Source organism: Microbacterium lacticum (assembly GCF_006716815.1).
GTDB lineage: Bacteria > Actinomycetota > Actinomycetes > Actinomycetales > Microbacteriaceae > Microbacterium > Microbacterium lacticum.
This window is the reverse complement of sequence record NZ_VFPS01000006.1, coordinates 111,631-159,756: the sequence shown is the minus strand read 5'-3', so window position 1 is coordinate 159,756 and position 48,126 is coordinate 111,631. Positions and strand designations below refer to the sequence as shown.

At 69.4% G+C, this 48,126-nt stretch carries 51 protein-coding genes and 2 pseudogenes; 18 read left to right on the top strand and 35 right to left on the bottom strand.

Annotated features, from left to right (window positions below; translation table 11 throughout):
• The 4 genes from FHX68_RS13920 to FHX68_RS13905 all read right to left on the bottom strand — a co-directional run.
• On the bottom strand, window positions 1-842 hold an 842-nt coding region (locus FHX68_RS13920; RefSeq protein ID WP_141920315.1), incomplete at its 3' end, for an AI-2E family transporter.
• 16 nt (window positions 843-858) lie between these two features.
• Window positions 859-1,554 (bottom strand): hypothetical protein, encoded by a 696-nt coding sequence (locus FHX68_RS13915; protein WP_141380792.1) that lies wholly within the window; start codon window positions 1,552-1,554, stop codon window positions 859-861.
• Complete coding sequence (locus FHX68_RS13910) at window positions 1,551-2,447, bottom strand: ABC transporter ATP-binding protein (RefSeq protein WP_141380791.1); 897 nt, start codon at window positions 2,445-2,447, stop codon at window positions 1,551-1,553. Before FHX68_RS13910 ends, FHX68_RS13915 begins: the two co-directional genes overlap by 4 nt.
• On the bottom strand, window positions 2,444-2,827 hold the full coding sequence (locus tag FHX68_RS13905; protein ID WP_141380790.1) for a GntR family transcriptional regulator: 384 nt from the start codon (window positions 2,825-2,827) through the stop codon (window positions 2,444-2,446). Before FHX68_RS13905 ends, FHX68_RS13910 begins: the two co-directional genes overlap by 4 nt.
• A 248-nt stretch (window positions 2,828-3,075) precedes the next feature.
• Between FHX68_RS13905 and FHX68_RS13900 the strand changes: the two are divergent.
• A pseudogene (locus FHX68_RS13900) lies at window positions 3,076-4,100 on the top strand (CBS domain-containing protein).
• A gap of 239 nt (window positions 4,101-4,339) precedes the next feature.
• A complete protein-coding gene (locus tag FHX68_RS13895; protein WP_141380798.1) occupies window positions 4,340-4,639 on the top strand; it encodes a chorismate mutase in 300 nt (99 codons plus the stop codon).
• Between the two features lie 5 nt (window positions 4,640-4,644).
• Here FHX68_RS13895 and FHX68_RS13890 read toward each other — a convergent pair whose 3' ends face one another.
• Together FHX68_RS13890 and FHX68_RS13885 are read right to left on the bottom strand one after the other, a co-directional pair.
• Complete coding sequence (locus tag FHX68_RS13890; RefSeq protein ID WP_229661624.1) at window positions 4,645-5,454, bottom strand: hypothetical protein; 810 nt, start codon at window positions 5,452-5,454, stop codon at window positions 4,645-4,647.
• 25 nt (window positions 5,455-5,479) lie between these two features.
• A complete protein-coding gene (locus FHX68_RS13885) occupies window positions 5,480-6,520 on the bottom strand; it encodes a hypothetical protein (protein ID WP_141380789.1) in 1,041 nt (346 codons plus the stop codon).
• A gap of 93 nt (window positions 6,521-6,613) precedes the next feature.
• On the opposite strand from FHX68_RS13885, the gene FHX68_RS16205 reads away from it, so the two are divergent.
• Window positions 6,614-6,937: an ATP-binding protein gene (locus FHX68_RS16205; RefSeq protein ID WP_170214249.1), complete on the top strand. Its 324-nt coding sequence runs from the start codon at window positions 6,614-6,616 to the stop codon at window positions 6,935-6,937.
• On the top strand, window positions 6,849-7,502 hold the full coding sequence (locus tag FHX68_RS16030; protein WP_255314027.1) for an AAA family ATPase: 654 nt from the start codon (window positions 6,849-6,851) through the stop codon (window positions 7,500-7,502). The genes FHX68_RS16205 and FHX68_RS16030 overlap by 89 nt, the downstream gene beginning before the upstream one ends.
• A gap of 160 nt (window positions 7,503-7,662) precedes the next feature.
• On the opposite strand, the gene FHX68_RS15355 is transcribed toward FHX68_RS16030, so the two are convergent.
• The 3 genes from FHX68_RS15355 to FHX68_RS13865 form a co-directional block, all read right to left on the bottom strand.
• The gene (locus tag FHX68_RS15355; protein WP_170214248.1) at window positions 7,663-7,803 is read right to left on the bottom strand and encodes a hypothetical protein; all 141 of its coding nucleotides are present in this window, start codon (window positions 7,801-7,803) and stop codon (window positions 7,663-7,665) included.
• 5 nt (window positions 7,804-7,808) lie between these two features.
• Window positions 7,809-10,130, bottom strand: coding sequence for a phosphoribosylformylglycinamidine synthase subunit PurL (gene purL, locus FHX68_RS13870; RefSeq protein ID WP_229661625.1), 2,322 nt, complete (start codon window positions 10,128-10,130; stop codon window positions 7,809-7,811).
• An 81-nt stretch (window positions 10,131-10,211) separates the two neighbouring features.
• Window positions 10,212-10,562, bottom strand: coding sequence for a hypothetical protein (locus FHX68_RS13865; RefSeq protein ID WP_141380785.1), 351 nt, complete (start codon window positions 10,560-10,562; stop codon window positions 10,212-10,214).
• Window positions 10,563-10,687: 125 nt separating this feature from the next.
• Between FHX68_RS13865 and FHX68_RS13860 the strand changes: the two genes are divergently transcribed.
• The 4 genes and pseudogenes from FHX68_RS13860 to FHX68_RS13845 form a co-directional block, all read left to right on the top strand.
• Window positions 10,688-11,083 carry a VOC family protein gene (locus FHX68_RS13860; RefSeq protein WP_141380784.1) on the top strand — a complete coding sequence of 132 codons (396 nt, stop codon included), beginning with the start codon at window positions 10,688-10,690 and terminating at the stop codon, window positions 11,081-11,083.
• Window positions 11,080-11,433, top strand: coding sequence for a TraR/DksA family transcriptional regulator (locus FHX68_RS13855; RefSeq protein ID WP_141380783.1), 354 nt, complete (start codon window positions 11,080-11,082; stop codon window positions 11,431-11,433). The genes FHX68_RS13860 and FHX68_RS13855 overlap by 4 nt, the downstream gene beginning before the upstream one ends.
• A 90-nt stretch (window positions 11,434-11,523) precedes the next feature.
• Window positions 11,524-12,084 (top strand): DUF6609 family protein, encoded by a 561-nt coding sequence (locus FHX68_RS13850; RefSeq protein WP_141380782.1) that lies wholly within the window; start codon window positions 11,524-11,526, stop codon window positions 12,082-12,084.
• Between the two features lie 14 nt (window positions 12,085-12,098).
• Window positions 12,099-12,572, top strand: a pseudogene (locus tag FHX68_RS13845) (ABC transporter permease); the annotation flags it as partial.
• Window positions 12,573-12,750: 178 nt separating this feature from the next.
• On the opposite strand, the gene FHX68_RS13840 reads toward FHX68_RS13845, so the two are convergent.
• Genes FHX68_RS13840 through FHX68_RS13830 form a run of 3 tightly spaced genes read right to left on the bottom strand, consistent with a single transcriptional unit; the run spans window position 12,751 to window position 15,907 of the window.
• Complete coding sequence (locus tag FHX68_RS13840) at window positions 12,751-14,154, bottom strand: NAD(P)/FAD-dependent oxidoreductase (RefSeq protein WP_229661621.1); 1,404 nt, start codon at window positions 14,152-14,154, stop codon at window positions 12,751-12,753.
• Window positions 14,151-14,603 carry a Fe-S cluster assembly sulfur transfer protein SufU gene (gene sufU, locus FHX68_RS13835; RefSeq protein WP_141380781.1) on the bottom strand — a complete coding sequence of 151 codons (453 nt, stop codon included), beginning with the start codon at window positions 14,601-14,603 and terminating at the stop codon, window positions 14,151-14,153. The genes FHX68_RS13840 and sufU overlap by 4 nt, the downstream gene beginning before the upstream one ends.
• Before the next feature lie 2 nt (window positions 14,604-14,605).
• On the bottom strand, window positions 14,606-15,907 hold the full coding sequence (locus FHX68_RS13830; protein WP_141380780.1) for a SufS family cysteine desulfurase: 1,302 nt from the start codon (window positions 15,905-15,907) through the stop codon (window positions 14,606-14,608).
• Between the two features lie 90 nt (window positions 15,908-15,997).
• Here FHX68_RS13830 and FHX68_RS13825 point away from each other — a divergent pair, with 90 nt between their 5' ends.
• Entirely contained in the window at window positions 15,998-16,966 is a 969-nt protein-coding gene (locus FHX68_RS13825) for a hypothetical protein (RefSeq protein WP_141380779.1), read from the top strand.
• Window positions 16,967-17,007: 41 nt separating this feature from the next.
• Here the strand turns inward: FHX68_RS13825 and FHX68_RS13820 are convergent, their stop codons facing one another.
• Complete coding sequence (locus FHX68_RS13820) at window positions 17,008-19,083, bottom strand: APC family permease (RefSeq protein ID WP_141380778.1); 2,076 nt, start codon at window positions 19,081-19,083, stop codon at window positions 17,008-17,010.
• A 50-nt stretch (window positions 19,084-19,133) separates the two neighbouring features.
• Between FHX68_RS13820 and FHX68_RS13815 the strand changes: the two genes are divergently transcribed.
• Complete coding sequence (locus tag FHX68_RS13815) at window positions 19,134-20,174, top strand: VanZ family protein (protein ID WP_141380777.1); 1,041 nt, start codon at window positions 19,134-19,136, stop codon at window positions 20,172-20,174.
• 44 nt (window positions 20,175-20,218) lie between these two features.
• Here the strand turns inward: FHX68_RS13815 and FHX68_RS13810 are convergent, their stop codons facing one another.
• The 4 genes from FHX68_RS13810 to FHX68_RS13790 all read right to left on the bottom strand — a co-directional run bounded on the left by FHX68_RS13810 (window position 20,219) and on the right by FHX68_RS13790 (window position 25,722).
• On the bottom strand, window positions 20,219-21,139 hold the full coding sequence (locus tag FHX68_RS13810) for a hypothetical protein (protein WP_174799158.1): 921 nt from the start codon (window positions 21,137-21,139) through the stop codon (window positions 20,219-20,221).
• Window positions 21,136-22,350 (bottom strand): amidohydrolase, encoded by a 1,215-nt coding sequence (locus FHX68_RS13800; RefSeq protein ID WP_141380775.1) that lies wholly within the window; start codon window positions 22,348-22,350, stop codon window positions 21,136-21,138. The genes FHX68_RS13810 and FHX68_RS13800 overlap by 4 nt, the downstream gene beginning before the upstream one ends.
• 428 nt (window positions 22,351-22,778) lie before the next feature.
• The gene (locus FHX68_RS13795; RefSeq protein ID WP_141380774.1) at window positions 22,779-23,963 is read right to left on the bottom strand and encodes a LacI family DNA-binding transcriptional regulator; all 1,185 of its coding nucleotides are present in this window, start codon (window positions 23,961-23,963) and stop codon (window positions 22,779-22,781) included.
• 1 nt (window position 23,964) lies between these two features.
• Window positions 23,965-25,722 (bottom strand): glycoside hydrolase family 13 protein, encoded by a 1,758-nt coding sequence (locus FHX68_RS13790; RefSeq protein ID WP_141380773.1) that lies wholly within the window; start codon window positions 25,720-25,722, stop codon window positions 23,965-23,967.
• A gap of 85 nt (window positions 25,723-25,807) precedes the next feature.
• Between FHX68_RS13790 and FHX68_RS13785 the strand changes: the two genes are divergently transcribed.
• The gene (locus tag FHX68_RS13785; protein WP_141380772.1) at window positions 25,808-26,326 is read left to right on the top strand and encodes an adenine phosphoribosyltransferase; all 519 of its coding nucleotides are present in this window, start codon (window positions 25,808-25,810) and stop codon (window positions 26,324-26,326) included.
• 50 nt (window positions 26,327-26,376) lie between these two features.
• On the opposite strand, the gene FHX68_RS13780 is transcribed toward FHX68_RS13785, so the two are convergent.
• The 3 genes from FHX68_RS13780 to FHX68_RS16200 all read right to left on the bottom strand — a co-directional run bounded on the left by FHX68_RS13780 (window position 26,377) and on the right by FHX68_RS16200 (window position 28,764).
• Window positions 26,377-27,891, bottom strand: a complete 1,515-nt coding sequence (locus FHX68_RS13780; protein ID WP_141920313.1) for an IS1634 family transposase — start codon at window positions 27,889-27,891, stop codon at window positions 26,377-26,379.
• 79 nt (window positions 27,892-27,970) lie between these two features.
• Window positions 27,971-28,159 (bottom strand): hypothetical protein, encoded by a 189-nt coding sequence (locus tag FHX68_RS13775; RefSeq protein ID WP_141920311.1) that lies wholly within the window; start codon window positions 28,157-28,159, stop codon window positions 27,971-27,973.
• A gap of 479 nt (window positions 28,160-28,638) precedes the next feature.
• Window positions 28,639-28,764 (bottom strand): hypothetical protein, encoded by a 126-nt coding sequence (locus tag FHX68_RS16200; protein ID WP_280525048.1) that lies wholly within the window; start codon window positions 28,762-28,764, stop codon window positions 28,639-28,641.
• 113 nt (window positions 28,765-28,877) lie between these two features.
• On the opposite strand from FHX68_RS16200, the gene FHX68_RS13770 reads away from it, so the two are divergent.
• The gene (locus FHX68_RS13770; protein WP_141920076.1) at window positions 28,878-29,852 is read left to right on the top strand and encodes an IS481 family transposase; all 975 of its coding nucleotides are present in this window, start codon (window positions 28,878-28,880) and stop codon (window positions 29,850-29,852) included.
• 630 nt (window positions 29,853-30,482) lie between these two features.
• Here FHX68_RS13770 and FHX68_RS13765 read toward each other — a convergent pair.
• Window positions 30,483-31,988: a tyrosine-type recombinase/integrase gene (locus FHX68_RS13765; RefSeq protein WP_141381250.1), complete on the bottom strand. Its 1,506-nt coding sequence runs from the start codon at window positions 31,986-31,988 to the stop codon at window positions 30,483-30,485.
• 65 nt (window positions 31,989-32,053) lie between these two features.
• Between FHX68_RS13765 and FHX68_RS13760 the strand changes: the two genes are divergently transcribed.
• The 6 genes from FHX68_RS13760 (at window position 32,054) to FHX68_RS13740 (ending at window position 35,633) form a co-directional block, all read left to right on the top strand.
• Window positions 32,054-32,854, top strand: coding sequence for a hypothetical protein (locus FHX68_RS13760; RefSeq protein ID WP_141920309.1), 801 nt, complete (start codon window positions 32,054-32,056; stop codon window positions 32,852-32,854).
• Window positions 32,847-33,254 (top strand): hypothetical protein, encoded by a 408-nt coding sequence (locus tag FHX68_RS13755; RefSeq protein WP_141381252.1) that lies wholly within the window; start codon window positions 32,847-32,849, stop codon window positions 33,252-33,254. Before FHX68_RS13760 ends, FHX68_RS13755 begins: the two co-directional genes overlap by 8 nt.
• A 10-nt stretch (window positions 33,255-33,264) precedes the next feature.
• Complete coding sequence (locus FHX68_RS13750; protein WP_141381253.1) at window positions 33,265-33,972, top strand: BglII/BstYI family type II restriction endonuclease; 708 nt, start codon at window positions 33,265-33,267, stop codon at window positions 33,970-33,972.
• 24 nt (window positions 33,973-33,996) lie between these two features.
• Window positions 33,997-34,851, top strand: a complete 855-nt coding sequence (locus FHX68_RS13745) for an MT-A70 family methyltransferase (RefSeq protein WP_141381254.1) — start codon at window positions 33,997-33,999, stop codon at window positions 34,849-34,851.
• A gap of 12 nt (window positions 34,852-34,863) precedes the next feature.
• Complete coding sequence (locus tag FHX68_RS15350; protein WP_170214281.1) at window positions 34,864-35,022, top strand: hypothetical protein; 159 nt, start codon at window positions 34,864-34,866, stop codon at window positions 35,020-35,022.
• Between the two features lie 146 nt (window positions 35,023-35,168).
• Window positions 35,169-35,633 carry a hypothetical protein gene (locus tag FHX68_RS13740; protein WP_141381255.1) on the top strand — a complete coding sequence of 155 codons (465 nt, stop codon included), beginning with the start codon at window positions 35,169-35,171 and terminating at the stop codon, window positions 35,631-35,633.
• Between the two features lie 4 nt (window positions 35,634-35,637).
• Here the strand turns inward: FHX68_RS13740 and FHX68_RS13735 are convergent, their stop codons facing one another.
• The 14 genes from FHX68_RS13735 to FHX68_RS13680 all read right to left on the bottom strand — a co-directional run bounded on the left by FHX68_RS13735 (window position 35,638) and on the right by FHX68_RS13680 (window position 47,785).
• A complete protein-coding gene (locus tag FHX68_RS13735) occupies window positions 35,638-36,198 on the bottom strand; it encodes a recombinase family protein (protein ID WP_141381256.1) in 561 nt (186 codons plus the stop codon).
• A 772-nt stretch (window positions 36,199-36,970) separates the two neighbouring features.
• On the bottom strand, window positions 36,971-37,225 hold the full coding sequence (locus FHX68_RS13730; RefSeq protein WP_141381257.1) for a glutaredoxin domain-containing protein: 255 nt from the start codon (window positions 37,223-37,225) through the stop codon (window positions 36,971-36,973).
• A 15-nt stretch (window positions 37,226-37,240) separates the two neighbouring features.
• Window positions 37,241-38,770, bottom strand: coding sequence for an FtsK/SpoIIIE domain-containing protein (locus tag FHX68_RS13725; protein ID WP_141381258.1), 1,530 nt, complete (start codon window positions 38,768-38,770; stop codon window positions 37,241-37,243).
• 131 nt (window positions 38,771-38,901) lie between these two features.
• Window positions 38,902-39,888, bottom strand: a complete 987-nt coding sequence (locus tag FHX68_RS13720; RefSeq protein WP_141381259.1) for a hypothetical protein — start codon at window positions 39,886-39,888, stop codon at window positions 38,902-38,904.
• A gap of 44 nt (window positions 39,889-39,932) precedes the next feature.
• A complete protein-coding gene (locus FHX68_RS13715; protein ID WP_141381260.1) occupies window positions 39,933-40,424 on the bottom strand; it encodes a hypothetical protein in 492 nt (163 codons plus the stop codon).
• Between the two features lie 11 nt (window positions 40,425-40,435).
• Entirely contained in the window at window positions 40,436-40,825 is a 390-nt protein-coding gene (locus tag FHX68_RS13710; protein WP_141381261.1) for a hypothetical protein, read from the bottom strand.
• Window positions 40,825-41,037, bottom strand: a complete 213-nt coding sequence (locus FHX68_RS15345) for a hypothetical protein (RefSeq protein WP_170219073.1) — start codon at window positions 41,035-41,037, stop codon at window positions 40,825-40,827. Before FHX68_RS15345 ends, FHX68_RS13710 begins: the two co-directional genes overlap by 1 nt.
• Window positions 41,034-41,462 (bottom strand): hypothetical protein, encoded by a 429-nt coding sequence (locus FHX68_RS13705; protein ID WP_141381262.1) that lies wholly within the window; start codon window positions 41,460-41,462, stop codon window positions 41,034-41,036. Before FHX68_RS13705 ends, FHX68_RS15345 begins: the two co-directional genes overlap by 4 nt.
• 84 nt (window positions 41,463-41,546) lie before the next feature.
• Window positions 41,547-41,741: a hypothetical protein gene (locus FHX68_RS13700; protein WP_141381263.1), complete on the bottom strand. Its 195-nt coding sequence runs from the start codon at window positions 41,739-41,741 to the stop codon at window positions 41,547-41,549.
• A complete protein-coding gene (locus FHX68_RS13695; RefSeq protein ID WP_170214282.1) occupies window positions 41,738-43,360 on the bottom strand; it encodes a DNA polymerase in 1,623 nt (540 codons plus the stop codon). Before FHX68_RS13695 ends, FHX68_RS13700 begins: the two co-directional genes overlap by 4 nt.
• Window positions 43,357-45,960 carry a hypothetical protein gene (locus FHX68_RS15340; protein ID WP_170219072.1) on the bottom strand — a complete coding sequence of 868 codons (2,604 nt, stop codon included), beginning with the start codon at window positions 45,958-45,960 and terminating at the stop codon, window positions 43,357-43,359. The genes FHX68_RS13695 and FHX68_RS15340 overlap by 4 nt, the downstream gene beginning before the upstream one ends.
• Window positions 45,923-46,948, bottom strand: coding sequence for a DDE-type integrase/transposase/recombinase (locus FHX68_RS13690; protein WP_141920125.1), 1,026 nt, complete (start codon window positions 46,946-46,948; stop codon window positions 45,923-45,925). Before FHX68_RS13690 ends, FHX68_RS15340 begins: the two co-directional genes overlap by 38 nt.
• Entirely contained in the window at window positions 46,945-47,376 is a 432-nt protein-coding gene (locus tag FHX68_RS13685; protein WP_141381664.1) for a hypothetical protein, read from the bottom strand. Before FHX68_RS13685 ends, FHX68_RS13690 begins: the two co-directional genes overlap by 4 nt.
• Entirely contained in the window at window positions 47,336-47,785 is a 450-nt protein-coding gene (locus FHX68_RS13680; protein WP_141920304.1) for a hypothetical protein, read from the bottom strand. The genes FHX68_RS13685 and FHX68_RS13680 overlap by 41 nt, the downstream gene beginning before the upstream one ends.
• Window positions 47,786-48,126: the final 341 nt, after the last annotated feature.

The window sequence follows — 48,126 nt, the reverse complement described above, 5'->3', positions numbered from 1 at the left end:
GGCAGGCCGAGGAACAGATACAGCAGGAACGCGACGAGCGAGTTGAAGAATGCCAGCACGACCATGCCGCCGAGGTAGCCGCCCACCGACTCGGTGATCTGCTCGGTGATCTCGGTGGTCGTGGAACGCAGACGCGCCGGCCACAGGCGGTAGAACGCCTGCTTGATCTCGGGCAGCGAGGCGAGGAAGTACAGGCTCAGCACGATGATGATGATGATGCCCGAGATCGTCGTACCGATGCTCAGCCCGATCGAGAGCACGCCGCCGCCGATCGCGGCGACGTTGTTCGGGTCGGTCAGGAACTTCTGCAGCTCGGCGAGCAGGTCGGGCGCCTGGTCGCCGAACTGGGTGACGAGCCACGCGAACAGGTCGGAGCGCTGGAAGTCGCCGATCATGCCGGGCAGGTCGCGGATGAACTGGGCGATCTGCTGGATGACCGTGGGGACGATGAGCCAGAGGATCGCGATGATCACGAGCGCGAACACGAAGTAGACCACCGTGATCGCCCACGCACGCTTCATGCCGCGCGCCTGCAGCCGCCGCACCAGCGGGTCGAGTCCGAGCGCGGCGAACATCGCGAACGCGATGTAGATCCAGATAGTGACGAGGCTCGTGATCGCCATGCCGAGGGCGAAGGCCACGAGGCCGCCGAACGTCAGGAAGAACCCGATGACGAACGGATGGTTGAGGTTCGCCCAGATCGTGCGCGCGGGCGTCTGGTTCTCGAGCGCGACCGTCGTCGCGTCGGGCGTCGGAACGGCCTCGCCGCCAGCGCTCGTGGCGGCACTGGCGGCGGTCGCGTCGGCGGAGCTGCGGTACGGCGTCGGTTCGGGTTCGCCCATGCGTCACACTCTAGGGTCAGACGGTCGTCTTTCGGAGGACCGCGGCCGATCCGAGCGCCTGCGCGATCGTGATCACCGCGAGCACGACCGTCAGCCCCCAGACGCCCGACTCGACGATGAACCCCATCACCTCCGGCCACGACCGGGTCACGGTGATCAGCCAGATAGCGGCGAGCAGCACGAGGGCGATGCCCACGAGGATGAGCGTCAGCCGGAACGACCCCCACCGCTTGTACACGGTCGCCGCCCAGAACCCGAGGGTGAAGACCATCATCGTCAGAGTGAAGAAGAACAGCCCCGCCGCGAGCGGCCCCGACGCCCACAGCCAGTCGAGCGCGAAGAAGTAGCCCCCGATGCCCCAGCCGTTCGTGGCGATCTCGATGAGCCCGCCGACGACGAAGATGAGGGCGAGGATGCCCGCCGTCAGCGCCGCGGTCAGCATCGTGCCGAGGAAGAACTCCCGCCGGGTGACGCTCAGCGCCTGGGAGAACGGGAACGTCAGCGTGAGGGCCTGCACCCCCACCGCGATGAAGTACCACAGCGGTGCCTGGGCGCCGCCGCCGTACATGTTGGTCGTGACGCCGCCGGCGGCGATGATTCCCCAGATGATCAGGGAGATCACGAAGGAGCTGCCGAGGATGAGCAGCGGCACCCACACGAAGGTCTCGCGGTTGGCCAGCTGCATGCGGACGACGTTCAGCGTGCGGCTCATCGGAGTGCTCCTTCCGCCGCGGGCTGCGCGGCATGCTGGGTGAGGCGGACGATCAGCTGTTGCAGTGACACGGGTGCGAGGTCGAGCCCGGATGCCTGGAGGGCGGCCCGATCCGCGGCGGTGAGCTCGCCGAGCACCGTGACGCTCGTGACGTGTCCGAGGCTCTCGCGGTGGATGACCTCGCGGCCGGCGGCGAACGCCTCGACGACCGCCGCGTCGCCGACGATCGTGGCGGCGCGCGAGCGCACCGCGTCGGTCTCCTCGTCGAGGAGGATGCGACCGCCGTCGATGACGACGACCCGCTCGATGAGGTTCGACACCTCGTCGATCAGGTGACTGGAGAGGATGACGGTGCGCGGGTGCTCCGCGTAGTCCTCGATCAGCCGGTCGTAGAAGAGCTGGCGCGCGACGGCGTCAAGCCCGAGGTACGGCTCGTCGAAGAACGTGATCTCGGCCCGCGAGGCGAGCCCGATGATGACGCCCACCGCCGAGAGCTGCCCGCGGGAGAGCTTCTTGATGCGGGTCTTCAGCGGCAGCTCGAACGCCGCGACGAGTTCGTCGGCGAAGCCCTGATCCCAGTTCGGGAAGAACAGGCTCGCCATGCGGAACGCGTGCGTCGGGAGGGCGTCCTCGGGGTACTTCTGGCTCTCCCGCACGAAGCAGATGCGCTGGAGCACGACGGCGTTCTCATACGGGTCCGCGCCGAACACGCGCGCCGTGCCCGACGTGGCGAAGTTCTGCGCGGTGAGGATCGACATGAGTGTCGTCTTGCCGGCGCCGTTGCGGCCGAGAAGGCCGTAGATCGTGTTCTGCTCGAAGGCGAGAGACACGTCGTCGAGGGCGAGGGTCTCCTTGTAGCGCTTGGTGAGGTGCTGCACCTCGATGACGGTCATGGGCGGTTCCCTTCGGTACGGTGTGCGGCGGCCCGCTCCCGCAGAAGCTGGGCCAGGTCGTCGGCGTCGAGGCCGAGAGCGGAGGCCTCGGCCAGGAGCGGGTCGATGTAGCGGTCGGCGAAGGCCCCGCGACGCTCTGCGATCAGCTGCGCGCGGGCGCCGGGAGCGACGAACATGCCGATGCCGCGGCGTTTGACGAGGATGCCTCTTTCGACGAGCACGTTCACTCCTTTCGCGGCGGTGGCGGGGTTGATGCGGTAAAAGGCGGCGAGTTCGTTCGTCGAGGGCGCCCGCGCGTCGTCGGCGAGGCTGCCGTCGAGGATGGAGTCTTCGACGTTCTCGGCGATCTGCAGGAACAGCGCCTTTCCTTCTTCGATCACTCCGCCGCCGTTCCTGGTTGATGGGTTAGTTACTTGACTAAGTAACCACAGAACCTTGCGCGACGCAAGCCCCGATCGATCGCCACGCGCCCGCGCGTAGCGACTGAGGCGCCGAGTGTCCAATTTGCACGCCCATGTCGATGCCTGAAACGTTGGGGAGGTGGCCCGACGCCGGCCCTGCAGAGCGCCCGTGGCCGGCACCCGGGCGTGACCGATGCAGCCTGTGCACCGGGCTGCCGAGGTGTTCTGTGACTCTTGCTCCTGAGACCACCCCTCGCGAGGCGACTGGCGAGACCGCGCCGCTTCTCGAGGCGCGGAACCTGTTCAAAGTGTTCGGCCGAGCGCCCAAAGACGCCGTGCAGCGACTGCGCCGAGGCCAGACCCGCGCCGAGGCCGCCGACGCCGGTACCGCCGCCGTCATCGACGCGAGCTTCTCCGTGCAGCGCGGCGAGATCTTCGTGATCATGGGCCCGTCGGCATCGCCCGCGCCCTCACCGCGGGCACCGACATCCTGCTGATGGACGAGGCGTTCTCGGCGCTCGACCCGCTCATCCGCCGCGAGATGCAGGAGCAGCTCGTCGAACTCCAGCGCAAGCTCGGCCGCACGATCGTGTTCATCACGCACGACCTCAACGAGGCGATGTTCCTCGGCGACCGCATCGCCGTCATGCGCGACGGCCGCATCGTGCAGAACGGCACGCCCGAGGAGATCCTCGCCGATCCCGCCAACGACTACGTCGCCCAGTTCGTGCAAGACGTCGACCGCGCACGCGTGCTCACCGCGGCATCCGTCATGGAGCCCCCGCACGCCACCATGCCGCTGAGCGCGGGCGTGCGCGGCGCCCTGCGCACCATGCGCGCGCAGCAGACCAGGGCGCTGTTCGCCGTCGAGAACCGGCGCCTCGTGGGCGTCGTCACCGATCGCGCCGTCATCCGCGCCGTGAAGGCGGGCGAGACGGACCTCCGCCGCGTGGTGGATGCCTCGCCGCGGGCACTCCCGACGGTCGGACCCGACGACCTGCTCACCGACATCGTTGAGACCGCCGTCGAGGCGACCGTGCCCCTCGCGGTCGTCGACGAGAACCGACGCCTGCTCGGCGTCATCCCGCGCGTCACCCTGCTCGCCGCGCTCGGCAATGTGCCGGCGACGACCCGCGAGATACCGATCATCCAGAGCCCGATCGACATGGTCGCCGAGTTCACCCCGCTCGTCGACACCGTCGCCGGAGGCGCCCCCACCCCGGGCGAGCCCGCGACGGAAGGAGCACGATGATGGACGGATTCCGCATTCCCCTCGGCGAGTGGGCCGAGACGGTCATCGACTTCCTCGGCGACGCCCCGGGGGGCCTCTTCGACGCGATCGCGACGATCCTCGCCGCTGTCTACGAGGGCCTCGACTCGGTGCTGAGCACGCCGCCGTTCTGGGTGATCGTGCTCGTCTTCGCGGCGCTCCGCGGGGGCGAGCCCGGTCTTCGGCCGGTCTCGCCCCCGCTTCGCGATAAAGTCGGGGGCATGAGCGAGCAGCCCGACCCGTCCGCGACTCTCGTGCGTCTGCGCGGGAGCATTGACAACATCGACGCGGCGCTCATCCACATGCTGGCCGAACGCTTCAAGGCGACGCAGCAGGTCGGCGTGCTGAAGGCCGAGCACGGGATGCCTCCCTCCGACCCCGCCCGCGAAGAGCAGCAGATCGCGCGCCTGCGCCGCCTCGCCGCCGAGGCCGACCTCGACCCCGAGTTCGCCGAGAAGTGGTTCAACTTCGTGGTCGCCGAGGTCATCCGCCACCACACCGCCGCCGCCGAAGGCGCCTGACGGGATCAGACCGCGTCGTCGGAGGAGGCCGCGGCGGGCGGGGTCTGCGGGGGCTGTGGGTTCGCGGGTGGCTGCGAGGCCGCCGGCGGCGGCGCGGGCATCTGCGGGGCCTGCGCGGCGAGGGGTAGCGCGACCTTCTCCTCGAGCACGGTGATCGCCTCGTCGGAGACGACGATGAGCCCCTCCAGCTCTTCGCGCACGCGCTTGTAGGCGATCTGGCGCTCCGCCGCGGTGGCGCCGCCGTCGACGGCGACCGACAGCAGCTGCTGCGCCGTCTGCAGGCGCTTGCGCTCGGTCTCGGAGAAGTCCGAGTCCTTGAGCCGCCGCGCTTCGCGCTCGGCGACGTCGAAGGCGACCTCGTAGTCGGTGACCGCGCTCGCGTAGGCGGCGAGCTCCCCGTCGGTCAGGTGGGCCTTGGGTGAGTCCGGCCGCAGGCGGTCGGCGGTCTTCTTGGCGCGGAGGAACGCGGCAGTGAGCGGCTGTCGCCCGTCACTGATCGTCGGGTAGGCGATGAGCTTCGCGACGTCCAGCTCGTACTCCAGCCAGCGCGCGGTGACCGCGTCGTGCTCGGCGAAGAGCTTCTCGAGCTGCGGCTGGGTGGGCGACGCCTTCGTGAGGGGCTTCGGCTCGGTCGCGTGCGCGACCTGCTTGGGCGGCTCGGCGGCCTTCAGCGCCGCCTTGGCCTGCAGGATCTCGAGACGCCGCTTGTGCCGCGAGCGCGCGCCGCGCTCCCACCGCTGGCCGAGGCCGCCGAGCACGCCGAGGACCGGGAACGCGAGCCACCAATAGCCGGCCAGAAACTGCCAGAAGTCCACCGTCACACCTTACGTGCGTGCGCCCTCACGGGCGCGGCGGGCGGGCACTCCGCGACGGAATCGGCCAGACCGGCGGAGCCGGTGGGGCATCGGATGCCTGGTCGGCGCGAGGCGTGCCGGTGGTCTGGTCGCCCCCCGGGGAGGCGTTCGGCGGGGTCGGGCGCGTCGTGGCATCCGGCCGCTGCCGTGCGGGTTGCTCGGACTTTGCCGGGTGCTCGGGCGGCGCGGGCTGCGTGCGCGGGGCGGTGGCGCGGGCGAGCGCCTCGGCACCGCGCGCCAGCACGCTCTGCGTGAGGTTCTGTGCGATCTCCTGAGCCGAGACGACCCACGCAGCGGGTGCTGCGGCATCCGGGCCGGGGCCGGCGGGCGCCGAGCGGTCCTTGCGCGCGAGGCGCCAGGCCTCGGCTTCGGCGGCGTCGAACGCGCGGCCGAGGCGGGCCACGCCGTCGCGGTAGGCGGTGAACTGGGCGGGCGTGATCCGCACGTCGGGGGCGGCCGGTCGGAGGGCACGGGTCGTCCTCAGCTCGGCGAGGAAGGCGGCCGTGGTCGGTACGCGTGCATCGCCGAGGGCGGGGAAGGCGAGCTGGCGTGCCGCATCCGTCTCGTACTGCATCCAGCGCGCGGTGATCGCGTCGTCGGTGGCCATCAGCCGGGCGAGCGGCAGCTGGGCCGGGTCGGCGCCGCGGCCGCTCTGCGCGCTCAGCGCGACGCGGTCGGCCGACAGGTTCGCCCGTCGTGCGCGCACTCCCGCCGACGCCGCCCGCGTGTTGCGCTGCGCGGCGTCGAGCGCGCGCCGCGCCGCGGCGACCTCGGCGTGGCTCGCACGGCCGGCGGTGGCCTCGGCCTGCACCTGCGAGAGCTCGGCGCGGGCGACCCGCACGCCGACGCGTGCGGCCGCGGCATCCTGCCGCGCCTGGCGCAGCGCATCGCGCGACGCGTCATAGGCGAGGCGACGGGCCTTCGTCGAGCGGCCGCGGCGCAGCCCGATCCAGCCGAGGGTGCCGGCGCCGATCATCGTCGGGCCGATCCACCAGAACTCGGCGATCGCCGTCCACACTGGATCCACCTGGCCATGGTATCGAGCATGCCTGAAAGGAGAACGGGGGTGGTGTTGCCCGGCGCGCGCCCCGGTGTCGCATGCTCGTGCCAGCATGAGGGGATGACCGTCTCGAGCGCTTCCCTGATCGGCCGCGACGCCGACGTGGCGCGGCTCGACGACGCCCTGGAGCGCGCCCGGTCGGGGTCGCCCGTGTTCGCTCTCCTGCGCGGCGAGGCGGGCATGGGCAAGAGCCGCCTCGTCGACGCGTTCGCCGACCGCCCGGCCGACGACGCGATCGTCGGCGCGGGCAGTGCGTCGATCTCGGAGCGGTCTCCGCGCCGCACGCGCCGATCACATCCGTGCTGCGGGCGGTCGTCGGTGCGCTCGGGCTCGAGTTCGCGCGGGAGGCGGCCGGCCCCGCCCTCGCGGCGCTCACCGAGCTGACACCGGAGGGCGGCTCCGACCCGGCGCCGTCGGCGGAGCCGGCGCGGCCCAGCTGCACGAGGCGATCGCCCTGCTGCTCGAGGCGGCCTCGCGCGAGCGTCCCGTCGTCGTCGTGATCGAAGACCTCCACTGGATCGACGGGGCGAGCCTCGCCGCCGCGCAGTTCTCGATGCGCGCGCTCACCGCGGGCCGGCTGCTGTTCGTGCTCACCTACCGCGGCGAGGACATCGGCCCCCGGCATCCCGCGCGCCCGTTCCTCATCGAGGCCGAGCGCCACCGCGCCGCCGAGCGGTGGGACCTCGGCCCGCTCACCCGCGGTGAGGTGCGCCGCCAGATGCACCAGCTGATCGGCGAGGCGCCCGCGGCCACCGACGTCGACGCGGTCTTCGAGCGCAGCGACGGCATCCCGTTCTTCGTCGAGGAGCTCGTCGCGATCGACGCCTGCCGGCGCGACAGCGCGATCCCCGAGACCCTCCGCGAGCTGCTGCTGGCCCGCTACGAGCGGCTCTCGGGCGACGCCCGCTGCTCGGCGAGTTCGATGATGTCCGCCTCACGGCGACGGTAGACGATGAGATCGAGGTCGGAACGCATGGCGACTCCTTCGGAAGGTGAGAAACGGTGTTCGTCACGTTCCACGGTCGTCGCTAAGGCCCCCGGTGGGCATCGGTCGATCGCCCGATGTTCGGGGCTGAGGCACCTCAGATCCGCGGGTCGCGGGCGCGCGGTCAGCCGAAGATGAGCGCGAGCACCGTCGCGCCGCCGCCGACGAGGATCAGCGAGATGATCACGATCCAGGCGATGACGCGCGTGCGGCGTGCGCGCTTCTCGACGATCTCGTCGAATTCTTCGTCGGAGGGAGCAGTCATGGCGCTCAGCCTACGGGCTCGGCGACCGTCGCGCCGAACGCGGCGGGGAAGGTCGCCTGCGAGATCGCTCGCAGTTCCGGCACCGTGAGGGTAAAGACGTTCTGCACCTCGAGGGCCGGCTCGTCGCCGTCCGCGGCGGGATCGGTCACGCCGATGCGCAGCACCGGGTAGCCACGGCCCTCGCACAGGCCCCGGAACTTCACGTCCTCCTCGCGCGGCACCGACACGATGACCCGGCCGGTCGACTCGGAGAAGAGCGCGGTCGCGGCATCCACTCCGTCGCGCTCCATGATCTCGCGCAGCCACACGCGGGCGCCGACGCCGAAGCGCATGACGGCTTCGGCGAGGGCCTGACCGAGACCACCCGAGGAGAGGTCGTGCGCCGACGAGACGAGCTCCTGCCGCGATGCGGCCTGGATGAGCTCGGCGAGGCGACGCTCGGCGGCGAGGTCGACCGCCGGCGGGCGACCGCCGAGGTGGCCGTGCACGGTGCCCGCCCAGGCCGAGCCGCTGAGCTCGGTCGAGGTGATGCCGAGCAGGTAGATGTTCTCACCGGCATCCTGCCAGCCGCTCGGGATGCGGCGAGCGACGTCATCGATGATGCCGAGCACGCCCACGACCGGGGTCGGGAAGATCGGGGTGTCACCGGTCTGGTTGTAGAAGCTGACGTTGCCGCCGGTGACGGGCACGCCGAGCTCGAGGCACGCCTCGGCGAGACCGTCGACGGCCTGGCCGAACTGCCACATCACTTCGGGGTTCTCGGGGCTGCCGAAGTTCAGGCAGTCGGTGACGGCGGTGGGCACGGCGCCCGTGACGGCGACGTTGCGGTACGCCTCCGCGAGGGCGAGCTGTGCGCCCGTGTACGGGTCGAGCTGGCAGTACCGGCCGTTGCAGTCGGTGGCGATCGCGAAGCCGAGGCCCGACTCCTCGTCGACCCGGATCATGCCGGCGTCGTCGGGGAAGCTCAGCGCCGTGTTGCCCATGACGTAGTAGTCGTACTGGTTCGTCACCCACGAGGTGTCGGCGAGGTTGGCGCTGCCGAGCAGCTCGACGAACTGGTCCTTGAGCACGGCGGGGTCGTCGGTGCGGGGGAGGGCGGCGGCCGAGTCGAGCTGGAGGGCGTCGATCCAGGTCGGGTAGGCGACGGGGCGCTCGTAGACCGGGCCGTCGACCGCGACGGTCGAGGGGTCGACGTCGACGATCTGCTCGCCGTGCCAGAAGATCTGCAGGCGCCCATCGCCGGTCACCTCGCCGAGAACCGACGTCTCGACATCCCACTTGGAGGTCACGGCGAGGAAGGCATCCAGCTTCTCGGGTGCCACGATCGCCATCATGCGCTCCTGCGACTCGCTCATGAGGATCTCCTCGGGAGTGAGCGACGGGTCGCGCAGCAGCACGTTCTCGAGGTCGACGCGCATGCCCGAGCCGCCGTTGGCGGCGAGCTCGCTCGTCGCGCACGAGATGCCGGCGGCTCCCAGGTCTTGGATCGCCTCGACGAGCTCGCCCGCGTAGAGCTCGAGGCAGCACTCGATGAGCACCTTCTCGGCGAACGGGTCGCCGACCTGCACGGCGGGGCGCTTGGTCGGGCCGCCGTCGGCGAAGGTGTCGGATGCCAGGATCGACGCCCCGCCGATGCCGTCGCCGCCCGTGCGTGCGCCGAAGAGTACGACCTTGTTTCCGGCGCCGGTGGCGTTGGCGAGCTTGATGTCTTCGTGGCGCATGACGCCGACCGCGAGCGCGTTGACGAGCGGGTTGCCTTGGTACACCGAGTCGAAGACCGTCTCGCCGCCGATGTTCGGCAGCCCCAGGCAGTTGGCGTAGAAGCTGATGCCGCTCGTGACGCCGTGCACGATGCGGGCCGTGTCGGGGTGGTCGATTGCGCCGAAGCGCAGCTGGTCCATGACCGCGACGGGGCGGGCGCCCATCGAGATGATGTCGCGGACGATGCCGCCGACACCGGTCGCGGCGCCCTGGAACGGCTCGATATAGCTCGGGTGGTTGTGCGACTCGACCTTGAAGGTGACCGCCCAGCCCTCACCGATGTCGACGACGCCCGCGTTCTGGCCCATGCCCACCATGAGGCGGGTCTTCATCTGTTCGCTGACCTTCTGGCCGAAGCGGCGCAGGTAGTTCTTGGACGACTTGTAGGAGCAGTGCTCGCTCCACATCACGGAGTACATGGCGAGCTCGCCTGACGTGGGGCGGCGGCCGAGGATCTGCTTGATCTGCGCGTACTCGTCGGGCTTGAGCCCGAGGGCGCCGTACGGCTGCTCCTTCTCGGGGGTCTCCGCGGCGTGCTGGACGGTATCGGCGACAGGGGTGCTCACGCGGCTGGACTCCAAGACTCGGGTGCCGGGGATGGGACCCAGTCTAGCCGCGCGTGCCCTGGCGACGGATGCCCCCGTGGCTCACTCGTCCGCGCCGCCGATCACCCCGATGCCGGTGGCCTCGTGGCTGGGTTCGCCGGCGCTCGGCGAGACGGTTCCGGGCTCGGCGGGCGCCGGCGCGGGAGTCTCGTCGGGCGAGGGGACCGTCGGTTCACTCGGGGTGGGGGCGCCGGGCTCGGTCGGCGACGGCACGGTCGGCTCCGACGGGTTCGGTGCGAGCGGCTCCTCGCCGGGCTCCTTCTCGGTGCTCGGCTCGGCGAGCTGCTCCGTCGTCGGCTGGGCCGTCGAGTTCGGGTCGGCGGCCTGGCCTGCCGCACCGGCCGCGGCCTCGGTCGTGGCGTCGTCGGGGGCGGTGGAGTTCGGGTCGGACATGATCTCTCCTTCGATGGGGCGTGTGTCCGAGTCTGCGCCGCCGGGCGCGGCGGGGGAGGGGGGTTGACACGGGCCGGACAGGTCGGGGTCTCGCGCGTGTCGGCGCCCGGTCGTAGAGTCGGCGCATGACCGGGATCACGCCCTATCTGCACTTCGACGGAACGGCCCGAGCGGCGCTGGAGTTCTACCGAGACGTCTTCGGCGGTGAGATCGTGCTGCACACCTTCGCCGAGCTGGGCCGCGACGACGGGCCGGCCGACGCTGTGGCGCACGGCATGCTGCAGGGTCCCGTCGAGCTGTTCGCCTCGGACACGGCGCCCGGCGAGGAGACGACGGTGCTCCGAGGCATCCAGTTCGCCCTGCTCGGCACGGCCGAGCCCGCGGTGCTCGAGGGGTGGTTCGCCACGTTCGCCGCCGACGGGGGTGTGCTCGACCCGCTCGCGCTGAAGCCCTGGGGCGACCACGACGGGCAGGTGCGCGACCGGTTCGGGGTGACCTGGCTCATCGGCTACCAGGGGTGACCGGCTCCGATCCGCGGGCGGCGCTCCGCGCGCGGGCGGCGGAGCTCGACGCGCTGCTCGCCCGCCTCGATGCCGACGAGAGCGCGGTGCGCGCCGACCGGGCCGACGCGACCGCCGACGACGAGCACGACCCGGAAGGCTCGACGCTGTCGGGGGAGTGGCAGCGCATCGAGGCGCTGCGCCGGTCGGCCGCACTCGAACGCGCCGACGTCGACGTGGCGCTCGCGCGGGTGGATGCCGGCACGTACGGCATCTGCGAGGTGTGCGGCCGGGAGATCCCGGCGGCGCGGCTCGAGGCGCGCCCCTTCGCGACGCGCTGCGTCGCGTGTGCGGAGCGTCGCGGAGGTTGAGCGCGGTCGGCGCGCAGAGGATGCCGGGCGTGTGATCCGGCGCCGGGGCGGCCCCTCGCCAGTGTCACCGGGCGGACGTAGAGTCTGGCCATGTCACTGATCGACGATGCCTACCCCCGCGACCTGGTGATGACGGCCGCGATCTTCGGCGTCGCGGCCTTCGTGTGGTCGGGGTGGGCGCAGGAGAGCCCGCCGCGGGCCGTGGTGTGGCGCGTCGTGGTGGCCGGGCTCGGGGTGACCGGACTCGTCGTCGCGGGTTTCGCGATCCCGCTCGTGGTGCGGCACTGGTCCGCCGGGACGGCGATGCGCTTCCAGGGAACCGCGTGGGTGGCCTACCTCATCGTGGTCGCGATCGAGGTCGTCGCGTGTGTCGCGCTCGTCGTGTGGGTCACCCTCGCCCGACGCAGCGATCTGATCGCGCCCCTCATCCTCGCGGTCGTCGGCATCCACTTCGTGCCGCTCGCGTTCGTGTTCGGGCAGCCGATCATGGCGTGGGCGGGCGCCGCGCTGACCGTCATCGCCGTCGTCGCGGCGCTGCTCCCGGCATCCGACATCGCCCGCAGCTTCTGGTGCGGACTGCTCGGAGCGCCGGTGCTCCTCCTCGCCGCCATCCCGTGCCTGCTGGTCGGCCGCGCGGCGCTGGCGTCATGACGAGGTCTTGACGGATCGCACGGTCGGCGGGACTGTGGGCGCACGTGCTCACCTCGCTCGTCGCGAACCTGGTCTCGGTCGTCCTCGTCCTGGGCGTCGCGCTGCTGCTCGGGTTCCGCAGCTCGGCGGGAGCGCCGGCGTGGCTGGCGGTGACCGGCATCCTCGTCCTGTTCATCCTCGCGCTCACCTGGGTGGCGGTCATCGCCGGGCTCGCTGCCAAGACGGTCGACGGGGCGAGCGCGTTCAGCTACCCGCTCATCTTCCTGCCGTTCATCAGCTCCGCGTTCGTGCCGACGACCTCGATGCCCGCGCCGGTCGCCTGGTTCGCCGCGAACCAGCCCGTGACCCCGATCGTCGACTCCATCCGCGCGCTGCTGACCGGTCAGCCGGTGGCGGCCGATCTGTGGATCGCGCTGGCGTGGCTCGTCGGAGTGCTCCTGGTCGCGTACGCCGCCGCGATGGCGATCTACCGCCGCCGCGGGCGCTGAGCGCCCTCAGCCGAGGATGCCTCGGCGCGACTCTCGCTCGGTGCTCGACCCCAACTGCAAGGCCTGCGGCGCGACACGCCGGGGCCGAGCCCCGCTTGGCGGCGTGTCGCGCACGATCCCTTGCAGTTCGGGCGGGGCCGGGGCGATGGGCGCGGCGCGGGCGACGGGCGCGGGCGGGTCAGCCGGCGTCTTCGGCGGCGGCCGCGTCGACGGCGGAGCGCTCGGCGGGGCTGAGGCGCCGGCGCTGCGCCTTCGAGGGGCGGATCGCCGGCACGTCGCCGACGATCGGCACCGGCGCGCGGTGCAGGCGCGCGCCGTAGCGGGCGACGAGCCCGACCATGACCTGCAGCTTGTTGCGCGGGCCGAGCAGGCTCGAGATGTGCACGAACAGCCACACGAACCAGGCCGGGCGCCCGGTGAGTGGCACGATGCGGCGCAGCAGCGGCACGCGCTGGAGGATGCCGATGCTGTGCAGCACCGGCAGGTTCGCCACTCCGGGCACCTCGCCCACCGCCGAGCGGCGGCCGATGATCGCGAGCTGCCCCTTGTCGTAGTACTCGAACGGCTCGGTCGGCTCCCCCGCCAGCAGCCGCTGGATCTGCCGTGCGACGTGCGCGCCGCCCTGGATGGCCGGCTGCGCGAGCTGCGGCAGGTCCTGCGGCGTGATCGCGACGTCGCCCGCGGCGAAGACGCCGGGGAGCCCCTCGACCTGCAGGTCGGCGCCCACGCGGATGCGGTCGCCCTCGTCGAGCGGCAGGCTCCAGTGGCGCACCTCCTCGTGCGGGGCGACGCCGGTCGCCCAGATCGTGAGGTCGGAGGGGAGCACCGTGCCGTCGGAGAGGCGCACCGAGTCGGGGCACACCTCCTCGACCCCCGCGCCCAGGCGCACCGTCACGTCGCGGCGGCGCAGCTGGGCCGCCGCGTAGGTGCGCAGCTTCGGCAGGAACGGCTTCAGGATCTCGCTCCGCTGCAGCAGGGTGATACGGAACGCGTCGCCCTCCAGCTCGGGGTAGGCGGGCTCGAGGCCCTGGTCGCGCAGCTCCGCGAGCGCTCCGGCCATCTCGACCCCGGTCGGGCCGCCGCCGATCACGACGACCGACAGGCCTTTGTCGCGGTCGGGGCGCACCGCGGCGCGCTCCAGGCGGGTGAACAGGGTGTCGCGGATCGTGATCGCCTGCGACCGCGAGTACACCGCGAACGAGTTCTCCTTCGCCCCGGGGGTGCCGTGATAGGCGGTCGTCACCCCATTGGCCAGCAGCAGGTAGTCGTACGCCAGTTCCTGCCCGTCGAGCAGGCGCACGGCACGGGCATCCGTGTCGATCTCCATCAGGTGCTCGTGCACGACGTCGAGGTTCGGCTGCTGCGCGCGCAGGCTTCGCAGGAAGTGCGTGACGTCGCCGGGGTTCAGTCCGCCGGTGGCCACCTGGTAGAGCAGCGGCTGGAACGTGTTGTAGATGCGCCGGTCGACGAGGGTCACCCGCACGGGGGCGTGGCGCAGGGCGCGGGCGGCGCTGACCCCTGCGAAGCCGCCGCCGATGATGACGATGTGGGGCAGGTGCGCGGATGCCTCGGAGTGGCTCATGCCTTGGCGATCGCGTCTTCGAGGGCGACCCACGCGAGCATGGCGCACTTCACCCGTGCCGAGAACTTCGAGACGCCGGACAGGGCGGCGGCGTCGCCGTAGACGTCTTCGTCGAGCTCGATCTTGCCGCGCGAGCGCAGCGCCTCGCGGAAGCCCTCGACGAGCGTCACGGCGTCGGCGCGGCTGATGCCCTCCTCGGCCACGAGGTCGGAGAGCATGGATGCCGAGGCCTGCGAGATCGAGCATCCGCGACCCTCCCACGCGACGCCGGTGATGGTCTCGCCGTCGACGTGGGCGCGCAGGGTGATCTCATCGCCGCACACCGGGTTCTTCTGGTACGACTCGCCGGTCGTGCCGGCCGCGTCCTCCGCGGTGCTCAGCCCGAAGTGCTGCGGGTGCTTCGAATGGTCGAGGATCAGTTCGCGATAGAGCGCGTCGAGCTCGTTCATGGTCAGACTCCGAAATAGGGACGGATGCCGCTGACGGCATCGAGGAAGACATCCACGTCATCGGCGGTGTTGTAGAGGGCGGTCGAGGCGCGCACCGAGGCGGTGATGCCGAAGCGGCTGTGCAGCGGGGCGGCGCAGTGGTGGCCGACCCGCACGGCGACGCCGCGCGCGTCGAGGAACTGGCCTGCGTCGTGCGCGTGCACGCCGTCGACGTCGAACGACCAGAGGCCGACCCGTTCGGCGCCCTCCGCATCGCCGAGGAGGCGGATTCCCGGGATCTCTACGAGCCCGGCGCGCATGCGCTCGGCGAGCATCGTCTCGTGCGCGTGGATGCGGTCGAGACCGACCCCGTCGAGGTAGCGGACCGCGGCGGCCAGGCCGATCGCCGGGCCGATCGGCTGAGTGCCGGCCTCGAACCGCTGCGGCGGGGCCAGGTACTCGGCGTGATCGAGGGTCACGGTCGTGATCATCGAGCCGCCGGTGAGGAACGGGGGCATCGCCTCGAGTACCTCGGCGCGTCCGTAGAGGCCGCCGACGCCGTAGGGCCCGAGCATCTTGTGGCCGCTGAAGACGGCGAGGTCGACGCCGAGCGCGGGGAGGTCGAGCGGGAGGTGCGGGGCCGACTGGCAGGCATCCATCACCGTCAGCGCGCCGACGCGCCGGGCGAGCGCGATGAGCTCGTCGACCGGGTTGACGATGCCGAGCACGTTCGAGACGTGCGTGAACGCGACGATGCGGGTGCGCTCGCCGATGATCTCCGACGCGGCGTCGAGGTCGAGGGTGCCGTCGTCCCGGGCGGGGATGTGTCGCAGCACCGCGCCGGTGCGCGCGGCGAGCTCCTGCCACGGGAGGAGGTTGGCGTGGTGCTCGATGGCCGTCGTGACGATCTCGTCGCCGGGGCGGAGGGCCAGACCCGCGGATGCCGGTGCGCCGCGCCCGACCGACGCGTTGCCGATCGAGTAGGCGACGAGGTTGAGGCCCATCGTGGCGCCGCTCGTCCAGACGAGCTGCTCGGCCTCCGCGCCGACGAAGCCGGCGACCGTCGCGCGGGCGTCTTCGAACAGGTCTGTCGCCTCGGCGGCGAGCGTGTGCGCGCCGCGGTGCACAGCCGCGTTCGCGTGCGTGAGGAACTCGCGCTCGGCGTCGAGCACCGCGAGCGGGCGCTGGCTGGTCGCGGCGGAGTCGAGGTAGACGAGACGGTGGCCGTTCACCTCTTCGGAGAGGATCGGGAAGTCCTCGCGCAGCCGGGTCGCGTCGAGCGGGTCGACGGCGGACGCGACGGTCTGAGGGGTCGAGGAACTCACCCGTCTAGGCTACGCCCCGCCCGCGTGCCCGGCGCCGTGGGGGTGAGGGGTGCGGGGGAGTAGGGCGGCCTGCCGTGGCACGCTGGGGGCATGACCGATGCTGACGCCGCCGTCGAGATCCTCCGCCGCGCCGCCGAAGACCGCTCCGCGCACCAACACCTCGGGGCCCGCGTCGACGCGGCCCGCACTCTCGTCGACGCCCGCCGGGCCGAGCGCGATGAGCTGCAGGAGCGCCTTCGCGTGGAGGAGGCCGACGTCCGGCGCATCGAGGGGATCTCGGCGGCACGCCTGTGGGCGACCCTCCGCGGGGATGCCCCGGAGCAGGCGGCCCGCGAGCGTGCCGAGCGCGACGCCGCGGCGCTCGCCGTCGCCGGCGCCGAGGCACGTCTCGCGCAGGCGGGCGCGGAGCTCCGTCGGGTGAGCGCCCAGCGCGCCGAGCTCGGCGACGTGGAGGAGCGGTACGCGGGGGCGCTCGCCGAGTACGAGCGGATCGTGACCGCGGGGGCGGCGGGAGACAGCCTCGGCACCGTGGCATCCGACCTGCGCATCGTCGCGGCCGACATCGGCCGCGCGCGTTCCGACCTGCGGGAGGTCGATGAGGCCGTCGCCGCGCTCCGCGCCGCGATGAGCGCCCTCGAGGAGGCGCGCACCCGTCTGCAGAGCGCGGGCGGCTGGTCGACCTACGACACGTTCTTCGGCGGAGGGATGCTCGCCGACCTGATGAAGCACAGTCGCATCGAGGAGTCGGCGGATGCCTTCGCGCGGGTGAACCGCGCCCTCGAGCGCCTGCGGATCGAGCTCGCCGACGTCGGCGTCTCGCCGGTGCAGGGCGTCGAGATCTCCGACACCCTCGGCGTGTTCGACGTGCTCTTCGACAACGTGTTCGCCGACTGGATGGTGCGGGAGCGCATCGCGCAGGCACGCGAGCAGGCGGTCACGCTGCAGGTGCGCCTCAGCGAGCTCGACGTCGCCCTCGCGAACCGGCGCCTCGAGACGGCGGAGCGGCTCGCCGCGCTCGCCCGCCGCCGTGAGGAGCTGCTGCTGACCGCCGCGTCGTGAGGGGGGCTCTCCGCGACGCGTCGTGAGCCGCGCCGGCCGGGTTACGGTTCGTCGTCGGTGTGGGCGACGAGGCCGTACGAGGTGATCCGCCCGGCGCGGTCGTCGCCCGGCAGCGGCCGCGAGCGGCGGCCGTAGATGAGCTCCGACGAGTCGAGCATCCAGGGCACGAGCGTGATCTGCACGCCGTGCACCATCATCAGCTGCTGCGCGATGCGTCGCGCGCGACGGTTGTGCAGCAGGCTCTCCCACCAGTGCCCGACGATGTACCGCGGCAAGTAGACGGTGACCACCGACGATCCGTGCTTCTTGCGGTACTCGGTGATGAACTGGGCGAGCGGCGCCGCGTACTGCCGGTACGGCGACTCGATCACGAGCAGCGGCACCGGCATGTGGTGGAACTGCCACTCCTCCTGCACGTCGCGGGCGTCGTCGGCGGTGACGGCGATGTGCACGGCGAGGGTCTTGTCGTGCTTGGCGGCGAGGGCGTAGTCGAGGGCCTTCGCGACCGGCTTCTGCAGCTTGCCGACGAGCACGATCGCCACATCGCCGGTGGCGCCGAAGTGCACATCGTCATCCATCGTGATCTCGTGCTCGACGTCGCGGTAGTAGCGGTGCACGCCCACCAGGAGGAACGACAGCACCGGGATCGCGAGGAAGACCAGCCACGCCCCGTGCGTGAACTTCGTAATCGTCACGATGACGAGCACGACGACGGTGAAGGTCGCCCCGAGCGTGTTGATGAACAGGCCCGACCACGCCTCGCGTCGCGCGGCGACGGCGGTGCTCGACGTGCCGCGCGCCAGCAGCCGCAGCTCGCGCCGCCAGTGCCGGACCATGCCGATCTGGCCGAGCGAGAACGACACGAACACGCCGATGATGTAGAGCTGGATGAGGGTCGTGAGCTTCGCCTGGAAGAGGATCAGCACGAGCACCGCGGCAAGGCCGAGGATGATCATGCCGTTCGAGTAGACGAGGCGGTCGCCGCGGGTGTTCAGCGCCTTCGGGGCGTAGCCGTCGCGGGCGAGCACCGAACCGAGCAGCGGGAACCCGTTGAACGCGGTGTTGGCGGCCAGCAGCAGCACGCAGGCGGTCGCGGCCTGCACGACGTAGAAGAGGATGCTGCCGCTGCCGAACGTGGCCGCGGCGACCTGCGCCATGAGGCTCGGCTGCACCGCCGCCGTGCAGTCGAACCCGATGAGGTGGCAGGGGTTCTCGGCGTAGTGCACCCCCGAGATCAGGGCGAGCACGGTGAGCCCGGCGAACATCAGGATCGCGATCGAGCCCATCAGCACGAGGGTCGTCTGGGCGTTGCGCACCTTGGGGTTGCGGAAGGCGGGCACGCCGTTGGCGACCGCCTCGACGCCGGTGAGCGCGGAGCATCCACTCGAGAACGCGCGCAGGATCAGCAGGATGGTCGCGGCCTGGCTCAGGTCTTCGGCCTGCACGGCGAACTGGGCGCTGTCGGCGATGGGCGGATCGCCCAGCGCCCACCGGATGAGCCCGACCACGATCATGACGAGCACCGAGCCGATGAAGACGTACGTGGGGATCGCGAAGGCGGTGGATGCCTCGCGCACGCCCCGCAGGTTCACGAGGATGATCAGCACCACGAACCCGACGGCGAGCTCGACCCGCCACGGGTCGAGGCCGGGGAGGGCCGAGATGATGTTGTCGACGCCGGATGCCACCGACACGGCGACCGTCAGGATGTAGTCGACGAGCAGCGCCGCCGCGACGACGACGCCGGTCTTCTCACCGAGGTTCGTGCGCGCGACCTCGTAGTCCCCGCCGCCGGAGGGGTACGCCTTGATGAGCTGGCGGTAGCTCAGCACGACCACGATGAGGAGCGCGACGACCGCCGCCGCGACCCACGGGGTAAACGCCAGGAACGCCGTGCCGCCGATGAGCAGGATCATGAGGAGTTCCTGCGGCGCGTAGGCGACCGACGAGAGCGCGTCTGAGGCGAAGATCGGCAACGCCATCTTCTTCGGGAGCAGCTGGCCCTCGAGTTCTTCACTCGTCAGCGGCTCGCCGATGAGGATGCGTTTGGCGATGGGGGTCTCGTCGGCCCCCGCCCTGTCATCCCCGCGGTTTTCATCGGTCACGGCGGGCGACATTACGCGCCCCGGCGCGCGTGCGCAATCCGGCGACCTGGAAGTATCGGGGGATGGGCAACGAGGTGTATTCGGCGGCGATCGCGATCGGGCTCGGCGTGCTCGTCGGCACGGCCCTGTTCGTGCCGTTCGTGGCCGTCAGCTACCGCCGTCGCGGGCGCCTCACGCTCGGCCGGTCGGCGCTGTGGGCGGCGGCGCTCGTCCACTTCCTGGCGATCTGGACGTACACACTGCTGCCCCTTCCGGACGCCGCTTTCTATGCCTGCGCCGGGGTGAACCTCGACGTGTTCGCGTTCGTCGACGATCTGCGCGCGGCGCGCAGCGTGACCGATTTCGCGGTGCTGCAGCTGGCGCTCAACGTGCTGCTCTTCCTGCCGCTCGGCTTCTTCCTGCGGGTGCTCGGCGGCAGAGGCATCCTCACCGCCCTTCTCGTCGGATTCGGGGTCTCGCTCGTGATCGAGACGACGCAACTGACCGGGGTGTGGGGGATCTACCCGTGCGCCTACCGCGTGTTCGACGTCGACGACCTGCTCATGAACACGCTCGGCGCGGTGCTCGGATCGGCGCTCGCGCTCGTCGTGCCGCGGCGGCTGCGCGGCAGCGCGGTGACGGATGCCGCCCGCCGGCCGCGCCCCGTCACGCGCGGGCGGCGGCTGCTGGCGATGCTGTGCGACTGGCTCGGCACCGTGCTCGTCGCCGGGGTGATGGGGATCGGCGTGCAGGTCGTGCTCGAGTACGTGGCGCGCGATCACGACGCGGTGCTCGACGGATCGCTCGCGCGGGCGGTGTCGAGCGCCGTGCCGATCGCGCTGTGGGCGATCGTGACGCTCGCGACGGGGCGGACGGTCGGCGACCTCGCCGTCGAGCTGCGGTACCGGGGCGGACCGCTGCCCGAGGCGCTCGCCCGTCCGCTGCGCTTCCTGGCGGGGATCGGCGGGTATCTGCTGCTGTCGCTGCTGCCCGCGCCGTGGTCGGTCAGCGCGACGGCGTTCGCCGTGGCATCCGTCATCGCCGCGCTGTCGACGCGGCAGGGCCGCGGCCTGCCCGGCCTCGTCACGGGCCGGGACGTCACCGACGCCCGGGCGGAGGCGTAGGCGTAGGCGGGGCTTGCGGGAGTGCGCTTGTGTCCGGCCCGCGATCAGCCGCCGGCGGCGAAGTAGTAGAGCACGGCGGTGACCGTGGAGCCGTCGGTGTCGGCGATCATGCTGTACTGCACGGGCGGGCCGACCGACGAGCGCGACTGGTCGAAGATGAACCGGATCGAGCCGACGTTGCCGCGCGGAACGTCCTGGCTCGGCCCGGCGGCGCGCACCGCCGTCACCGGCGAGCCGATCTTCAGTCCGTGCTCGGCGGTCATCGAGATCGGGCCGACTTCGTTGCGCGAGAAGGTGGCGTACGACGGCTGGGTGAACGTCGCGCGCTGCGCGCCGCCCGTGCCGTCGACCATGTCGTAGAGCAGGAAGCCCTCCCACTGGTACACCGTGTAGTCGGGGTAGCTGCTGCCGTCGCCCGGCTCGACGCGCTGCGTCGGTGCCGCGCCGAACGCCGCGGTGAGCTCCGTGACCGCGTCGGCGGCCTTGTCGCGCCACTCGTAGGAGAAGACCGTCTTGGCGTTCTTGTCGACGAGGGTGAAACCCGTGCCGCCGAACTTCAGCGCGACCGGAACGCCGACCGCGTCGGAGGATGCCGAGGGGCTCGGCGACGGCTGAGCGGTGGGCGCGGCCGTCGACGCATCGCTCGACGGCGTGTCTGCGGGGGAGGCGGTCGACGAGCCGCGGGTCAGGGCGAACCCGAGCGTCACGACGACGGCGACCAGCAGCACACCCGCGACGATCCCGAGGATCAGCGGCGTGCGCGAACCACCCTCGCCGTCGCCCTGTCCGCCCGACTCGCGGGGCGGCTTCGGCGGCTTCGGAGTCTTCGGCGGCTTCGGCTCCTTGGGTTCGCGCGGCGGCTTCGGCTCCTTGGGGGGTTTCGGCTCTTTGCGCGGACGCGGCGCCGGCGTCTCGTTGCCGCTCGGCTCGGGGGCGTCGGGCAGCCCGAGGTCGGCCCAGCTCATGCGAGGAACTCCCGCGCGGCCACCACGAGGGCGTCGACGCCGCGCTCGATCGTCGGGTGGAGGACGGGCGCGAAGAACGGCGAGTGGTTCGTCGGGATCTCCTCGTTGATCGCGCCGCGCGCGTACGCGTCGGCGAAGCGCTCCGGGTCGACCCCGCCCCAGAACCAGTAGACGAGTGGCACGCCCGCCTCGCGGGCGAACCACGAGACGTCCTCACTGCCGGTGAACATGCCCGGGTCGACGACGCTGCCCTCGCCGAAGGCACGTTCCCACGCGGCGACGAGGCGCGCCGTGGCATCCCCGTCGTTGATCGTCGGGGGCAGGGAGTGGAGCGTCGAGATGACGGGCTCCTCGGTCGCGCCGGATGCCTGGGCCTCGGCCCGCACGACGCGTTCGACCCGCGCCATCACGTCGGCGCGGGCGTCGTCGTCGGGGTAGCGGAGGCTCAGCTCGAGCGTCGCCTCGGCGGGGATGATGTTGTTCTTCAGGCCCGCGTGGATCGCGCCGACGGTCACGACCGCCATCTCGCGCGGGTCGATCTCGCGCGAGACGATGGTTTGCAGGCGCATGACGGTGGCGGCGGCCATGACGACCGGGTCGATCGTCGCGTGCGGGCGGGAGCCGTGTCCGCCGCGGCCGAGGAGGCGCACGGTCAGGCCGTCGGACGCCGCCATCTGCGTGCCCGGGCGCACGCCGATCGTGCCCGCCGGGAGCGGGGTCAGGTGCTGGCCGAGCACGATGTCGGGCTTCGGGAATCGGTCGAGCACGCCGTCGGCGATCATCGCCTGCGCGCCGGCGCCGTACTCCTCGGCGGGCTGGAAGACGGCGACGACGGTGCCCGACCATTCGTCCTTCGTGGCGAGGAGGCGTTCGAGGGCGCCCAGCATCGCCGTCACGTGCATGTCGTGCCCGCACGCGTGCATGACGGGGACGTCGGTGCCGGCGGGATCGATGCCCCGCGCCGTGGAGGCGTAGGCGAGGGCGGTCTGCTCCTCGACGGGGAGGGCGTCCATGTCGGCGCGCAGCCAGACCACCGGGCCGTCGCCGTTCCTGATCGCCGACGCGACGCCGGTCTTGCCGAGCCCCTCGACGACCTCGAGCCCGAGGACTCCGAGTTCGCGCGCGATGACGCCGGCCGTGCGCGTCTCCTGGAACGAGAGTTCGGGGTGGCGGTGCAGGTCGATGTACAGGGCCTCGAGGTCGATGCTCACCCTCCGACTGTAACCGGCGGCGCTGTTTTCGGCCTGTGCGGGTTTGCGGACTGGGCGGGGGTTCGGGAGGGCAGGCCGGAGTCCGGGCGGACGGGAGTTCGGACGGCAGGGGGTCGGGCGGGCAGGCGGGAGTCCGGGCGAGCGGGCGTTCGTAATGTCGGAGATTCGGGCCGCGGGGCAGCTGTGTGGTCCTTTCGGGGGCTCCCGCGCGCCGTTTCTCCGACGTTGTGAACCGGCGTGCGGGGTCACCGAGGCCGCGAGCGCGACAGGGTGGGGTGCCTCGGCGTCGCCGGCCGAGGGGGCGGCGGGCTGGGCGGGCTGGGCGGGCGTGCGTACGTAACGTCGGAGATTCGGGTCGTGAACGGCCGGTCGAATCGGTTCGGGGGGCTCGCGCGTCCGGGATCTCCGACGTTGTGAACGGGGGGAGGTCAGGAACGAGGGGGTGGGGCGGTGGTGCCGCGGGTGACGAGGGCGAAGGGGAGGGATGCGTCGACCTCGGATCCGTCGAGTGACTCGCTGCCGCCGGGTGCGCCGAGACCGCCGGGTGCGTCGAGACCCGCGGGTGCGCCCAGACCCGCGGGCGCGGCGAGACCCGCGGGCGTGGCGAGACCCGCGGGCGTGCCGGGGGCGCCCGCGGCGGGGCGGCCGAGGGCGGCGAGGATCGCGTCACCCGCTCGCTCGCCCTGGGCGTGCGGGAACTGGTCGATCGTCGTCAGGTCGAACAGCTCCGCCAGGTCGTGGCCGTCGACGCCGATCACGGAGAGGTCTTCGGGCACGCGCAGTCCGAGGTCGCGCGCCGCGGTCAGCACGCCGTAGGCCATCTCGTCCGAGGCCGCGAAGATCGCCGTCGGGCGGCGAGCCGCGCCGGTGCCAGCATCCGCCGCGCCGCCCCCACCGCCGCGGAGCAGCGCGACGGCCGCGCGGCGCGCGCCGTCGACGGTGAAGTCGCTCTCGACGAACCGGGCCGCGGCGCCTGCCGCGGCCATCGCCGCCTCGAACCCGGCGCGCCGCCGGGTCGGGATGTCGAACGCCGGCGCCCGACCGGCGACCCCCGCCCCGACGCTCTGGCCGATGTGGACGATCTCGCGGTGCCCGAGCGCCAGCAGGTGCTCCGCGGCCGCGCGGCCCACAGCGGTGTCGTCGACCCGCAGGGCGGGCAGCTCGCCGCGGGGCACACCGAGGCCCACGACCGGCAGGTCGAGCGTCTCGAGCGCCGCGACCTCGTCGTCGGTGAGCGCCACCGACAGCACGATCAGGCCGTCCACGCGCCCGCGGCGCAGGGAGGTCTCGAACAGCCGGCGGCGCTGCGCCGGGTCATCCGTGAGGTTGTACAGCGTGAGGTCGTATCCGCGCTGCGCGAGCCGCGCGGCGATGCCGTCGAGCACCGTCGCGAAGAACCACCGGTCCATGAGGGGCACGATCACGCCGATGTTCTCGGCGCGGCCCGACGCGAGCGACGATGCGGTGGCGGATGCCACGTAGCCGAGCGCGTCGGCCGCCGCCCGCACCCTCTGCCGGGTCGCCTCCGACGTGCGCCCGCGTCCGCTCAGGGCACGCGAGACCGTCGCCGTGGACACTCCGGCGGCGCGGGCGACATCGTCGAGGCTCGCCACGTCAGTCGCTGAGCATCCAGACCGCGGTGTCCACGGGCAGCGCGCCCGCACGTCCGGATGCCTGCAACGGCCCGCTCGAGACGAGCACCGTGCCGGCGGGGAGGGGCACCGCGGCATCCGAGGCGTTCGCGATCACGGTCACATTCCCGTTGCGGAATGCGATGACGTCGTCGCCGTAGCCGTCGAGCCAGGTGAGCTCCCCGGCTCCGAGACCCTCCGCGCGCCGCGTCGCGAGCAGCTGACGGTAGAGCCACAGCGTCGAGTCGGGGTCGCCCTCCTGCGCGTCGCGCGCGAGCGCCGCCCACTCGGCCGGCTGCGGCAGCCACGAGGCGCCCGTCGTGTTGAAGCCGTACGCGGCGCCGTCCGCCGTCCACGGAATCGGCACGCGGCAGCCGTCGCGCCCGTAGCGCTCGCCGTCGGTGCGGAACCAGGTCGGGTCCTGCCGCACCTCGCCCGGCAGCTCGATGACCTCCGGCAGTCCGAGCTCCTCGCCCTGGTAGACGTAGGCCGAGCCGGGCAACGCGAGCATCACCGTCGTCGCGGCGCGCGCCCGGCGCAGCCCCACCTCGGGGATCGGCTGACCCGGAGAAGACGGCCCGATGCCGTGGCCCTGCGGGTTCTCGGCGGTCAACGCGAGGCGCGACGCGTGCCGCACGACGTCGTGGTTCGACAGCACCCACGTCGCCGGCGCGCCGACGGCGGGGAACGCGCGCAGCGACTCGGAGATCACCTCGCGGATCGCCGGGGCGTCCCACTCGGTCATGAGATACGGGAAGTTGAATGCCTGGTGCATCTCGTCGGAGCGCACCCACTCCGCCGTCCGGTCGACGGTCGGCAGCCACGCCTCGGCGCACAGCGCCCGATCGCCGTCGTACTCGGCGAGCACGCGGTGCCAGTCGCGGTAGATCTCGTGCACGCCGTCCTGACCCCAGTACGGCACGTCGTCGTCGCCACCGCCCATGCTGTCAGCCGCCGGCTCAGCGGTCGAGGCCGCGGGCACGTGATCGGGCAGGCCGTCGGTCTTGACGAGGCCGTGCGCCACATCGACACGGAAGCCGTCGACGCCGCGGTCGAGCCAGAAACGCAGGATGCCTCGGAACTCGTCCTGCACCTCGGGGTTCGCCCAGTCGAAGTCGGGCTGGGTGGTGTCGAACAGGTGCAGGTACCACTGCCCGGGCGTGCCGTCGGGGTTCGTCGTGCGGGTCCACGCGGGGCCGCCGAAGACCGACTCCCAGTTGTTGGGCGGCTCGTCGCCGGCCGGTCCGCGCCCGTCGCGGAAGAGGTAACGGGCGCGCGCCGGGCTGCCGGGTTCGGCGGCCAGGGCCTCTTGGAACCACACGTGCTGGTCGGAGGAATGGTTCGGCACGAGGTCGACGATGACGCGGATGCCCCGGGCGTGCGCCGCGGCGAGCATCGTGTCGAAGTCGTCGAGGGTGCCGAACAGGGGGTCGATGTCGCGGTAGTCGGCGACGTCGTAGCCGGCGTCGTGCTGTGGCGAACGGTAGAAGGGGCTCAGCCAGACGGCGTCGACGCCGAGCGAGCGCAGGTCGTCGAGGTGCGCGGTGACGCCGGGGAGGTCGCCGATGCCGTCGCCGGAGGCATCCGCGAACGAGCGGGGGTAGATCTGGTAGATCACGGCGGTGCGCCACCACTCGGCGCCGGGGTGGTTGCCGCGCAGGTCGGGCGCCTCGGCGGTGGCCGCGGGGGAGGCCTCGGCGGGGGGCGGGGAGATCAGGGTGGAGGTCGGCTGCGACGTCATGCGCTCCAGTGTAAGCGCTTACGCAACCCGTTCGGTCGACGGCCGGGGCGCGCAGAGCCCCCTGCGGCGCGCGTACGCTGGTCCGGTGACGTCACAGGCCCTCCAGCGCGCCGAATCGCTCATCGCGACCATCCCCGACTTTCCCGAACCCGGCATCCTCTTCCGCGACATCTCGCCGCTCCTCGCGAATGCCGACGCTCTCCGCGCCTCGGTCGACGCGCTGATCGAGCCGTTCGCCGGTCAGTTCGACGTGGTCGCCGGCATCGAGGCGCGCGGCTTTCTGCTCGCCGGAGCCGTCGCGATCGCGGCCGGCGTGGGCATGGCCCCGATCCGCAAGGCCGGAAAGCTCCCGCGGCCGGCAGCCTCGGTCGACTACGCCCTCGAGTACGGCCGCGCGTCGATCGAGATGAGCGACGACCTCACGCCGGGGACGCGCGTGCTGCTCGTCGACGACATCCTCGCCACCGGCGGCACACTGCGCGCCGGTCAGCAGCTGCTCGCTGAGCTCGATCTGAAGCTCGCCGGCACCGCCGTGCTCATGGAACTTGTCGAGCTCGACGGGCAGGCGGCCTGCGGGCCGGTGCACTCCGTGTTCCAGGTCTGAGGGTGTTTCGGGGCTGAGAGTGTTCCGGGTCGGGCCTGAGTCGTGCCACTTTAGTGCGCCGCGTTCGGCAGGAGTTTCTCGGCGATATCGGCGGCCTCGCCTTCCAGCGGGGTCGTGGCCGTGATGCGCTGCCCGCGTAGCGAGATCACCGCGTCCCGGACCGGGCGCAGCGCTCGGACGATCCGCTTGATCGAGTAGTCCGATTTCTCCGTGACGTGCCGGGTGACCGCGAGAGCGGCGAACACGATCGTGAGGTGCGCCTCGATCGAGTCCCGCTCGTGATGGAACATCGGCCGCGCCTTGAGGTCGCTCTTCGCCATCCGGAACGACGCCTCGACACGGAACGGATCGTGATACGCGGCCACCACCTCGGCGCCGGTGAGCTTGTCGGTGCTGATCGAGGTGACGTAGCCCTTCAACCCGAGATACGAGCGGGCCTTCTCGACCACGGCCCAGTTCACGCCCGGCCGGGTGCCGCGCTCACCGAGGGTGACGAACCTGTCCTTCTTCGGCGCCCGCTGGCCGCCCGCGATCTGCTCGGCCCGGTCGATCTGCTTGTTCAACGTGACATTGTCGCGCTTCTCGCGCTTGCGGGAGTACTGCCAGACCACCCGCCGGTCCCGACGATACGCTCCCTTCCCCATCGGGCGGATCGTCTCGATGATCTGCCCGTCCTCGAACAGGTTCCCGACACTCTCGTAGTGCTCGGCGAGGTCTTTCGGCGCCGACCCCGTCCGGGAGGCGACGATGAAATCGAAGCCGGCGTCCTCGAGCGCGTTCAGGTTGCTCGCCGAGAGCATGCCCGCGTCGGCGACGACCACGACATCACTGTTCCCGTAACGCTTCCGGAACCCGTTCAGCACGGGCAGCAGCGTCGTGGTCTCGCCCCGGTTGCCCTCGAACGCATGGACCTCCAGCGGGAACCCCACCTGATCGACCAGCAGGCCGACGAGGATCTGCGGATCGACGCGCCGCTCCTTGCTCATCCCGACCTTGCGGAGCGCGTCCTCGTGCTCCGCCTCGAAATACAGCGTGGTCACGTCATACATCACCACCTGCAGCGCCCCGGCCGCCGTCACCTTCCGCAGCGCCGCGTCCGCGAGCTGCGATCGCCAGTCCTCCTCGACGCAACGCGCGAGGGTCCGCCAGATCGTGCGCAACGACGGCGACTTCACACCGATCTCCGCGAGCACCCGGATCGTGTCAGCCTTGCTGGTCGGCTCGATGATCCGCGCCAGCACGAGACGCTTGAAGCTGTCGGTCCCGACCGAGTCGAACCCGACCTCGCGGTAAGCGTGCTCGAGAACATCCCAGAGGACACGGGCCTGGGAGCCGACGATCTCCGGTGTCGCGGTCACCTTCTGCGGCGCGAGCCGGTCCAGATCGAACGCGAGCTGCCCGGCCTGGATCTTCGTGCGGGCGACCTCGAGGAGGAACTCGAGATCCTCGGGCGTGTGAGCGGAGCCGATGTGCTCGACGATCTTCTGCACGCCGTACTGCTTCGACGCGATCTGCACCGCTGTCGCGCCCGACGCGGTGCGCACCTTCCGGATGAACAGGCCCACGCAACACGAGTCTAGAACCCCGGTTTAGTGCGCCAGGCGGGCACTAAGCCAGCGCGAGATCCGCGGAAAATCAAGGATCTCAGGCCGTCCGGGAACCAAGTCGAGCAAAGATGGCACGAGTCAGGTCAGTGACCGGAACGACGACCTCACCGACGAGGACACCTGCGACTGCCACCACCAGCACGACGAGCGCGGCGGCGATCCAGACCCAGCGACGAGTCGGACGTGGTCGCGGAGCCGCGCCGACGGTCCTGTTCGCCTCGATCATCACTCGATCTCCATCTGATAATCGTTCTCAATAGGATCGGTGCCGACGGTACGGGATGGAGGCGGGCGGCTGAGAATTCTCATGCCGAATCAGCAAGAAGCATCCCGCGGACCGCACGGTGCGGATGAAGGCAGACGTCCCGAACCAGGTTCGCGCCCGGGGTCTCTGCGGTTCGATCCGTGACGTGAATGTGCATCCAGGCGCCGGCCTCGTTGAAGATGCTGGTCACCTGCACGGGCCGTGCGCCTGTCGCGGACATGGCGTTCGGGGTACGAGTGTCAAACTCGGCGGTCTCGCCCCGGCTGGATGTCAGGTCTGTTCACCCAGCCGCAGACGCAGTTTGCCGTGCGGGACGTACAACCATTCGTAGCCCGTCGTGGACGCGCAGCTCGGGAAGAGGAGCCCCGGGGCTGGGTCGGTGATCTGTAGGTGCTGACCGGTGCGTGCTCAGGTGATCTGCGTCCCTGACGCTCAACGAGTCACCACTGACCCGCCACACCAACCGGCGCCCAACCGCGGGTCTTGCGCAGGTGTATGTAGAGCAGCAGGCCCGCGAGCATGAAGCCGTAGTTGCCCTGCCCCAGCAACGCAACCCGGCGACGCATCCGAGCGAGGCCGCCCTGGTGTACTGACCCAGATCGTTGTTGACGTAGGAGAGACCTCCGGGGTCGAGTTGGAGCTGTCTAAGTTCTTCAGCTCAAACGCACGGAGGTCTCTCTTGTCTCACGCTAATGCCCGGCTGACTCCGGCCGGCCGGTTGATCATGGTTCAGCGCATCCAGTCGGGGCGTGCGGTCGCGCATGTTGCCGCGGAAATGGGGATCTCCCGCACGACCGCGTGGCGGTGGTGGCGCAGGTTCCGGGAGTGCGGCCCGGCGGGCCTGATCGATCGTTCCAGCGTCGCCCGCTCCCACCCTCGCCAGACCAAAGCGTGCGTGGAGGCGAGGGTGCGGATCATGCGGCACCTCACTCGGCGTGGGCCGGTGTTCATCGCTGACAAGCTCGGCTTGCAGGCCTCAACGGTCGGTAGGGTGTTGCGCCGCCACCACGTGCCGTTGCTGCGGGAGCTGGACCCGGTCACGGGGTCCGTGATCCGCGCGACCCGCCGATCCGCGCAGCGTTACGAGCATGATCATCCCGGGTCCCTGATCCACGTTGATGTGAAGAAACTCGGCCGTATCCCCGACGGCGGCGGATGGCGTCTGCATGGCCGCGGGCAACGTCCTGCGCGCAAGCGGGGCCTGGGTTACGACTACGTGCACACCGTCATCGACGACCATTCCCGAGTTGCTTACGCGGAGATCCACGACGACGAGAAAGGCATCACCGCCGCGGGTGTGCTCGAGCGGGCGATCGCGTTCTACGCGCGCCTCGGCGTCAAGGTCGAACGCGTCATCAGCGACAACGCGTTCGCTTACCGCCACTCGGCCGCGTTCAAGGCCGTGGTCGACGCGCACGGCATCCGACAGCGGTTCATCAAACCGCACTGCCCCTGGACCAACGGGAAAGTCGAACGCCTCAACCGCACCCTCGCCACCGAGTGGGCCTACGCCCGCCCCTGGAGCTCGAACGACGACCGAAAAGCAGGGTTGACGACCTGGCTCGACTACTACAACCTAGACAGGCACCACCTCGGCATCGGAGGCAGAACCCCCATCGACCGAATCAACAACGGTCGAGGTCAGTACAGCTAGGCGGCACTCGAGCGTGTGAGCGCAAAGTAGGTGCCCGCCGGAGCTACAGCCGTCTGCCAGCCGCTCAAGCGTCGCTAAGTAGCTGTCGGACATATGAGTCACTCCCCAGTCAACACGTCTGCGCCCTGCCCCGGCTCCTAACATATTCGTACCGCATCGACTGCGCCGCCTTCGACTGCGACGGGCTGTCGGCTGGCGCACATGCGTTCTCGCAACAGATCCGAGCCGCAGGATGTCGTGAGCGAGTTGTCCAGTAGGCCAGGGAGGGGACTTGCGGCTGCGTGCCGGTTTGGGTGTTGAGCCTGTATGCCCGGATCGACGGTGTCACGGACACGTGCTGTCTACAGCGAGCGGGAGGTGCGCTGCATCGAGCAGGCGCGCTCGATGCAGATGCCTTGCGTCGAGCCGCCAGAAAGCCAAAACGTCAATCTGATCGGGGCAAAGCTGTTCGAGGACTTACGCGAACAAAATCGCGTACTTCCGCGAACAACCCGTGGAGGGGCTGACGGGAATCGAACCCGCGCTGTCTGCTTGGGAAGCAGAAGGTATCAATCAGGTTTCAGAGAACGCCTGATAGATCGAGAAATATCGGTGACCAAGTTCCCCCAAAGCACGCATGAAGCACGCAGGTCACTGCACAAGCAGCGGTATCCCGTGCTCCGCGAGGGCGGCTTCGGCGTATGCGCGGCGTTCGCCGTCGAGGGGCTCGGAGCACGCCACCGCGACAGTTCGAGCGCTTGTGACCACGTCGAGCGCTGTGATGAACCAAGCATCCTCGGCGATGAGTCGATCCACGACCTCCCTGGCTTTCGCCTCCCGCGACGACACCGGATCAAGCGCGTCGAGGATCGCAGAGTGGTCCTCGACCTGTGCCTCGGCGGTCACGTAGTGGACAAGTGTCGCAGTCGTGCTGTGACCAAGGAGCCGCTGCGCTGAGGTCAGTCCCGCAGCAAGCCCGTGCTTCTCAACGAGTGCCTGCACGATCTGAGTCGCCACAGTCGCACGGAGCCGGTGCGGGTGTACGTCTTCCAGCAGCGGGAGATCAGCTTCGGCGCGCGCCTCATTGATTCGCCGCACCTCCCGGGCGAGCTCGTTGCGCCACGACTCAGGGACCACCGGTCGTCCTGTCGATGTCGCGAACAGGTGCGCATCGGGCTGCCTACCTGCGATGCGATGGCGGAGCATTTCGGCGATGCGCGGGGTTACGACGACAGTGCGCTCTCCCGACGCAGTCTTCGATCCGTCAACTGCGGCGAACCGCGCACCATCCCCATTCGCAACGCGCGCAATGTGCGAGCGAACCGTCACGGATCGAGCCTTGAGATCGATGTCGCGCACCCGGAGCGCAAGAAGCTCCGAGATTCGGAGTCCAGTCGCACGGAGAAGCACGAAGCTGTCGTGCAGACGGAGGGCGTCTACGCGGTTCCCCTTCGGGGTGAGAGTCGCGAGGTGCTGCTCGATCACGTCGAGGGTGGCTACGTCGAGTGGCTTCGGCTCCGGGCGTGGTGCGGGGAGGTCGAAAGACCCCCGCATCGGGTTTCGTGCGGACTCGATCAACCCGGCGTTCTCTGCGTGCTTAAACAGAGCCCGGAGGACATCGACAAGCGGCTTTGGTTGCACGTCGCCACTGCCGTCCGCGCGAGGTCGGGGCTCGTGGAGAAGGTCGTAAACCTCTGCGTGGGTGAGCGTGCCGACGCGACGGTCTCCGAGGCGACCCGCGAGGTAACGACGCCACACCTCGCGGTACTTGATCCGAGACGAGTCCGAAAGTGCCCGAGAGGTCGTGGCTCCGCGGCGCGCGAGGTCAGCCAGCCGATCCTCGTGAGTCCACCACCGCTCGAAAAGGGCAGCCATCGTCACGTCCACGCGTCGAGGGGCGACACCGAAACGCGCCTCTTCGACTGCCTGCTGCACCGCTTCGAGCGCCGCTGCCGCGCTGCCTGCGGAACGCTTGATTTGGAAGCGGCTGCCGTCTGCATCGGTGCCCTGCACGACATACACATGTGGGTCGCGCTTGCTCGCACGCTTCCGCGCGTACGGTTCGCCGAAGGTCGCGAGAGAGAGGTCGCGCGTGCTCGTGCGCGCCATGAGCACCCCCCTCTTCTCCGTCGAGGTCGACCATACCTGCGTGAGCACCGACCATGATGTGCGTGACCGGCGGGGCGACCGCGCACGTCTCCCCGCCGGTCGGAGAGGACAACGTGACCGAGCCGCAGGCGTTGCTTTACCTCGATGCGTCGATCCTTGCGCTGCCCGGGATGACGGAGTCGTGGATCGAGCGCTTAAACGACCTGACCGACCACGTCGCCTCGAACCGCTACGCGCTGGAGGTCACCGTCCTCATGCCGCCCCGGGTCTCGCGAACCGTGCGCATTCGCGCCCTCGCGGTGCACGCCGACATTCTCGGCACGTCGTCGGCAACCGCGCACTCTCGGGTCGCCGCGCTTACGCTCGACGCCGGTCCGCGACGACCGCGACGTGTCGCGCAGGTCTGGTGGCTGACCCTCGATCCCGGAGTGCAGCGCCCTCTCCTCGAACGTGCCGGGTCGCTGCCATTGCGCATCCTCCCGGGGCGCGACGGGATCGAGCCACCGCTGATCGAGGACGTGGAGGAGGTGCTCATCGGGTGGCAGCCGCCGCAGCGCGTCGCGGTCGAGCCTCCCGTCGATGCGGTTTACGTGCGTGAGCATGCACTCCCCGCCGACCTGCGCGAGTTCATCGCGTTCTCGCATGGCGCATCGCTGCACGGTGTCGTGCTCATCGTGCAGACGCCCGCAAGCGACGAGGTGCGCACGGTGCTGCGCGACGCCGGAATCCGCATGGGGTTCCCGCTGCATCCGCCGAGCAACATCCGGCGGCTCGTGTGGATCTCACGCGTCGCGGGACGAGAAGTGGTCCAGGACGAACGACTCGCGCCGTTCGCCGACGAGGTGATCCCTGTCCGTCCCCCGCGCGATGTGGCTGGGTGGAGCGCGCTTCTCGGGAGGCTGACTCGTGCGTGAGGCGGTGATCGTGCATGTCTCCGCGCTATGTGACCCGCTCCTCGACGCGGACGACCTGTTCTACGCTCTCGTTCACCTCGAACGAGCGCTTCGGTCGTGGGGTGTGCCGCTGCTCATCTACGTGCCGGGGGAGGCGTCGCCCTACGCGCAGTGGTGGGCGGCGTACCTCGAAAGCGCCGCGCTGCGCGTCATCGACGAACCGCTCGATGAGCGGCTGCGACAGGTGTGGTGGATCAGGGGCTGGGGCTGCGACGACGCGCCTCCGGTGCGTCGCGCGGACCGCGTGCGTGAGTTCGCTGTCGAGCCGGGAGCGGAGCCACGGTGGGGGAGCGTGCTCGATGCGGTTGCGACCTACCGAGCGCTCGTGGCGTACGGGCAGGAGGGGGCGCTCGGTGGGTAGATTGTGGCGCATGGACCTCACCACCTCATACGAGTCCGTCTTCGCATCGAGAACGCTCGCTCGTTACCAGTTTCGCGAGGTCCGCAACGCTGCCGCCATTCTCAAGGCGACCAATCCACGAGAAACGTGCATGATCGAGGGTGTGCTGAACGACTTCAAGTTGCTCAGTTCCGACCTCATCGACGCAGGTGGGTCCGAGTCCGCGCTGGCGAAACGCATCAACGGCTCCTTCCGAACGATGGGGTGGAGGGAAGCCCGCGTTGACACAGACATCGAGCTGAAGCTGCGCATCTTCCCCTACCGACCTGCGGGGGAGCGAGCCGTGACTGAATCGAGCACGTTGGTCTCCAATGAGGGATACAAGGTCGACAACTTCACCGGACGGATCGCTCTTGATCTCGAATGGAACGCCAAGGACGGCAACCTCGACAGGGACATCGGTGCGTACCGCGCCCTGTACGACGCGGGGCTGATCGATGCAGCCGTCCTCATAACCCGCACTCAAGCTGATCTGCGTGAGTTGGGGACGCGCCTTCGCATCGAGGCAGGCATCGAGCCCGAGGAGGCTCGAAAAGTCCTCGCGACAAGCACGACCACGAACATCGACAAGCTGCTTCCTCGCATGACGAGAGGAGATGGCGGCGGGTGCCCCATTCTCGCTGTGGCGATCTGTGCCGAAACGTGGGAGGACAGCGAAAGATCTAATAGTCAGATTTAGATCTCTGTCTGGTACTCTCTAATTGTGACCGAGACCGCCGACATCGCCCCCCTCCCCACCGTCGATGGAGGCTTCAAGACCATCCTCGCCGACCCACCGTGGCGTTTCGCCAATCGCACGGGGAAGGTCGCTCCGGAGCACAAGAGGCTCGACCGGTACTCCACGATGTCGCTCGACGAAATCTGCGACCTACCCGTAGCGGACGTGTCGGCGAAGAACGCGCACCTATATCTCTGGGTTCCTAACGCGATGCTGCCCGACGGGATTCGTGTCATGGAAGCGTGGGGCTTCCGCTACGTGTCGAACATCATCTGGGCGAAGCGACGCAAGGATGGTGGTCCGGACGGGCGTGGTGTGGGGTTCTACTTCCGCAACGTGACCGAGCCGATCCTCTTTGGGGTTCGCGGCTCTCAGCGAACCCTTGCACCTGCGCGTTCGACGGTGAACATGATCGAGACTCGCAAACGCGAACACAGTCGTAAGCCTGACGAACAGTACGACCTCATCGAGGCGTGTTCGCCGGGTCCGTTCCTCGAAATGTTCGCGCGTTACCCCCGCGAGGGGTGGAGTGCGTGGGGGAATGAATCCGGTGTGGAGGTTGAGCCGAAGGGTCAACAGCACCGCGGCTATGCCGGAGGAAGCTTTGATCAGGTGCCACTTCTAGATTCGTACGAGCGTATGTCGCCGCGCGTCGCCGACCGGATCGCGAACCTCATGCGCGAGGAGTACGAGCAGGGGCGTTCGATCCGCGACCTCGCCGAAGAGACCGAGTACAGCATCCAACGTGTGCGAACACTGCTACGCCGTAGCGGCGCGAAGATTCGTGCGCGCGGACGGGGTGCCGCTGACGACGACGCCGAGCTGGAGCAAGCGGTCTAGGTTCATCGACCGATGTCGCCCCTGTTCAAACGTCGCCGTGCGCTCGCCGCGCTCGAAGAGCGCGAGCGCCGGGGTGAGTCTTTCTGGTCAGACAGCTTCTCGCGCGAGACGCGAGTACGCCTTCAGTTCGTCATGAACAGCGAGGTCGGCGGGGATCATCGCATCCCATGACGCGCCGCTGTTGCTGACCATCGAGAAAGCCTGCCGATGGGCGTCCGCCGACCGGAGCAATACGGGAGATGCTCACAACGCCGATACCGCATCTGCTGAGGACGCCTGGTTCGCCATACATATCGTGGGAGCGATCATCCTGCGCCTTGCCCAAGCGACGCCACGCGGCGAAGCAGGGGAGTGATGCCTTTGATGTGGAAGTCGCTGAGCTTGCCACCGGCAATACTTTGATACATGATTACAAGTATCAAAGTAACCGAGTAGGCACTCAAGGGGACACGTTGGAACACATCATCATCAAGGTGAACGAGGATGCACGCAAGGTCGAGTGGTCCTTCGACGAGTGGATGGAACGCGGGCTCAAGTGGTGGCGAACGCGCGCCGACCGCGTGATCTCCTGCACCTATGCAGTCGTCGTTGACGCAAGCGGCACCGTGAGCGCCATCGGTGAGGTCATCGGAGTCCGAAAGGACCGGAACCACAACCCTGTCCGCATAGCAATCGAGATCGAGCCGCAGAGAGACAGCCCGTTGCTCGGCAAGAGAATCGCCGTGAACGCGTCGCGCAACCCAATCGAGTTCACGCGCGACATCCTCTACCTGGACGAGTAAGGGGTCAGATCTCGGCTGCAAGCGCCCGTGCCACGGTGCTCTTCCCGACCCCGAGCGTTCTCGCGATCTGCGCGTAGGACTTCCCGTCCAGGCGAAGGGACCGCGCCAGTTCGACTTGTTCGTAGTTGAGTGCCGGTGGTCGCCCGATGGGGGTGCCGCGCTCGCGCGCCGCTTGAACGCCCGCGGTTACTCTCTCCCGGATCACTTCTCGTTCCATCTCCGCGACGGCGGCGAGGATGCCGAGCACAAGGCGTCCCGTGGAGCCGGCTGTTGAGATCCCGTCGCTGACGGTTCGTAGAGTGACGCCGCGCGCGTCGAGGTCTTCGACCAGGGCGAGCACCGCGGCGGCATTGCGTCCGACGCGGTCGAGCCGCCACGCGACGATCTCGTCGCCATCGCGGGCGTGGTCGAGCAGCGCGCGGAACCCGGGACGCTCGGCGGGTGCGACGCTGCCGGACAGGGCTTCGTCTGACCACAGCTTCGTGACCCCCGCGCGTTCGAGCGCATCGCGCTGAAGGTCGAACGATTGGTCCTTGGTGCTCACGCGCAGATAGCCCAGCAGCATGTGTCCGTCCCCTCCCGAAAGTGTCCCGGAATCCAGAACATTCCGGCACGGGTATACGGGACGATCTGATCCTGAAATCGTGCGGGTGCGATGACCGCCGACCGACCGTCCCGGAACCTATAGATTGCGGTCCGGCTGCATCATGGTCGGTCGGAAGAGAGGGACGATGAATGCGGGTCGGGAATACGTTGAAACCATGATCGACGACGACGACGACCTGAGTTGGCTCATGGCACCTGCTCGACAGCAAACGCCAGCTCACCGCAACGTCGCCGAGAACACGCGATTGAGCTGGCGAGCCCGACCCCGCGCTGTGTCCGCGTTGCGGTGAGATGGTGCGGGTGTTCGAGGCGGCGTACGGGATGTCCCTCGGCTGTGAGGAGTGTCTGTGGATGAGTGAGCCGGAGCGCCCCGAAGAAAGAAATCCCCCGGCACAGAAGGAGCCGGAGGATTTCTGAGGGGGCGGGCACACACTCCGCCACCCCGGGAAGGGACTGCGCCGAGAGGGAAGAAGAGGGGGAATCTCTCGGCACAGCCCCGGTCTTTCAGGCTCGCCGGGGGCGCGACCAGATCAGTGCGCCCCCGGCGAGGGCGGCGATTCCACCGATGACGCCCGCCCAGATTGCGGGGGTCCGGCGAATGCCACGACCGCGAGGAGTGCGAGGGCGGAGGTGATGATGACGGGGGTCTTGCGCATGGGAAGTCCTTCCGGGTGGAGGACGTGTGCCCTCGCCTGTTGAACCCCGTCCGTTCGGGTTTTGCCCCTCCGTCGTTAGGCTGCGAGAAGCCCAAGCGCGTCGATCTTGTCCGGGCGGAAGCCCGACCAGTGATCGACTACGCACTCGTCCCTGTCTCGCAGCACGACCACGGGCGCTTGGAGGTGCCCGAGGCGCTTAGTGAGGGCGAGCGCGGCAGCGTCCTCAGAGAGGTCGACCACCGCGTAGTCGATGCCGAGCGCATCGAGGCGGCGGTACGTTGCCGTGCACTGCACGCACGAGGGCTTCGAGTAGACGGTGAGAGTAGCCATGAGGGTCTCCTTCAGTCAGAGCAAGTCGTCGAGCGAGAACTCGGCGGGCGGAGTCGCCCCGCGACGAGGCGGTGTCGGGTCGTCGTCGAGGTCGGCGAAGGGGTCGCCGTCGAAGTCCGCGAAGGGGTCGTCGGAGAAGCCCTCGAACGGGTCTGCGAGGTCGGCGGGTGTCGGGGATTCGGGCTGCATGATCTCCCACTTCTGTGCGCGTGGGACACCGCGTGCTTCGAGGAGAGCGGGGAGCCGGAGTGCGTCCTCATAGGCGACGCGGAAAGCCGCGACGCCTGCCCCTCCCTCCGCCATCGTGACGCCGGAACCGGGCATGTCCCCAAGGCGCCCGAGAAGGTCAGATGCCTCGGGCGCGAACTGACCCGGGAAGAGCATTCGGAGCGATTCGGGAGCCATCGGAGCGGAACCGGGTACCTTCAGCTGCACCTTCTGTCCGATGTTCGCTCGGAACTCCCCGGGGAGGAACGAGGTGTCGGGACGCTGTACGCCGAGCACCATGTGGATGCCGACGTTGCGCGCCTCGCGACCGAGCTTTCCGAGGTAGAGCCGGATGATCGTCTTTGCTACCCGGTCCTGCTCGAACTCGACTCGGAGGGGGTCGTCCTTGTCGAGAGCCGACAGGTTTGCGGACGAGTCTTCGAGCAGTGATGCGGCTTCATCGATGATGACAGTCACGGGACGGATGCCCTCCGAGGCACGTACGTCTGCGGGGAGCTTTGCCCAGAACCCGATTCCGTGAGCCTGAAGCACCTTCTGGCGCCGGACGCGCTCCGCGTACACCGTCTCGATGACCGCCCGCGCCTCGGGAAGTGTGGTGACCGCTACCGCGGCGCACCAGGGGTGCAGCGGGGTGAAGTCGACCGCGTTCTTCGTCGGATCGACGACGATGAGATCGTGCCCCCGAGACAGCGCGCCAACGGCGTGAGCGAGAAGGAAGTAGGACTTGCCCGCACCCGTCTCTCCCGCGACCAACCCGTGTGGGACGGAGAGCTTCTGCCCGACGACGCGCGCGCCGGTGTCCTGCCCGTGGGGGATGAAGTCCCACAGGTCGGGGTCGAAGTCGATGGTGAGGTCGGCGAGCGGAACACGCTGCGGGAGCCGGAGCGGGTCGCGGCGTTCGAGCACCACGCGACCCGACACGAGGTCTTCCTCGATGCGCCAGTCGGCGTGGGCACCCGGAATGACTAGCACCGCGGCGCGCCAGACAGCGAGTCGCTTCTCGGCGTCCGTGCCCGCCTCTGGTGCCCGGAGCAGCTGCACGAGGTCGACCACGCGAGGGTTGTCGGGGTCGAGTTCGACCGCGACCTCGACCTCCCAGGGACGGACCTTGAGGAAGCTCGCGAGGCGGTTGCGGATCGCCCGCGCTTCGGGGGTGAGGTGCGCGATGATGGCGAACTTCTCGTGCTGGTTGACCTCGACGAGGTCGAACCCCTTCTGCCGCACGCGCTCGGCGAGAGCGTCCACCTGAGAGCCTTTGAAGTCGCTGCTGAGCGTGAGCCGCTGCGCGTCAGGGCGCTCCTGGACAACTGCGATCATCGACGTTTCCGGGTCGAACTTCCCCGGGGTAAATCCGTGACCGAAACGCGCGTCGAAGGACTCATCGAGCTTCGCGCGAGCCGCCGCCGTATTCGGGAACCCGGGAACGCTCACGCGCTCAGGGATGACGTTCACGTCCAGTCCCGCTCGTCGAAGGTCGGGATGTCGCCGTCGCGCGACGCCGGGGCGGACGGCTCCGGGGCGGCGCCCCACGGGTCGTCCTCGTCGAGCGCCGCCACGGTCTCGGTGGCGATGGGCTGCGACAGGTCGCTCTCACCCTCGATGAGTCCGCCGGAGGCAGCGCGTGCCTGTTGACGGGCGAGCGTTTCCGCTGAGATCGGGACGAGGAAGATGCGCTGGTAGTCAGCTTCCGCGACCTCAAGGTGCTGCCCGAGCCGGGTGCGAGCGAGCCGCTCCCTGACCTGTGAGAGATCGACATCGACGTGCGGGGTGACGAGGAGGTTCTCGCCCGCGTACCCCCACGATGCCGCGGGGATGCCGGTCTCCGGGCGCGGCTCGAACAGGCTGCGAGGGTTGCCGCCCAGCATCGCCGCGAGGGAAGCCTCGATCTCAGCCTCCGCCTGTGCGGTCTCTCGGGCGTCGCGAACCGCGAGGCGTCCAAGGTAGATCGGCAGGGGGAGGAGATTGATCAGGAGCGCCACGCCTGCGAGACCGGTCGCGAGACTCTGCATCCACGCGGGGAGGAACGTGATCGTGAAGCTGCGGTAGAGGATGCTCGCAGCGACGAGAGAGAGCGATGACCAGACCCACCACGCGGGGACGTGCGCGCGAAGGAGCCGGAAGAATGCTCGGACACGGAGGGGCACCTGAGAGAATGCGGCGACGCGGCGCGTGACGAAGTAAACCCCGAGGAGACCGAGGAGCACTCCGACCAACGGCGCGGTGCTCCACAGGACGCCGGTGAGCACGAGCATGACGAGCACGAGCGCAGTGGCGAGCACCTGCTCGATGCCCGACAGTCCGTCGCGCTCGACGTGCCTTGGTCGGTCGGCGAGGACCGCCCATCCCGCGGAGCGACCCGCGAGACGGGTGGCGGCACGCCCGTTCGCGCTCCAGCGGGCGATGTCCCGACGGGAGTAGAGACCGTCGTTGCTCATGTCGTTTCCCTCTTCCTTGGTGATCTGTGGTTGCGCGGGTCGGACTACGACACTCGGTGGATCTCGACGAAGAAGACGAGGGGGGTCGGGATCTCGGACGGTCGCAGCTGCTCGACAACGACGCGGTAGTCGCCGGACGGGACTCCTGTAGCGACGAGTTCGAGCCCAGCATCGGTCTGCCGCGTCTCGAACTTGCCCACGACCGGATCGCCGTCCGCGCGCTCGAACGTGATGCTTGTCGTGTCGTAGTGAAGCGGAGCGAAGGCGTACCGCGGCTCGATGAGGAGCGCGGAGCCGCTGCCGTCGCTCTCGATGATCGTTCGAGCGCGGCTCTGCACGACCTCGTTGCCGAAGGTGTCGCTCTCGTGCGAGACCTGCGCGGAGAGGGAGCGGGTGGCGGCATCTGCGTCGCTCGCGGCGGCGTTCGCGACGGTGAGCGACGCGATCCCGACGCCGAGGGTGGCGATGAGGAGTGCACCTGCGCCGAGCTTGAGCGCGTGGTGGCGGAGGAACGGGATGGGGCTTGCGAGCTTCATGGTCTCTTCTTTCAGCGCAGACGGAGGACGCGGGCGCCCTCGCGGTCGGAGAGGAGGTTCGCTGCGGTCAGCGTCGAGATGAGGTCGGGGAGGAGGGTGACGAGGCGGAAGGTCGGGGTGCGATTGCCCCACGCGATGCGGAGACGGTCAGCCTCGACCGAGAGATCGAATGCGTCGAACGGGTAGTCGAGCGTGTCGAGGAGGTTTGCTGCCGTGACGCCGTCAACGGAGACCTCGACCCACGGCGAGGACTGGTCGTCGGTGGGGTAGCTGAAGTGGAGGTGACGCTTCCGCAGCGTCACCTCCTCCTGCGCGATCTCTACCGCACGACCGGCGTCACGCACGCGGACGAGCGCCTCCTCGACCCTCAGTGCGACGCGGGTGCTCAGGAGCGAAGCCATCAGTCCCCTCCTTCTCGGAGAAGGTTTTCCAACTCGACACGACGGACGAAGATGCGTGCGTGCGTGCCCTCATGGCTACGGACGAGCGAGGGGAGGAAGGGATGGAGCTTTCCATGTCGCCGAATGCGCTGATACGCGTTCGGTGCCGAGATGCCGAGCGCGGCGGCTGCCTCGGGGAGCGGCACGAGCGGGTCGGAGAACGAGGCGCTCATGCCGCCGCCGCCGTTTCTTGGGCGGCGAGCAGCTTCTCGATGGTCTTTCGCGGGTTCCCGAGGTGGGCGACCTTGCCGTCACGAACGAGGAAGAACCCTCGTTTCGTGTACCCGTTGCTGCCCACGGTCGCGTCGGCGAACTCATAGAGCCCGTCCCGCTCATACGTGAACGTGGTCGAACCCGATGCGCCCGAGCGGGAGAGCGAACGCTCCATCTCCACGAACTCGCGGCAGAGACCGTACGTCGGGTGCGTGCCGGTGATGCGGGCGATCCACGAGCGGCTACCGGAGCCTCCGCCGCGAACCTTTACGAACGCGCTCGTCGCGGAGATCGTCGTCGAGGGGTAGGTGACCCCGAACTCGAACTTGTCCTCGAACGAGTCGTCGTCGATCTTGAGTCCCTGTGCGATTGCATTGACGTCCACGATGCTCTCCTACTGTCTGCTTGTCTTCCTTGCTAGACAAAACTATACAGTACAAAACTGAGAGAAACCTGACAAATATGGACACTAAGGGCGGTCTTCGATGTCCTGGATCTCGAACTCGGAGACGTAGAGCCGGGTGCCGATCCGGTGAACTCGGGTGACCCGTGGGTGAAGCTCCCCCGTCCGTAGAACGCGCTTGTGCGCCGCGCTTGGGGTGAGCCCGAGTCTCCGTGCCGCCTCGGAGAGCGGGATCAGGGGGTCCGTTTCGATGTCGCTCATGCGTGCGCGAGCCTTCCTCCGAGGATGACGCCCTCGGCTTCTACGGTCACCCCTCCGATTTCGCCACCGAAGGTCTCGGTGAGGATCGTGGCGACCTCGGCAGCGCGGTCGGGTGTCGTCTGCACGATCAGTTCGTCGTGGATTGGGAGGTAGAGCCGGTCGGTGTCGCAGAGCCGCTCGGCGACCGCGAGGGTCCGGCGCTTAAAGAAGTCCGCCGCTGACCCCTGCACCGCGTGGTTGACCGCCTTGTACTCCTCACCCGCGCGTGGGGTGGGGAGCGGTCGACCATAGAAGGTCGCGAGGTCGTCGCCGACCATCACGCGCTTGCGCCACTTCGCGAAGGTCGGGAAGGCGCGGTCGATGCCCGCGCGCACCTCCCGCGCTCGATCCTCGGAGATCGCCAGGCGCTGCGCCAGGGATTCGACCCCCTGTCCGTAGAGCGACGCGAGGAGCGCGGTCTTCGCGATCTTGCGGCGAGGGTCGTCGGCGAGGACGGTCTCGCCCCAGATCGTAGCGGCGAGCCATAGGTACGGGTCGCTGCCGGGTGCGACGGCTTCGAGCATCGCGGCGTCCCCAGAGAGAGCGGCGGCGATGCTCGGCTCGACATGGCTGAGGTCAGCCCCGACGAGCACCATGCCCTCGTCGGGGAGAAGGAGCCCGCGCATCCCGGGGGAGAGGTTCTGAAGCGCCGGACGGCGGATTGCGAAACGCCCCGTGACCGTTCCGACCGTGTCGATCTGCGGGTAGACCCGGTCGCCCCGGAGAGCGTCTCGGATCTCGCGGAGCTTCCCGGCATCGCGGGTCAACGCGCGAATACGGACGAACTCGTCGAAATCCTCACGGGCGTCCTCGGGCACATCTGCGTCGTCGAAGGCGTGGTGCGAGAGCGTGTCTCGCCCCTCCGATGTGCGGATGGTGATGCTCCGCTCATCAAGCCACCTTCGCGTCGCGTCGGAGTCCCGGGAGAGGTCAACTCCGAACTCGCGGCGGCTCGTGCGCCCGATCTGCTCGGCGTCGCGCAGGGTGCGCTCTAGGAGATCAACGTCGATGCGGAGTCCCCGGAGCGCGGTCTCGCGCCAAGTTGCCTCGGTGCGAAGCTCCCAGCGCACCCAGTCCTCGTCGGGGTCGCATTCGGCAGCGATGGTCGCTGCTTCGACCGCGCGCGGGGTGACGGCGCGGTGCAACCGGCTGTCGCGCAGGCTCGACTCCAGCAGCGCACGCGTGCGCCAATCCCGCCCGCCGAACTGCGTGCGGAGGGCGCCCCACGCGTGCTGCGCGTCGCGATCCGGGACGTAGTCGGCACCGGGCTGGGTAGCGCGCCAGACGGTGCCCGCGTCGGTGAGCCCGCCGATGCGGATTCGACGGCTCTCCCAGATCGCGCGGGCGAGCACGAGCGCGTCGGATGCCCACAGTTCTCGGTCGCCCGCGCGGAGCACGGTCAGCGCGCGGATCAGGAGGTCGCGGTCGGTGGCGTCGAGCAGCCACGCGTCCCCTTCCTCGTCGGCAACCGCGAGGAGCACGAGGGCTCCGTCCGCGACCTCGCCGTGGAGCCCCACGAAGGTGTGCTCGCTGACCCACGCCTCAAACGCGGGGAAGGTCGCGTCGGTGATGATCCTCACAACGTCACCTCCGCAGCATCGTCGTGCTGCGCCGAGCGTGGGGTGACCGAAGCCGGGTTCGCGAAATCCGCCTCCGGCGCTTCGACGAAGACCGCGGCGTTCGCCGTGACCTCGCCGCGGGGAGTCGCGGTCACGCGGTAGATGTTGCGCGACGTGCGGTCCTTGCGCTTTTCGATTGCGAGGAGATCCTTGCCGTCCTCCGAGGGGATTTGGGTTTGGAGGATCGGTTGGAGAGCGCCGGGGAACGCACGGGCGAACTGCTTTTCGTCGGAGTGGACGATGTCGCCGAGAGTGTGGGGGAGCGAGGCAGTGATCCGCGCCGCCTTGATCGTTTCCTGCGCGGCACGGGCGTCGAACGGCTCGTCGCCGAACCTGCGGTGGAGGAGCGCGAGCACCGGCTCCCAGACCGTGCGGCTCGTGTCCTCTTGCTCGTCCATCCAGTCGCCGCGTCCCTCGAAGGCGCGCTCGGCGAGGGAGAGTTCGTCGTCGCCGATGCGGACGTGGGTAAGCGCAGAGAGCACGACATCCGCCCAAGTCTCGAAGGAGGCGAGGCTCTCGTAGGCGGTTGCCGGGGCGTTCTGCGTCCCGTAGAGGAGGAGCGTGTGCGCGGCCGCGAGCAGCCGCGGACGGTTTGCGTGCGTCTGCCCGACGATGTCGCGGTAGCGCGGGGGACGCGCGGCGTGCATCGCCCGGATGCGCTCGGTCTGATCGAGCCGGATGTTCAGGAACCGGCGGTTGATGTCCCCGCCGACGCGGATGTTGTTGCCGCATACAGTCAGGAGGAGCCCCGATACGTCGATGCTCGACGACTTGCCCAGTTCTCGCGAGGAGTTACCTCCGTCCGCGGTCGCGGTCAACGTCATGAGGACGGGGGCGTCAACCTTCGCGCGCCCGAGCTCATCGACGTGGAGGAAGCGGTGCCCCGCGAGCATCGCGGCGCCGATGCGCTTGTCGATCTCGTCGTTCGCCTTCGTAGACGGGTCGGTAATGTTCGTGACCCCACCGTTCTTGCCGACCGCGAGTGTGCGCCCGACGCGCGCGAGGAGCGACTTGCCTGCACCCTTACCCGGGGCATCGAAGCCGAAGCTCGGCGCGATCCGTGTTGCGGGTCGCGCGACGGTCGTCAGGAGGTAGACGACGGCACGGGCGTAGTCGCCGGGCGACTCGAAATAGAAGTCGCCGAGGGTCTCTGAGGTCAGGTAGCGGTAGGCGTTTTGCGCGTCCTCCCGTGTCGGCGTTTCCTCGACGCGGTAATCCGTCCATTCCTCCGGGTCGAGTTCGAGGTGGCTCTGCGTTTCGAGGTCGAGCCCGGGCGTCTGCGCGACGCGGAACTCGTCGGCGTCGCCGACGCGGAGGAAGGTCGGTTCGTGGAGCTGCAGCGCGACGGTCGGAATGTGCGGGTCCGCCACGAGGTCGCGATAGACGGCGTCACGGATCGACGGCGAGACCTCGTGGAAGAGGCGCGACGGGAACCGGACGCCGTCGCTGCTCTCCTTGAACTCGCACGGCTGCACCGCGTTCAGGATCACGCTGGCGAACCGCGGCGTGTCGTCCTGATCCCACCGCTGTGTTCCTCGTCCGGTGGAGTGCACTTCCAGCAGCGCGCGCGGACGCATCCCGATCCCGGGTGCGAGTCGGAGCAGATACGGCACGTCGCCGCGCGGGCTCTCGATCTCCCGCAGGCGTGCGGCGATATAGGCAGAGAGAGCGCTCGTCGATCCGTGTTCCGGTGACGCCATGTCGATGTGCTCCGGGTCGAAGAAGACCCGATCTCCTTCATCGAGTGCAGTGCGCTGCTTCTCGGTGATCGCGGCGGTGTCGATGAGTTCATCCCGGTAGAGCGTATTGACCGCGCGGGAGACCTTTCCCTTGTGCAGGAGCCGTGCGTACACGTCGAACGGAGTGTGGTACCCCTTCGGGAGCAGGGGGTCGCCCGAGGTCCAGACCATGACGCCTCCGGGGAGGAGATCCTCGTCCCCGTACCGACGGTGCTCTCGACCGATTGTCGCTGAGCGCGGGGTTGCGGTGCCGTCCGGGTCGGGGCGCGTCAGTTCGACGAACCCCGTCGTGTCGAGGTCACCCGCGTGGATCGTCCACCCTGCCTCCAGGAGGAGGTCGAGGGTCGCGCGGTCAGATGCCTGCGCGTTGTACGCGCGCATCACCGGTCGACCAATCGCGGGGACGGGGAGTAGCGCCTCGCCGAGCGAGGCATCGGATGCGCTTGCGTCCGCGAGCGCTCGGCTCAGAGAGCGCAGGGACCCGGGCTTGAGGATGGGCACGTTCCGCACGTCGTTGCGAAGGGTGCCGCCGTCCTCCACGAACGTCCACGCCGCGCGAGTGGGGTGTGTCCTCCCGTAGGAAGGCGCCGTGATCGAATACCCGACAACCAGTAGCTCCGCAGCGAGGAGCACGCCTTCGGGGGTCTGCGCGAATGACTGCACCGTGGGGAGCTTCCGCTTGAGGTCGTCCCACGCTCTCTCGTCACTGACCTCGACCAGCCCGTACCAGTGGCGACCTCCAGACGGCGAGTCCTCGACCCAGAACCGGCTCAGCCGGGCTGTGTCAAGCTGCGTGGAGTCGCTCGGGCTCGGCTTTGGCATCGTCGGTCGGCTTGGGGAGGTTGATGCCGACGATGTCGGCGGGTGCGGGCGTGTGGGGCGGTCGACGGAATCGCTCGGGATGCTTGTCGTAGTACGCCTGCTGGGTCGCGTCGCGTCGGTTCCAGGCGTGGTGCCAGGTGCCGTCGTGGACCTCGTTCGGGCTGAACAGGGCGATGCCGGAGTGCTTGTGGTTCTGGTTGTACCAGGGGACGTACCACTCGACGTAGGCGCGCGCCTGTTCGATGGTCGCGAAGGTGCCGGGGTAGTTCGGCCGGTACTTCATTGTCCGGAACTCCGATTCGGAGAACGGGTTGTCGTTGCTCACCCGGGGCCGGTTGTGTGTCTGCGTGACGCCGAGCTCACTGAGGAAGTCCTTGAGCGCTCCGGAGCGCATCGCAGGGCCGGAGTCAGCGTGGACGGCGTCGGGTATCCCATGCCGACCGAACGCGTCCTCGAACATCTCGACGGCGAGGTCGTCGACTTCGCGTTCCTCGACGCGGCAGCCGACGAGCTTGCGGGAGAAGATATCGATGATCGAGTACGCCTTGAACGCGACGCCGCGCCACGGGGTGCGCAGGTCGGTGATGTCCCAGCTCCAGACCTGTCCCGGACCGGTCGCTTCCAGCACAGGCGCTTCTCGTGGTGGCCGGTCGCTGTTGCTGCGCCGGGTTGGGGCGACGGGGCGGGCGGACTGATCCTCGATCTCGGCCGCGATGCGCCACCACGAGCGGCGTGAGGCGAGCATCACCCCGTCATCCCACGCGGACGCGAACGAGTGATCGACCGCGTGCCCTTCGGCCCAGCCCGCCGTGATCCTGCCGGCGATGACGGCGCGGTCGGTCTCGCTGATGCGTGACGGGTATGCCCGCTCCTTCTGCGGGACGGGATCCGCGACGCGCTCCCGAGGACGCGTCCGGTAGTGCCATGTCGACCTCGCGACGCCGGCGATCTCGAGTGCGCGACGCTGCGACCCAACGGCCGCTGTCAACTGTCCGACGAGGTCGTTCTCGGCGTCGAGGAATCGGATGGATCGTTCGTCGGCTGGTTCACGGCGGGCTCTTGCTCGCTCATCTGATGCAAGAGCCCGATAGCTTTTCCCAGGGTCTCGATAGTCTGCTCGAGTTCACGCACGCGGGCTGTCAGCCGGGCGACCTCCGCCTCCTGCGCGGCGCGTTCACGGGCGCGTTGCCGCTCGATGCCGGTGCGCTTCTCTGGTGGGGTCACCACTCCACCTTCTCGCGGGATCAGTCCACGGTCGAGATCACCGTCGAACACCGCCGACCGCCACCGCCGGAGCCGGTCATACGAGACTCCCTGCTCCTCAAGCCAGAACGCCTTTTGTCCATACGGCTGGATCTCGTACCGATGCACGAACTCACGGATCTGCTCCGTCGAGAACCCCGGACTGATCGACATACCCGCCAACTCCCTCACTGATCATGAATGACTCACGACCAGCTTGGCGAAGAGGGAGCTTCCCGAAAGTCGCGGACGCCTGGGCTTGAAAGAGCGCGTCCTTCATCCGCTGTCGAAACTCGGCGTTCGCCTTCGAAGGCGCCTCGCGTTCGAGCATGAACGGTACGAGGAACGTTCCGTCAGCGGACTCGATGCGCCCGTCCCATCCGAGTCGGAGCGCGACCCCGGTCGCCTCTCCGCGGTCGATCAGATCGAGGGCGGCGTCGTTGACCTCGTCGCGCGTGAGGTTGAGGTGATCGCCCTCCGAGCGCATTGCGGTCTTGTTCGCGCCGACCGCCCAGATGCCGAAGCCCTCGTCAACGAGGAGCCTCGCGAAGTCGTAAAGGTCATCTTGCTTGTCCGTCGTCATGTCGCCGTGTCCGTTCGTCCGTAGTGTCCGCTACGTCTTGTTACTTGACAATAGTATACACCAGAAGAGTTGCGGATGCCTGCATGCTGCAACGACGCTGCGCGCTCGATCTCCTCCGCGGCGGACTCATCCGAGGGGACCGAGCACCTCGTCCGTCAACACTGCTGCTGCGCGGTGCAGGTAATGCAGGTAGTGCAGGCGATGATTTTGCCCGCCGGGCGGCTCACGCGAATCTCTGTGCGAAGCGGCGATTTGGGCGCTCAAAACACTAGTTTCTGAGCGATTTCGTTCCGGCGGATTTTGCTGAGATCTATTACCTGCATCGCCTGCATTACCTGCAC

Excerpts from the sequence above, each read along its gene's own strand:
- FHX68_RS15340 (WP_170219072.1), bottom strand. The coding sequence starts at position 45,960 with ATGCCAAAGCCGAGCCCGAGCGACTCCACGCAGCTTGACACAGCCCGG.
- FHX68_RS15350 (WP_170214281.1), top strand. The coding sequence starts at position 34,864 with ATGTCGCCCCTGTTCAAACGTCGCCGTGCGCTCGCCGCGCTCGAAGAG.
- FHX68_RS13710 (WP_141381261.1), bottom strand. The coding sequence starts at position 40,825 with ATGGCTTCGCTCCTGAGCACCCGCGTCGCACTGAGGGTCGAGGAGGCG.
- FHX68_RS15355 (WP_170214248.1), bottom strand. The coding sequence starts at position 7,803 with ATGACTGCTCCCTCCGACGAAGAATTCGACGAGATCGTCGAGAAGCGC.
- FHX68_RS13840 (WP_229661621.1), bottom strand. The coding sequence starts at position 14,154 with ATGAGCCACTCCGAGGCATCCGCGCACCTGCCCCACATCGTCATCATC.
- FHX68_RS13915 (WP_141380792.1), bottom strand. The coding sequence starts at position 1,554 with ATGAGCCGCACGCTGAACGTCGTCCGCATGCAGCTGGCCAACCGCGAG.
- FHX68_RS13910 (WP_141380791.1), bottom strand. The coding sequence starts at position 2,447 with ATGACCGTCATCGAGGTGCAGCACCTCACCAAGCGCTACAAGGAGACC.
- FHX68_RS13750 (WP_141381253.1), top strand. The coding sequence starts at position 33,265 with ATGGACCTCACCACCTCATACGAGTCCGTCTTCGCATCGAGAACGCTC.
- FHX68_RS13815 (WP_141380777.1), top strand. The coding sequence starts at position 19,134 with ATGGGCAACGAGGTGTATTCGGCGGCGATCGCGATCGGGCTCGGCGTG.
- FHX68_RS13680 (WP_141920304.1), bottom strand. The coding sequence starts at position 47,785 with ATGACGACGGACAAGCAAGATGACCTTTACGACTTCGCGAGGCTCCTC.
- FHX68_RS13865 (WP_141380785.1), bottom strand. The coding sequence starts at position 10,562 with ATGTCCGACCCGAACTCCACCGCCCCCGACGACGCCACGACCGAGGCC.
- FHX68_RS13720 (WP_141381259.1), bottom strand. The coding sequence starts at position 39,888 with ATGAGCAACGACGGTCTCTACTCCCGTCGGGACATCGCCCGCTGGAGC.
- FHX68_RS13725 (WP_141381258.1), bottom strand. The coding sequence starts at position 38,770 with ATGATCGCAGTTGTCCAGGAGCGCCCTGACGCGCAGCGGCTCACGCTC.
- FHX68_RS13895 (WP_141380798.1), top strand. The coding sequence starts at position 4,340 with ATGAGCGAGCAGCCCGACCCGTCCGCGACTCTCGTGCGTCTGCGCGGG.
- FHX68_RS16205 (WP_170214249.1), top strand. The coding sequence starts at position 6,614 with ATGACCGTCTCGAGCGCTTCCCTGATCGGCCGCGACGCCGACGTGGCG.
- FHX68_RS13820 (WP_141380778.1), bottom strand. The coding sequence starts at position 19,083 with ATGTCGCCCGCCGTGACCGATGAAAACCGCGGGGATGACAGGGCGGGG.
- FHX68_RS13860 (WP_141380784.1), top strand. The coding sequence starts at position 10,688 with ATGACCGGGATCACGCCCTATCTGCACTTCGACGGAACGGCCCGAGCG.
- FHX68_RS15345 (WP_170219073.1), bottom strand. The coding sequence starts at position 41,037 with ATGAGCGCCTCGTTCTCCGACCCGCTCGTGCCGCTCCCCGAGGCAGCC.
- FHX68_RS13730 (WP_141381257.1), bottom strand. The coding sequence starts at position 37,225 with ATGGCTACTCTCACCGTCTACTCGAAGCCCTCGTGCGTGCAGTGCACG.
- FHX68_RS13700 (WP_141381263.1), bottom strand. The coding sequence starts at position 41,741 with ATGAGCGACATCGAAACGGACCCCCTGATCCCGCTCTCCGAGGCGGCA.
- FHX68_RS13810 (WP_174799158.1), bottom strand. The coding sequence starts at position 21,139 with ATGAGCTGGGCCGACCTCGGGCTGCCCGACGCCCCCGAGCCGAGCGGC.
- FHX68_RS13735 (WP_141381256.1), bottom strand. The coding sequence starts at position 36,198 with ATGCTGCTGGGCTATCTGCGCGTGAGCACCAAGGACCAATCGTTCGAC.
- FHX68_RS13715 (WP_141381260.1), bottom strand. The coding sequence starts at position 40,424 with ATGAAGCTCGCAAGCCCCATCCCGTTCCTCCGCCACCACGCGCTCAAG.
- FHX68_RS13685 (WP_141381664.1), bottom strand. The coding sequence starts at position 47,376 with ATGTCGATCAGTCCGGGGTTCTCGACGGAGCAGATCCGTGAGTTCGTG.
- sufU (WP_141380781.1), bottom strand. The coding sequence starts at position 14,603 with ATGAACGAGCTCGACGCGCTCTATCGCGAACTGATCCTCGACCATTCG.
- FHX68_RS13790 (WP_141380773.1), bottom strand. The coding sequence starts at position 25,722 with ATGACGTCGCAGCCGACCTCCACCCTGATCTCCCCGCCCCCCGCCGAG.
- FHX68_RS13775 (WP_141920311.1), bottom strand. The coding sequence starts at position 28,159 with ATGATCGAGGCGAACAGGACCGTCGGCGCGGCTCCGCGACCACGTCCG.
- FHX68_RS13825 (WP_141380779.1), top strand. The coding sequence starts at position 15,998 with ATGACCGATGCTGACGCCGCCGTCGAGATCCTCCGCCGCGCCGCCGAA.
- FHX68_RS13850 (WP_141380782.1), top strand. The coding sequence starts at position 11,524 with ATGTCACTGATCGACGATGCCTACCCCCGCGACCTGGTGATGACGGCC.
- FHX68_RS16200 (WP_280525048.1), bottom strand. The coding sequence starts at position 28,764 with ATGCGTCGCCGGGTTGCGTTGCTGGGGCAGGGCAACTACGGCTTCATG.